This window comes from Pseudorhodoplanes sp. (genome assembly GCA_032027085.1).
Lineage (GTDB): Bacteria > Pseudomonadota > Alphaproteobacteria > Rhizobiales > Xanthobacteraceae > Pseudorhodoplanes.
The window spans coordinates 461374-516536 of sequence record JAVSMS010000001.1; the positions used below are offsets into that span (position 1 = coordinate 461374).

60 protein-coding genes, 1 tRNA gene and 1 pseudogene (2 of these 62 only partly in view) are annotated in these 55163 nt (G+C 63.2%); 24 read left to right on the forward strand and 38 right to left on the reverse strand.

Annotated features, from left to right (window positions below):
* Positions 1-281, forward strand: the end of a protein-coding gene (locus RO009_02240) for a class I SAM-dependent RNA methyltransferase (GenBank protein ID MDT3683847.1). 958 nt of this gene lie to the left of the window's left edge; only the last 281 of its 1239 coding nucleotides appear in the window; the start codon falls outside the window, past its left edge; it ends in the stop codon at positions 279-281.
* A gap of 130 nt (positions 282-411) precedes the next feature.
* On the opposite strand, the gene RO009_02245 is transcribed toward RO009_02240, so the two are convergent.
* The 3 genes from RO009_02245 to aroC form a co-directional block, all read right to left on the reverse strand.
* Complete coding sequence (locus RO009_02245) at positions 412-1161, reverse strand: DUF1194 domain-containing protein (protein ID MDT3683848.1); 750 nt, start codon at positions 1159-1161, stop codon at positions 412-414.
* Between the two features lie 150 nt (positions 1162-1311).
* Positions 1312-2403, reverse strand: coding sequence for a 3,4-dihydroxy-2-butanone-4-phosphate synthase (gene ribB, locus RO009_02250; protein MDT3683849.1), 1092 nt, complete (start codon positions 2401-2403; stop codon positions 1312-1314).
* Between the two features lie 9 nt (positions 2404-2412).
* Complete coding sequence (gene aroC / locus RO009_02255) at positions 2413-3537, reverse strand: chorismate synthase (protein MDT3683850.1); 1125 nt, start codon at positions 3535-3537, stop codon at positions 2413-2415.
* Positions 3538-3916: 379 nt separating this feature from the next.
* On the opposite strand from aroC, the gene RO009_02260 reads away from it, so the two are divergent.
* Positions 3917-4225: a hypothetical protein gene (locus RO009_02260; protein ID MDT3683851.1), complete on the forward strand. Its 309-nt coding sequence runs from the start codon at positions 3917-3919 to the stop codon at positions 4223-4225.
* 88 nt (positions 4226-4313) lie between these two features.
* On the opposite strand, the gene RO009_02265 is transcribed toward RO009_02260, so the two are convergent.
* From RO009_02265 to fabI, 3 genes are all read right to left on the reverse strand, one after another.
* Entirely contained in the window at positions 4314-4529 is a 216-nt protein-coding gene (locus tag RO009_02265) for a hypothetical protein (protein MDT3683852.1), read from the reverse strand.
* Positions 4530-4632: 103 nt separating this feature from the next.
* Positions 4633-4761: a hypothetical protein gene (locus RO009_02270; protein MDT3683853.1), complete on the reverse strand. Its 129-nt coding sequence runs from the start codon at positions 4759-4761 to the stop codon at positions 4633-4635.
* A gap of 65 nt (positions 4762-4826) precedes the next feature.
* On the reverse strand, positions 4827-5639 hold the full coding sequence (gene fabI / locus RO009_02275; protein MDT3683854.1) for an enoyl-ACP reductase FabI: 813 nt from the start codon (positions 5637-5639) through the stop codon (positions 4827-4829).
* A gap of 183 nt (positions 5640-5822) precedes the next feature.
* Between fabI and RO009_02280 the strand changes: the two are divergent.
* Both RO009_02280 and RO009_02285 read left to right on the forward strand, forming a co-directional pair.
* Positions 5823-6302, forward strand: a pseudogene (locus RO009_02280) (sigma-70 family RNA polymerase sigma factor).
* A 46-nt stretch (positions 6303-6348) separates the two neighbouring features.
* On the forward strand, positions 6349-7146 hold the full coding sequence (locus RO009_02285; protein ID MDT3683855.1) for an anti-sigma factor: 798 nt from the start codon (positions 6349-6351) through the stop codon (positions 7144-7146).
* Positions 7147-7329: 183 nt separating this feature from the next.
* Here RO009_02285 and RO009_02290 read toward each other — a convergent pair whose 3' ends face one another.
* Positions 7330-8301 (reverse strand): DnaJ C-terminal domain-containing protein, encoded by a 972-nt coding sequence (locus RO009_02290; protein MDT3683856.1) that lies wholly within the window; start codon positions 8299-8301, stop codon positions 7330-7332.
* A 95-nt stretch (positions 8302-8396) separates the two neighbouring features.
* Positions 8397-8906, reverse strand: coding sequence for an RT0821/Lpp0805 family surface protein (locus RO009_02295; GenBank protein ID MDT3683857.1), 510 nt, complete (start codon positions 8904-8906; stop codon positions 8397-8399).
* A 15-nt stretch (positions 8907-8921) separates the two neighbouring features.
* On the opposite strand from RO009_02295, the gene pdxH reads away from it, so the two are divergent.
* On the forward strand, positions 8922-9563 hold the full coding sequence (pdxH, locus tag RO009_02300) for a pyridoxamine 5'-phosphate oxidase (protein ID MDT3683858.1): 642 nt from the start codon (positions 8922-8924) through the stop codon (positions 9561-9563).
* Between the two features lie 16 nt (positions 9564-9579).
* The gene (locus RO009_02305; GenBank protein MDT3683859.1) at positions 9580-10335 is read left to right on the forward strand and encodes an SDR family oxidoreductase; all 756 of its coding nucleotides are present in this window, start codon (positions 9580-9582) and stop codon (positions 10333-10335) included.
* Positions 10336-10341: 6 nt separating this feature from the next.
* On the opposite strand, the gene RO009_02310 is transcribed toward RO009_02305, so the two are convergent.
* Positions 10342-11319 (reverse strand): magnesium transporter CorA family protein, encoded by a 978-nt coding sequence (locus tag RO009_02310; protein MDT3683860.1) that lies wholly within the window; start codon positions 11317-11319, stop codon positions 10342-10344.
* Positions 11320-11442: 123 nt separating this feature from the next.
* The gene (locus RO009_02315) at positions 11443-11604 is read right to left on the reverse strand and encodes a hypothetical protein (protein MDT3683861.1); all 162 of its coding nucleotides are present in this window, start codon (positions 11602-11604) and stop codon (positions 11443-11445) included.
* A gap of 407 nt (positions 11605-12011) precedes the next feature.
* Between RO009_02315 and RO009_02320 the strand changes: the two genes are divergently transcribed.
* A complete protein-coding gene (locus tag RO009_02320; protein MDT3683862.1) occupies positions 12012-12695 on the forward strand; it encodes a L,D-transpeptidase in 684 nt (227 codons plus the stop codon).
* Between the two features lie 62 nt (positions 12696-12757).
* Here RO009_02320 and RO009_02325 read toward each other — a convergent pair whose 3' ends face one another.
* On the reverse strand, positions 12758-13684 hold the full coding sequence (locus RO009_02325; protein MDT3683863.1) for a metallophosphoesterase: 927 nt from the start codon (positions 13682-13684) through the stop codon (positions 12758-12760).
* Positions 13685-13744: 60 nt separating this feature from the next.
* Positions 13745-14548, reverse strand: a complete 804-nt coding sequence (locus RO009_02330; protein ID MDT3683864.1) for an extensin family protein — start codon at positions 14546-14548, stop codon at positions 13745-13747.
* A 140-nt stretch (positions 14549-14688) separates the two neighbouring features.
* Between RO009_02330 and solA the strand changes: the two genes are divergently transcribed.
* The 5 genes from solA to RO009_02355 all read left to right on the forward strand — a co-directional run bounded on the left by solA (position 14689) and on the right by RO009_02355 (position 20829).
* Positions 14689-15813: an N-methyl-L-tryptophan oxidase gene (gene solA / locus RO009_02335; GenBank protein ID MDT3683865.1), complete on the forward strand. Its 1125-nt coding sequence runs from the start codon at positions 14689-14691 to the stop codon at positions 15811-15813.
* 91 nt (positions 15814-15904) lie between these two features.
* Entirely contained in the window at positions 15905-17542 is a 1638-nt protein-coding gene (locus RO009_02340) for a fatty-acid--CoA ligase (protein ID MDT3683866.1), read from the forward strand.
* 3 nt (positions 17543-17545) lie between these two features.
* Positions 17546-18832 (forward strand): DUF898 family protein, encoded by a 1287-nt coding sequence (locus tag RO009_02345; GenBank protein MDT3683867.1) that lies wholly within the window; start codon positions 17546-17548, stop codon positions 18830-18832.
* Positions 18829-19944: a M48 family metallopeptidase gene (locus RO009_02350; GenBank protein ID MDT3683868.1), complete on the forward strand. Its 1116-nt coding sequence runs from the start codon at positions 18829-18831 to the stop codon at positions 19942-19944. The genes RO009_02345 and RO009_02350 overlap by 4 nt, the downstream gene beginning before the upstream one ends.
* A gap of 3 nt (positions 19945-19947) precedes the next feature.
* Positions 19948-20829, forward strand: coding sequence for a DUF1499 domain-containing protein (locus RO009_02355; GenBank protein MDT3683869.1), 882 nt, complete (start codon positions 19948-19950; stop codon positions 20827-20829).
* Here the strand turns inward: RO009_02355 and RO009_02360 are convergent.
* The 3 genes from RO009_02360 to RO009_02370 are packed head-to-tail and all read right to left on the reverse strand — an operon-like array spanning position 20808 to position 23412.
* Entirely contained in the window at positions 20808-21731 is a 924-nt protein-coding gene (locus RO009_02360; GenBank protein MDT3683870.1) for an MBL fold metallo-hydrolase, read from the reverse strand. The genes RO009_02355 and RO009_02360 overlap by 22 nt on opposite strands.
* Positions 21732-21741: 10 nt before the next feature.
* The gene (locus RO009_02365) at positions 21742-23112 is read right to left on the reverse strand and encodes a PFL family protein (GenBank protein ID MDT3683871.1); all 1371 of its coding nucleotides are present in this window, start codon (positions 23110-23112) and stop codon (positions 21742-21744) included.
* A 3-nt stretch (positions 23113-23115) separates the two neighbouring features.
* Positions 23116-23412: an ACT domain-containing protein gene (locus RO009_02370; GenBank protein ID MDT3683872.1), complete on the reverse strand. Its 297-nt coding sequence runs from the start codon at positions 23410-23412 to the stop codon at positions 23116-23118.
* A gap of 406 nt (positions 23413-23818) precedes the next feature.
* Between RO009_02370 and RO009_02375 the strand changes: the two genes are divergently transcribed.
* Both RO009_02375 and RO009_02380 read left to right on the forward strand, forming a co-directional pair.
* On the forward strand, positions 23819-24928 hold the full coding sequence (locus RO009_02375; protein MDT3683873.1) for a DUF2336 domain-containing protein: 1110 nt from the start codon (positions 23819-23821) through the stop codon (positions 24926-24928).
* A 131-nt stretch (positions 24929-25059) separates the two neighbouring features.
* Positions 25060-26199 (forward strand): DUF2336 domain-containing protein, encoded by a 1140-nt coding sequence (locus RO009_02380; protein MDT3683874.1) that lies wholly within the window; start codon positions 25060-25062, stop codon positions 26197-26199.
* Positions 26200-26265: 66 nt separating this feature from the next.
* Here RO009_02380 and phnE (RO009_02385) read toward each other — a convergent pair whose 3' ends face one another.
* The 10 genes from phnE (RO009_02385) to RO009_02430 form a co-directional block, all read right to left on the reverse strand.
* Complete coding sequence (gene phnE / locus RO009_02385) at positions 26266-27084, reverse strand: phosphonate ABC transporter, permease protein PhnE (protein ID MDT3683875.1); 819 nt, start codon at positions 27082-27084, stop codon at positions 26266-26268.
* Positions 27084-27902, reverse strand: coding sequence for a phosphonate ABC transporter, permease protein PhnE (phnE, locus tag RO009_02390; protein ID MDT3683876.1), 819 nt, complete (start codon positions 27900-27902; stop codon positions 27084-27086). The genes phnE (RO009_02385) and phnE (RO009_02390) overlap by 1 nt, the downstream gene beginning before the upstream one ends.
* A 5-nt stretch (positions 27903-27907) precedes the next feature.
* Positions 27908-28726, reverse strand: coding sequence for a phosphonate ABC transporter ATP-binding protein (gene phnC / locus RO009_02395; protein MDT3683877.1), 819 nt, complete (start codon positions 28724-28726; stop codon positions 27908-27910).
* A 6-nt stretch (positions 28727-28732) separates the two neighbouring features.
* Entirely contained in the window at positions 28733-29704 is a 972-nt protein-coding gene (gene phnD / locus RO009_02400) for a phosphate/phosphite/phosphonate ABC transporter substrate-binding protein (protein ID MDT3683878.1), read from the reverse strand.
* 177 nt (positions 29705-29881) lie between these two features.
* Positions 29882-30136 carry a cell division topological specificity factor MinE gene (minE, locus tag RO009_02405; GenBank protein ID MDT3683879.1) on the reverse strand — a complete coding sequence of 85 codons (255 nt, stop codon included), beginning with the start codon at positions 30134-30136 and terminating at the stop codon, positions 29882-29884.
* Positions 30133-30948: a septum site-determining protein MinD gene (gene minD / locus RO009_02410; protein ID MDT3683880.1), complete on the reverse strand. Its 816-nt coding sequence runs from the start codon at positions 30946-30948 to the stop codon at positions 30133-30135. Before minD ends, minE begins: the two co-directional genes overlap by 4 nt.
* A 39-nt stretch (positions 30949-30987) precedes the next feature.
* Positions 30988-31698, reverse strand: a complete 711-nt coding sequence (gene minC, locus RO009_02415) for a septum site-determining protein MinC (protein MDT3683881.1) — start codon at positions 31696-31698, stop codon at positions 30988-30990.
* A gap of 399 nt (positions 31699-32097) precedes the next feature.
* On the reverse strand, positions 32098-33825 hold the full coding sequence (gene araD, locus RO009_02420; GenBank protein MDT3683882.1) for an L-arabinonate dehydratase: 1728 nt from the start codon (positions 33823-33825) through the stop codon (positions 32098-32100).
* Positions 33826-33852: 27 nt separating this feature from the next.
* The gene (locus RO009_02425) at positions 33853-35742 is read right to left on the reverse strand and encodes a TRAP transporter permease (GenBank protein ID MDT3683883.1); all 1890 of its coding nucleotides are present in this window, start codon (positions 35740-35742) and stop codon (positions 33853-33855) included.
* A 46-nt stretch (positions 35743-35788) separates the two neighbouring features.
* On the reverse strand, positions 35789-36736 hold the full coding sequence (locus RO009_02430; GenBank protein ID MDT3683884.1) for a TAXI family TRAP transporter solute-binding subunit: 948 nt from the start codon (positions 36734-36736) through the stop codon (positions 35789-35791).
* 324 nt (positions 36737-37060) lie between these two features.
* On the opposite strand from RO009_02430, the gene RO009_02435 reads away from it, so the two are divergent.
* Both RO009_02435 and RO009_02440 read left to right on the forward strand, forming a co-directional pair.
* Positions 37061-37663: a response regulator gene (locus RO009_02435; GenBank protein ID MDT3683885.1), complete on the forward strand. Its 603-nt coding sequence runs from the start codon at positions 37061-37063 to the stop codon at positions 37661-37663.
* A 27-nt stretch (positions 37664-37690) separates the two neighbouring features.
* Positions 37691-38203, forward strand: a complete 513-nt coding sequence (locus RO009_02440) for a hypothetical protein (protein MDT3683886.1) — start codon at positions 37691-37693, stop codon at positions 38201-38203.
* A gap of 93 nt (positions 38204-38296) precedes the next feature.
* Here RO009_02440 and RO009_02445 read toward each other — a convergent pair whose 3' ends face one another.
* The 9 genes from RO009_02445 to RO009_02485 form a co-directional block, all read right to left on the reverse strand.
* Positions 38297-38737 carry a hypothetical protein gene (locus tag RO009_02445; GenBank protein MDT3683887.1) on the reverse strand — a complete coding sequence of 147 codons (441 nt, stop codon included), beginning with the start codon at positions 38735-38737 and terminating at the stop codon, positions 38297-38299.
* A complete protein-coding gene (locus tag RO009_02450; protein MDT3683888.1) occupies positions 38734-39123 on the reverse strand; it encodes a response regulator in 390 nt (129 codons plus the stop codon). The genes RO009_02445 and RO009_02450 overlap by 4 nt, the downstream gene beginning before the upstream one ends.
* 67 nt (positions 39124-39190) lie before the next feature.
* On the reverse strand, positions 39191-41359 hold the full coding sequence (locus tag RO009_02455) for a chemotaxis protein CheA (GenBank protein MDT3683889.1): 2169 nt from the start codon (positions 41357-41359) through the stop codon (positions 39191-39193).
* 51 nt (positions 41360-41410) lie between these two features.
* Positions 41411-41776, reverse strand: a complete 366-nt coding sequence (locus RO009_02460) for a response regulator (protein MDT3683890.1) — start codon at positions 41774-41776, stop codon at positions 41411-41413.
* 418 nt (positions 41777-42194) lie between these two features.
* Positions 42195-43292, reverse strand: coding sequence for a chemotaxis response regulator protein-glutamate methylesterase (locus tag RO009_02465; GenBank protein MDT3683891.1), 1098 nt, complete (start codon positions 43290-43292; stop codon positions 42195-42197).
* Positions 43293-43294: 2 nt separating this feature from the next.
* Entirely contained in the window at positions 43295-43942 is a 648-nt protein-coding gene (gene cheD / locus RO009_02470) for a chemoreceptor glutamine deamidase CheD (protein ID MDT3683892.1), read from the reverse strand.
* Complete coding sequence (locus tag RO009_02475) at positions 43942-44829, reverse strand: protein-glutamate O-methyltransferase CheR (protein ID MDT3683893.1); 888 nt, start codon at positions 44827-44829, stop codon at positions 43942-43944. The genes cheD and RO009_02475 overlap by 1 nt, the downstream gene beginning before the upstream one ends.
* Before the next feature lie 192 nt (positions 44830-45021).
* Positions 45022-45519 carry a chemotaxis protein CheW gene (locus RO009_02480; GenBank protein ID MDT3683894.1) on the reverse strand — a complete coding sequence of 166 codons (498 nt, stop codon included), beginning with the start codon at positions 45517-45519 and terminating at the stop codon, positions 45022-45024.
* A gap of 442 nt (positions 45520-45961) precedes the next feature.
* Positions 45962-46038: transfer RNA gene (locus tag RO009_02485), tRNA-Pro, on the reverse strand.
* A gap of 96 nt (positions 46039-46134) precedes the next feature.
* On the opposite strand from RO009_02485, the gene RO009_02490 reads away from it, so the two are divergent.
* Positions 46135-47130, forward strand: a complete 996-nt coding sequence (locus tag RO009_02490) for an L-threonylcarbamoyladenylate synthase (protein MDT3683895.1) — start codon at positions 46135-46137, stop codon at positions 47128-47130.
* 40 nt (positions 47131-47170) lie between these two features.
* Positions 47171-48580, forward strand: a complete 1410-nt coding sequence (locus tag RO009_02495) for an FAD-binding oxidoreductase (GenBank protein ID MDT3683896.1) — start codon at positions 47171-47173, stop codon at positions 48578-48580.
* Between the two features lie 12 nt (positions 48581-48592).
* Here RO009_02495 and RO009_02500 read toward each other — a convergent pair whose 3' ends face one another.
* The 3 genes from RO009_02500 to RO009_02510 all read right to left on the reverse strand — a co-directional run bounded on the left by RO009_02500 (position 48593) and on the right by RO009_02510 (position 50467).
* A complete protein-coding gene (locus RO009_02500; protein MDT3683897.1) occupies positions 48593-49303 on the reverse strand; it encodes a protein-L-isoaspartate(D-aspartate) O-methyltransferase in 711 nt (236 codons plus the stop codon).
* A 165-nt stretch (positions 49304-49468) separates the two neighbouring features.
* Complete coding sequence (locus tag RO009_02505) at positions 49469-50230, reverse strand: SOS response-associated peptidase (GenBank protein MDT3683898.1); 762 nt, start codon at positions 50228-50230, stop codon at positions 49469-49471.
* A gap of 21 nt (positions 50231-50251) precedes the next feature.
* Entirely contained in the window at positions 50252-50467 is a 216-nt protein-coding gene (locus RO009_02510) for a hypothetical protein (GenBank protein ID MDT3683899.1), read from the reverse strand.
* A 196-nt stretch (positions 50468-50663) separates the two neighbouring features.
* Here RO009_02510 and RO009_02515 point away from each other — a divergent pair, with 196 nt between their 5' ends.
* The 3 genes from RO009_02515 to RO009_02525 all read left to right on the forward strand — a co-directional run bounded on the left by RO009_02515 (position 50664) and on the right by RO009_02525 (position 52106).
* A complete protein-coding gene (locus RO009_02515) occupies positions 50664-51176 on the forward strand; it encodes an NUDIX hydrolase (GenBank protein ID MDT3683900.1) in 513 nt (170 codons plus the stop codon).
* A 149-nt stretch (positions 51177-51325) separates the two neighbouring features.
* On the forward strand, positions 51326-51697 hold the full coding sequence (locus RO009_02520) for a TIGR02301 family protein (GenBank protein MDT3683901.1): 372 nt from the start codon (positions 51326-51328) through the stop codon (positions 51695-51697).
* 142 nt (positions 51698-51839) lie between these two features.
* Positions 51840-52106, forward strand: coding sequence for a hypothetical protein (locus tag RO009_02525; GenBank protein ID MDT3683902.1), 267 nt, complete (start codon positions 51840-51842; stop codon positions 52104-52106).
* A gap of 114 nt (positions 52107-52220) precedes the next feature.
* Here RO009_02525 and RO009_02530 read toward each other — a convergent pair whose 3' ends face one another.
* The gene (locus RO009_02530; GenBank protein MDT3683903.1) at positions 52221-52976 is read right to left on the reverse strand and encodes a response regulator; all 756 of its coding nucleotides are present in this window, start codon (positions 52974-52976) and stop codon (positions 52221-52223) included.
* Between the two features lie 215 nt (positions 52977-53191).
* Here RO009_02530 and RO009_02535 point away from each other — a divergent pair, with 215 nt between their 5' ends.
* The 3 genes from RO009_02535 to RO009_02545 all read left to right on the forward strand — a co-directional run.
* A complete protein-coding gene (locus RO009_02535) occupies positions 53192-54079 on the forward strand; it encodes a folate-binding protein (protein MDT3683904.1) in 888 nt (295 codons plus the stop codon).
* A complete protein-coding gene (locus RO009_02540; protein MDT3683905.1) occupies positions 54076-54690 on the forward strand; it encodes a DNA-3-methyladenine glycosylase I in 615 nt (204 codons plus the stop codon). The genes RO009_02535 and RO009_02540 overlap by 4 nt, the downstream gene beginning before the upstream one ends.
* 98 nt (positions 54691-54788) lie before the next feature.
* Positions 54789-55163: the 5' portion of an HD family hydrolase gene (locus RO009_02545; GenBank protein MDT3683906.1), read on the forward strand. Its footprint extends 189 nt past the window's final position; only the first 375 of its 564 coding nucleotides appear in the window; it begins with the start codon at positions 54789-54791; its stop codon lies off the right edge, out of view.

The following is a 55163-nucleotide window of genomic DNA, read 5'->3' on the forward strand; positions in this document are numbered from 1 at the left end:
CTCTGGCGCGCGACCTGTTCCGCCGCCCATTGTCGGCGCCGGAACTCAACAAGTTTGATGCTGTCGTCTTTGATCCACCGCGTCAGGGCGCCGAAGCGCAGGCGCGCGAGATCGCAAAAAGCAAAGTGCCGGTCGTGATCGCGGTGTCCTGCAACGCGGCGACCTGCGCGCGCGATGCGAAAATTCTGGCGGATGGCGGCTATCGTCTGGATCGCGTGACGCCGGTCGACCAGTTCAAATACACTGCGCATGTGGAAATCGTGGCGCGGTTCTCACGGTAGTCGCATCACAAGCCGCAATGAAATGGTCACAACTCTTGTCATCGCCCGCGCCCGATCTCGATTTTACCCGAGATCGGTTCTTAAGTGCACAAGTCGGCTACGGGGTCGCTGGACTTCGCGGCGGAGAGATTTAATTCCCCCACCGCTCCTGCCAGATGCGTTCGCCGATCGTGCAGGACACCCGCGGCGTTTTAGCTGATGCGGGGATGACACGCGCCTCCGGGACGCGGCCGGCGATCTCCAGCACCAGCTTGGTGCGGATCGCCTCGACGAACTTGTTGCGGTCGCGCACCGGCACCATGAAGGCGCCCGGCCCGCCGATCACGCAGTCCTCGTAATACTCGTCGAGGAGTTCGATATCCATGGTGGTGTAGCTCGGACGCTTGAGCAAAATCGGCAGGCCGTTGATGGTGATGCCTTTCGACAGCACCTCGTCGCGCGCTAAGGTGACAAGCTGCCCGTGATTGTTGGCGCCGTCGCCGGAGACGTCGATCACCCGCCGGAGACCGCGAAAGCCGCTCATCTCGAACAGCGTCATCCCGAACAGTAGCGCGCCTGAAATCGAGGTGCGGGCCGCGCGCCGGATCGGCGCCTGCAGAATTTCATTAGCGACCGAGTCCGCGGCTTCCGGTCCGTCGATCAGTCGCCAAGGCACGACGATCTTTTGCTCAGAGGCGCCGGCCCATTCAAAATAAATGACCGCCACCCGTCCGTTGATGCCCTGCCGCAATGCCTGCATGAATTCGCGCGAGGTCAGCGCCTTGGCATACCCATCGCGCTGCAAAGCCAGTTCGTCCGGGTCCATGGAATAGGAAATGTCGACCGCCAGCACGAGCTCGACATCGACCGGCACCGGTCCGGGCTCGGCACCGCGCGGCATGGGCGCCGCAAAACTGCGCCACGCGATCAGCGCGACCGCGCATGCGACCAACGTCACCACGACAGGGGAAGCACGCCGGATCATCGCCGCCTCCGGTGCGGGACTCACTCTACAATGCTGCCACTTTGCCCGCCGGAGCGAAAGCCTCGTTTAGGACTCGACCGCCTCGGTCGCGGTGATCTCGATGCCGAAGCCGCCGAGACCGACATAGGTCATCTTCTTGGAGGTCAGCAGGCGGATGGAAGTGATGCCGAGGTCCTTCAAAATCTGCGCTCCCAGCCCGATTTCGCGCCATTGCCGGATACGGGCGGCTTCCGAGCCGGTATCGCCGCCTTTCGGAATCGCCGTGATCGGCACGCCGGCGGTGCCGTCGCGCAGATAGACGATGACCCCCCGCCCTTCGGACTTGAAACGATCCAGCACGGCATTGACCGTTTTCGCGCCGCCAAAAACATCGCCGATGATGTCGGCGCGATGCAGCCGCACCAACACATCCTTGCCGTCATCGATGCTGCCATAGACGAAGGCAATGTGATGCTGCGGATCGAACGGGGTGAGATAGGCGTAGCCCTTGAGCGGCCCGATCCGCGATGAGACCGGAAATTCGCCGACACGCTCGACCAGCTTGTCGCGCGCCTGCCGATAGGCGATCAGGTCCGCGATCGAGAGCTGTTGCAGTTTATGCTGCTTTGCGAAGGCGGCGACCTGTTCGCCCCGCATGACGCTGCCGTCATCATTTATCAATTCGGCCAGCACTCCGACCGAGGGCAATTCCGCGAGCCGGCACAGATCAACGCAGGCTTCGGTATGGCCGGAGCGCATCAGCACACCGCCCTCTTTCGCAACCAGAGGGAAGACATGTCCGGGGCGCACGAAATCGGAAGCGCCGCTATTGCCGTTCGCCAGTGCGCGCACGGTATTGGTGCGCTCTTCCGCCGAGATGCCGGTGGTCAGGCCGTGGCGGACGTCGACCGAGACGGTGAAGGCCGTGCCGAGCGGCGCATCGTTATGCGGCACCATCGGGTCGAGATGCAATTTCTTTGCGAGGTCCGCGTCCAGCGGCGCGCAGACGATGCCGGAGGTGTGGCGGATGATGAAACCCATCTTCTCCGGCGTGCAGAGCGTGGCGGCGACGAACAGATCACCTTCATTCTCGCGATCGTCGTCGTCAGTCACAACGACAACCTCGCCGCGGGCGAATGCCGCCACGGCGGCCTGAACACGCTGATGGATATTCGTCACTCTCAATGCCTATGTGTTCTGCGGGGGGAAAGGCCATACGGCCCCTTCGCCCGTCTGCGCCCGATGACGCAGATAATGATCGGCGATCACGCATGCCACCATCGCCTCGCCGATCGGAACGGCGCGGATGCCGACGCATGGATCGTGCCGGCCAGTGGTGACGATATCTGTCTCCCGGCCGAACCGGTCAACGGTCTGCCGCGGGTTGAGGATCGAGGAGGTCGGCTTCACCGCAAAACGCGCGACCAAGGGTTGTCCGGTCGAGATGCCACCCAGGATGCCACCCGCGTGATTGGAGAGAAAGCGCGGCTTGCCGTCATTGCCCATCCGCATCTCGTCGGCATTCTCTTCACCGGAAAGAGTCGCGGCCGCAAAGCCGTCGCCGATTTCAACGCCCTTCACGGCATTGATGCTCATCAGCGCCGACGCCAGTTCGGCATCGAGTTTGCCGTAAACCGGCGCGCCAAGACCGGGCGGCACGCCTTCAGCAATGATCTCGATCACTGCGCCGATGGACGATCCCGCCTTGCGGACCCCGTCGAGATAATCGCCAAATCTTTCGGCCGCCTTGGCATCCGGGCAGAAGAAGGGATTGCGGTCGATCTCGTTCCAGTCCCAGTTGTCGCGGTTGATCGTGTGCGGACCGATCTGCACCAGCGCGCCGCGAACTGAAACGCCCGGCACGAGCTTGCGCGCGATGGCGCCGGCAGCGACCCGCGCCGCCGTCTCCCGCGCGGACGAGCGTCCGCCGCCGCGGTAATCGCGCAAGCCATATTTGACGTCATAGGTATAATCGGCGTGACCGGGACGGTACTTGTCCCTGATCTCTGAATAATCCTTCGAGCGCTGGTCGACATTATCGATCAGGAGCGCAATCGGCGTGCCTGTCGTCACGTCGCCGCCGGTCCTCTCGTCGCCGAAGACACCCGACAGGATGCGAACGGTGTCGGGCTCGCGCCGCTGGGTCGTAAAGCGTGACTGGCCGGGCTTGCGGCGATCGAGATGCAGTTGAATGTCGGCGGCCGTCAGCGGAATGCGTGGCGGACAGCCGTCCACCACGCAGCCGAGCGCCGGCCCGTGGCTTTCGCCGAAGGTCGTCACCCGGAACATATGGCCGAAGGTATTGAAGGACATGGCGTTTGATCTGTCGGCGGTGTGGTAGCCCGCGCCTTCTGGCCGGTCAAATGTGAGCCGATTGGGCGCGATTAGATTGCCGGAAACGATCCGGGTGGAAATTGCGGCTGATGCCTCGATGCATCCGCGTCGCGGATTCGCGCCAAAATACTGCGGTGGCGTTCACGCACGATGAATGCGCGGACAGCGATGTGAACGAAAGTTAATGGGAACCTGAACGTCTATTAAGTTACTGAACTTAAACAGCTTTTTTCAAAATATCATTTGCAGCCGCGATCGGATTCTGCGACCAATTGAAGCGGCAAAGGGCGGGGGCAAAGGACGCAAATCTGCGCCGGCGCTTCCGTCCGATATCTGCCGACCCAATGAGGACACACACATGCGCAAATCCATCGCGATCCTGGCCGCTCTCGGCTTCCTGGCAGCGACCAGTCTGCCGGCCCTGTCGGTTCCTGCGGCCACCGGCGTCCTGAAGATCGAGGACATGTCCGCCGCCAAGAAGGCGACGAAGAAGAAGGCGACGAAGAAGAAAAAGGCCGAGCTGACCATCTCCGACATGTCCGCCGCCAAGAAGAAGTCGACCAAGAAGAAGGCGACCAAGAAGAAAAAGGCCGAGCTGACCATCTCCGACATGTCGGCCGCCGCCAAGAAGAAGGCGAAGCCGAAGGGCAAGGCCGAGAAGAAGTAATCTTTTGGCAGGCGAGAACGTCATCCTCTACCGGATCGTTTTCGCTCACATGGAAACGGCCGGACTCAGGGTCCGGCCGTTTTCCTTTTTACCAGGTCAGGGTCCGCGCTTTCTCTGCGAAGATGAAGCCTTGCGTCACGCCGCGCGCACCCATCTGAACGCCGGGAACAACATCGTGGATCTTGAGGCCGAATTCCTTCATGCAAGGTCCGCACATCAGAACGATGCCGCCATCCTTGATAAAATCCGCAATGATGTCGCGCGGAATACGCTGCATCGACGCCTTCTTTTTCAGCTCACCCACTTGCTGGCCAGCTTCACCCCGTCCAGATTGAGAAATACCGTGACAGGATGGCCCATCTTCAGTGTGGCGTGCGCGAAATGCAGACCCATCCAGCCGCCAGGAATCACCCGGGGGTCATGTTGACGAAAAGCGGCGCCTTGCTGGTTGCGCTCTGCGTATAGGCCGGGCCGACCAGTGCAACGCATGCGCCGCCAGCGAGAAACCCCAACAGGAAAATGATTGTTCGTCGCATTGCTATCCTCTTTCGCTCCCGTGCGCGATTTTGCCCGACGGTCGAACTGAGCGAAAGCAAAGCCGCTATTTCACGGACATATCCGGCGCATCGGGATGCTTGATGCCGACGATGTGATAGCCGCAATCGACATGCTGAATCTCGCCGGTGACGCCGCGCGAGAGATCGGACAGGAAATACACCGCCGCATCGCCCACTTCGTCAAGGCCGACGTTGCGGCGCATCGGCGTGTTGTATTCATTCCATTTCAAGATGTAGCGGAAATCGCCAATGCCCGATGCCGCAAGCGTCTTGATCGGCCCGGCGGAGATGGCGTTGACGCGGATATTCTTCACGCCGAGATCGGCGGCGAGATAACGCACGGATGCTTCCAGCGCGGCCTTGGCGACCCCCATGACGTTGTAATGCGGCATCCACTTCTCGGCGCCGTAATAGGTCAGCGTCAGCATCGACCCGCCATTGGTCATCAGCTTCTCGGCGCGCTGAGCGATCGCCGTGAACGAATAGCAGGAAATCTGCATCGTCTTGGTGAAGTTGTCTTCGGTCGTGTCGACGTAACGGCCGTCGAGTTGATCCTTGTCGGAAAAGGCGATGGCGTGAACGACAAAATCAAGCGCCCCCCAGGCCGACTGCACCGCGGCGAAGGCGGCGTCGATGGTGGCCGGTTCTGATACATCGCAATGGCCGACGATGATCCCGTCCACCTCCTCGGCGAGCGGCTCCACCCGCTTCTTGAGCGCGTCGCCCTGGTAGGTGAAAGCGAGATCCGCGCCATGCGCGCGGCAGGCCCGGGCGATGCCCCAGGCGATGGAACGGTTATTGGCGACTCCCATGATCAGGCCGCGCTTTCCGCGCATCAGCTCCGAACCATCCGCCATCGCCGCTCCTTAACAATTGCTCCGGGCGCCCCGCCGGCGCGCCTCTTGTGGCATAGCGTTTTTGGGCCTTCAAGGCCGCTGCGGCAACCGCAAATCCGGCCTAACTCCTTCGATGGAATAGCAAATGCAGCGGCGGTGTTTTAGGTCTAGGGTTGCTTCAGGTGCAGCCAAGGGACCCTGACAATGAGCACGTTTCGGCAAAGCATCGAAGCCTGTATTCCGGCGTTACGCCGCTATGGACGCGCGCTCACGCGAGAGGCGGAAACTGCGGACGATCTCGTCCAGGATACCCTGGTGCGGGCGCTACGGTCGGAGCATCTGTTTCACGGCGGCGACGTGCGCGCCTGGCTGTTTACGATCCTGACCAACCTGAACCGCAACCGGCTGCGGTCGCTGGCGCGCAGGCCCACCACGGCACAGCTTGAGGACGATGACGCAGCGGATTCCTCAGGACCCGAAGCCGGAGGCCGTGACATCGAAAGGGCACTGGCCCTACTGGTCGACGATCAGCGTCAGGCGTTGCTGCTGGTCACGCTGGAAGGCTTGTCCTACCGCGAGGTTGCAGAGGTGCAGGGCGTGCCGATCGGAACCGTGATGTCGCGTCTGGCGCGCGCGCGCGCGCAAGTGAAAGCCTATCTCGACGGTGAGCGCCCGGCGCTGCGCCKSKYKMWWWKAYMSAKSWWGAWRKRTRWMWGASMGCCCTACCCCCGTGACCGAGGACGAGCTGCACGCCTATATCGATGGCGAATTGCCGGCCGACCGTCGCGGCGCTGTTGAGGCGTGGCTGGCCAGTCACCCTGATGACGCCAATCTCGTCGGCGCATGGCGGGCGCAAGCCGAAATGATCCGGGCGCGCTATGGCGCCGCAGCCGACGAGGCGATCCCCGCAAGGCTGAAACTGGACCAGTTGCTGCGCAATGGGCGGCGTTGGCGCGCGGCCGCGGCTGCCGCGACCGTCGCCGCCTTCATCATCGGAGGTGTTGCAGGCTGGATGGCGCGCGGCGCATCTGCCGCGGCGCCCGATGCATTCCAGACCTTTACCAGCGAGGCACTGGCCGCTCATCAACTCTATATCGGCGAAGTGCGTCATCCGATCGAAGTCGGCGCCACCGAAAATCATCTGCTGCCGTGGCTGTCGCGCCGGGTCGGCACGCAATTGCGCGCACCCGATCTGACGGCGTTCGATTTCCGTCTGCTTGGCGGACGGCTGCTGCCGAGCGCCACCGGACCGGCAGCTCTGTTCATGTATGAAAGCGGATCGGGCGAGCGCGTGACGCTCTATTGCGCGCATTTGAAAGAACCGCCGACCGGCTTGCGTTACACCGCTGCCGACAACTTCGCCGCCGTGCACTGGGTGGAAGGCGATTATGGCTGGGTGCTCAGCGGACCGGCAGAGAAGTCGCGGCTCAAGGGCCTCGCAAAATCGGTCTACGAGCAACTGGAAAACCGCGCCCCGCCCAGCAAGCGAACGACGGCGGAGCCGATGATGGTGCGGCGGGGATCGTAAACAGCTATTCCCCGCCGGCAAACCACAGGTTCGTCATGTCTGCGTTCCCCGGTCCGGCCGAAGGCCGGCCGGAGTGTAAACTCCGTCGCGGGCATCCATGTCCTTGCGCGTTTTCGAAACCAGAGACGTGAATGGCCGGGACAAGCCCGGCCATGACAAGTCATTTAAGCCTCACGTTCTTTCTTAACCGAGATCCTTCCTCGGATCATAGGGCTTGCCCTCGCGCCATTTGCGCATCAGATCATCCAGCTCTTCGTCCTTGCCGTCAGGCAGCATGATGCGGATGGCGGCGTAAAGATCGCCCTTGCCGTCTTTGGCCGGCAGCCCCTTTCCTTTCAGGCGGAATACGCGGCCGCTGTTGGTTCCGGCGGGAATCGACAATTCGACCGCGCCGTCGAGCGTCGGCACCCGCACCTTTCCGCCGAGCACCGCCTCATACAAAGTCACCGGCAGATCGAGCCGCAGATCGGCGCCGTCGCGCTCGAAAAACGGATGCTTGGCGACATTGACCGTGATCAGCGCGTCGCCCGCGCCGCCCGGTCCGGTGAATCCCTGACCCTTGAGACGAATCTGCTGGCCGTCGGTCAGCCCGAGCGGAATCTTGATGTCGACTTCTTTTCCGGTCGGCAGGCGCACGCGACGCGAACCGCCATGCGCCAGATCGCTGAGCGCGACCGTGATCGAGACCTGCACGTCATGGCCGGAGGGAGCGGCCTCGAATTCCTCGGGCTCAAAACGCGCGCCGCCGCGGGCTGCGCCGGCGCGGCCACCCATCATGCCCCGAAGAATGTCTTCGAAGCCGCTGAACCCACCAGAACCGGAGCCTCGGCCTGTGCGGTGAAAGCCTTGCGGCCCCCAGGTGAAGCTTTCGAAATGTCCATCCTGACCGAAGCCGGCGCCCGGGTGCACGCCCTCGAAGCCGGCATAGCGCGGCTTGCCTTCGGCATCGATCTCCCCGGCGTCGAAAGCACGGCGCTTCTTGTCGTCGCCAAGGATTTCATAGGCCGAATTCAGCTCGGCGAATCGCGCCGCGGCCTTGGGATCGTCCTTGTTGGCGTCGGGGTGATACTTCTTCGCAAGCTTGCGGAAGGCGGACTTGATGTTGCCCGCACTTGCCCCCTTCGCCACCCCCAGAACCTCGTAGGGGTCGCGCATTCACACACTCCGTTCACGAAAGGGCCGAAACGGCCGGTCTGTTGGCCTAAATGTGGTGACATCGCCCCGGTTCCGCAACGCAGGCCGCGGCAGTGTCAGGAGCGCTTCCAGGGCGCCAGCTTGCGGACTTCCCATTTGCCGGACCGGCCCGCCCGGCAGGCCTCGCCCTGCAGCCACGATTCCGAGCCGCCATGCACGTAGCTGGCGAGGAAATCGCGGCACATGCGGCCGTCCTGGTTATAGGCGCTCGCAATCGGCGTCACCGTCCCGCGCGCCCCGGTCTGCGGGTTTTCCCAGGCCGTACTTGAATCCTTGCCGCCGCGGCCCAGAACTTCGCTGGCGGCGGCCCGCGCGAAGACCAGGTCGGTTTCGGGGGGCATGGCGGTGGCGACGGTGCCCGTGGTGTCGTCGGAGGCGACACTGGCCTGGGCCGTTCTGGCCTTGTCATCGGTCAAGGACCCAAGCTGATAGCTCGTGCTGCATCCCGCAGCCGACAAACCTGCCAGAAACGCCGCAACAGGCAGGCAGTTGCGCCATAGGCGCGCCCTGCCCCATCCACTATAACGGTCAAGCCGGACCAGATATTTTTCGTCAGAGCCGGTCACTCGGTGCCCCGCGGAATGACAGACACAGACTCCATAGAACACCCCACTTGGTTAAAGAGTGGTGATTTCACGGACAGCGAGGAGCCGTTCCGGCTGTTCGCGGCGTGGCTGGAAGAGGCCACCGCATCCGAGCCCAATGATCCGACGGCCATGTCGCTGGCGACCGTGGACGACGATGGACTGCCGAATGTCCGGATGCTGCTGATGAAGGGCTTCGACGCCCGGGGCTTTGTCTTCTACACCAACCTCGACAGCCGCAAGGGTCGCGAGCTGGCGGCACATCCAAAAGCCGCCCTGATGTTTCACTGGAAATCGCTGAGCCGGCAGGTGCGCGTCCGCGGCCCGGTCGAAAGCGTCACGCCGGAAGAAGCCGACGCCTATTTCGCCACCCGGCCGCGCCTCTCGCAGATTGGCGCCTGGGCCAGCAAGCAATCGGCGCCGCTGGAAAGCCGCCTCGCCTTTGAAAAGGCGGTGGCGTCATACACCGCGAAATATCCCGTCGGCGCGATTCCACGTCCGCCCAACTGGTCCGGCTTTCGCATTGTACCTCTGACATTCGAATTCTGGCACGACCGGCCTTTCCGGCTGCACGATCGCATCGAATTCCGGCGTGGGCACGCGGGCGAAGCCTGGACCAAAACACGGCTCTATCCGTGATCTGCTAGAGTGACTCATGCCGCAATCGAACGACAATCATCCCCGCCGCACCCTTCTGCTGACAGGAGCTAGCCGCGGCATCGGCCACGCCACGGTGAAACGCTTTTCCGCCGCCGGCTGGCGCGTCATCACATGCTCGCGCCATGCCTTCCCGGAAAACTGTCCATGGGAAATGGGGCCGGAGGATCACATCCAGGTCGATCTCGCCGATTCCAAGAACACCGAGGAAGCCATTGCCGAGATTAAACGCCGTCTCGCGGATGGTCTGCTTCATGCGCTTGTCAACAATGCCGCGATCTCGCCCAAGGCTGAGGGCGGAACGCGCCTGAGCTCGCTCGATACGACAATCGATGTCTGGCAACACGTGTTCAACGTGAACTTTTTCGCGCCGATCATGCTGGCGCGCGGCCTGCTCAATGAGCTCAAGGCCGCGCATGGATCAGTCGTCAACGTCACATCGATCGCGGGATCGCGCGTGCACCCCTTCGCGGGTGCGGCCTATGCGACATCGAAAGCAGCGCTCGCGTCGCTGACGCGGGAAATGGCCGCGGATTTTGGCGCCGTCGGTGTGCGCGTGAACGCCATCGCACCGGGCGAAATCGACACGTCCATCCTTTCGCCGGGGACCGAAAAAATCGTCGAACAGCAAATCCCGCTGCGGCGGCTCGGCACGCCGGACGAAGTAGCCAAGATCATCTATGTGCTGTGCACCGACACGTCGTCCTACGTGAACGGCGCCGAAATCCACATCAATGGCGGACAGCACGTCTAACGGCGGTCAAAGCCACCTGCGCCATTTGAAATAAAGATACGGCAGCACGGCGGCCATGATCATCACCCCGATCGCGAAGGGATAGCCGAGAACCCATTTGAGTTCCGGCATGACATCAAAATTCATGCCGTAGATCGAGGCGACCAGGGTCGGCGGCATGAAGACCACAGCCGCCACCGAGAAAATCTTGATGATGTTGTTCTGTTCGATCGAGACCACCCCCACCATCGCATCCAGCAGGAAGGTGATATTGTTGGTCAGAAAGGTGGTGTGATCCGACAACGACTGCACGTCGCGCTGCATCGACTTGAGCTGCGCCCGCATTTCCTTCGACCAGCGCACTCCCTCTTCCTCATTGGCGAGGAAAAGAATGAGCCGCATGATCGACACCAGACTTTCGCGAACCTTGGAGGACAAATCGCCCTTGCGGCCAATGGTCTGCAGAATAACGGGATAGCGGCGCGACCGCTCGCTGACCGAGAGCTTGCGGTTGAAAATGTCGAATGAAACGCGATCAACCTCGGTGCCGACCCGCTCCAGAATATCGGCGGCGCGGTCGATCACCGCGTCCAGCAAATCCATGAGCACCACATGCCCGGTAATATGCTGCGGGCAGGACTTGCCGAGTTTGTGACGGATGATGGCGAATGGCCTGGGCTCGTCGTAGCGCACCGTGATCAGGCGCTGGCCGGCCAGGATGAAAGTTACCGGCGTGGTCTTGGGCACCGGCGAATCCGACTGGCACATCAGCGTCGCCGTCATGTATCGGGCGCCATTCTCGAAATAAAGCCGGCTCGACAGCTCGATTTCCTGCATCTCGTCGTGGGTCGGTATCGAGACGCCGACCAGCGATTCAACCAGCTTGTCTTCGTCGTAGGAGGGGTTGACGAGATCGATCCAGATTGCGGCTTCGGGAATTCCTTCCCCCGAGCCCATAACCCGTTGTTCGAGATTGCCGCCTTGCGGAACGTAGATCGACAGCATGGTGCGCCCGCCCGATAGGGTGACCCCGTCGCCACGGCAGGCGCAGCAGCGGGCGGCACAGAATTGAGCCCGCCCGCGCTCCCACGCAAGTGAAATTCTTTGAGTTACAGCGGATTAGCGATCTTAGCGCTGGCTCTCGCTGGGCGCGTAAGCCGGGTTCTTGCTCTCGCCCTTGTAGGTCAGGGCGGCCGCCACCGCTGAAATTCCGATCCGGCCGTAGCGGCGATCCAGATCGCCTGCCTTACGGGTCTCGTCCGAGCCGGTCTCGGCCTTCGGCGAATTCATCACTTCCTCCTGAGTCTTTTCGTCGTCGTCCCAATGCCATGACAGGTAGTCATCGGATCAGGATTCCGTGGGGCGGAAATAAGCGCCGAATGGTAAGACTTTGCGGCATTTCCGCCTCAAACCTTTGTGTTCTTGGCCGGCCGGAACGTTCATCCGAGTCTCTTTTTGTCGTCGGCCTACAGGGTAAACCATCGATTAACGGCTTGATGCCAAGCTTGAATTCCGTTCCGACGGGTCTTTGATGACACAACCGAGATGACGCAGGTGAATGATGCAATCCTGCAACAGTTTCACAAGGACCGCCGGGCGACCGCACGTCTATGCTGGAAAATCAGGGGTTTTCTTGTCTATTGGATGGGGCGGGGACGAGTCTCGCAGCGGACACAGATTGATTGATGGGGAATAGAATGGCGATGCGCGCAGTTGCGCTTCTGCTGATCGGCCTGAGCCTTGGCGGCTGTGTCACGGCATCGAACTCGACGCCGGAGCCCGCCTCCGGCGCCGCCATGACCTCCCGCGACAAGGAGCTTCTCGCCAAGGCGCCCTATGCCAAGGCGACCATCCCCGAGCCTTATCGCCGGCATATCGTTACCTACCACCGCAAGGAAGCGCCTGGCTCCATCGTGGTCGATTCCGACGCGCGCTATCTCTATTACGTGCTGCCGGAAGGCAAGGCGATCCGCTACGGCATTACCGTGGGTGAAGAAGCGCTCGCCTTTTCCGGCATCGCCAAGGTTGGCCGCAAGGCCGAATGGCCGACCTGGGTCCCGACCGCCGCGATCAAGGAGCGGCTCGGCCCAAGCATTCCGAACCAGGTCGGGCCCGGCCCGCATAATCCGCTTGGCGCGCGCGCACTGTATCTGCACCTCGGCAACAAGGACACACTTTACCGCATCCACGGCACCAACCAGCCGGAGCTAATTGGCTCGGCCGTCTCGTCGGGCTGCATCCGCATGACCAACGAAGACGTCATCGATCTCTATGAGCGCGTGAAACTTGGCACCGTCGTTGTCGTGCTGGCGCCGAAACAGGGCGACTCGCCGTTCAATCCGCAAGTCGCGCTGCACAACATGGACCGCTTCAGCTTCTAATTGCCAACCAGGGCAAGACAATAAAAGCGCCGGGCCTCGTCCGGCGCTTTTTGTTTCTGTGTTCAGCCGATCTCGATGCGCAGGATTTCCGGCTGCACGCCGAGCCGGGCTGGAATGCTGCTCGTTCCAAGACCGCCCGAGACAATCAGGTGGCGCCCGTCTTCGATGACGTGGCCATAGGCATAGCGCGCTCCGTAAATCGACGGAACGAAATGCTCCCACAGGAACGGGATGCGGATCTGGCCGCCATGCGTATGACCGCACAGCGTCAGCGCGACGCGGTCCGGCACCTTCGGGAAGACATCCGGCTCATGCGCAAGCAGAATAACCGGATCGTCGGTGGCGACGCGCTTCAGTGTTCCCGGCAGATCATCAACGCCACGAAAGTTATGCGGGCCAATCTTGTGAGCCAGCTGATCGCCCAGGCCCGCCAGCCAGAATTTGGCGCCGGGTTTGCCGAGCAGCAGCGCGTCATTTTCCAGCACGGGAATTTTCACGTCAGCGAAGGCGCGGCGTGTGCCGCCGACATTGTGCCACCAGTCGTGATTGCCGAGGATCGCGTAGACGCCGAGCGGCGCGCGCAACCGCGCCAACTCTCCCGCCCAGGCTTCAGTCGACACAACTTCGGTAATGAAGCGATGCGTGGCAAAATAATCGCCCAACAACACCACGAGGTCCGAGCGCTGCAAATTGGCGACATCAACGATGTTGCGAATGCGCGCCAGTCCCATGTTGGGGCCGCCGGCATGCAGATCGGCAATGACCGTGATGCTCAGCCTGTGGCCGGCGCGCCAGGTTGGCGGCGTGAGGCGATAGCGCCTCACCTGCAGGGCTTGGGCCGCTTCAATGCCCGCATACGCGGCGGTCACCGGACCCACCAGTGTGGTCAGGCTTGCGGCCCCCAGGATCAGCGAGCGGCGGGTCAGGCCGGCATGGCTTCGCGGCCGCGTCGTACCGTCTGCGCCGCTGTGAAAATCAAGAGGTCTCATGCCGGGGTCATATCGCCTTGACGATGAAGGGAGGGTTCACGGGGATTCATAAAGTCAGGGTCATTCATTGCTGGCCGCCTGTGGCGCTTCCGCAGGCCGTGGCCGCGGCAGCGGAATATCAGGCACGGGGTCCAGAACGTTCCACTGGCAGAGCCGATAGCCGCCCCGCCGCTCCGCCAGATCCATATGAATGTGAGTCTCGTGATGTCCGTCGGAGCCCGGCCCCAGAACGGTGGTGAAGCGCGCGCAGACACTCGTCTTCACGGTCTCGCGGAAATCTTTCGACAGGGTGCGGTCGGTCAGTCCAGCGAATTTGCCGTTCGACAATGCGACGCCGCGGATATCGATGGCGTTGGCCATGCCGTGTTCGCTGATCTTCGCGCCGGCAACGCGGTTGCGTCCGCGGCAATCAAATGAGGCGTAATTGTCGAGCGTGCGCACCGCCGCGCCGAGACCGGCGACGGCCGCGGTGACATCATCGCGCACCCAATGGGCGAGCGTCTCGGCCATGCCGCAGCGGAGGATCGCGGGCGGCGTCACCGCCACCTGGCTCCCGTCCTTCAGGATGATTGCTTGGAGCTTCACCACATCGGTTGCCCCGCAATCGCCAGGGCCCATGACAGGCGGCTGGGCTTCGATCACCGCGATCTCTCCCCCGATCTTGAGCTGGCAGACGGAAGCCTGAACAGGTGCCGGCGTCGCGGGCGCCGGTTCCGGATCGGCGGCGAATGCTTCCATCGGCGGCGCCAGGATGACGGCCGGCGCCGTATCCGCGCGCGAAGGGGCGGCCGCGGCATTGCCTCGATCCGGCTTGGCGCGCGGCAACGGGACGTCGCGCGCGGCAGCGCCATCCGCCGCGGCCACGCAAAGCGCCAATAAAATAGGGGAAAAGACAGGCTTCACGGGACCGGTCTCGGCAGAGATTGCGGCAATTCTGGGGGATGCCAGAATAGGCTGGATTCGGCCGCGATTCTGCCGCCTCCGTCTTCGGTGCGTGACGTTTCATGACATTCGACGTGGCCGTGATCGGCCTTGGCGCCATGGGCAGCGCCGCGCTCTATCATCTGGCCCGCCGCAATGTCCGCGCCGTCGGGATCGAGCGCTTCTCGCCCGGTCACGAGCGAGGTTCCTCGCATGGCTCGACCCGCATCATCCGGCTCGGCTATTTCGAACATCCCTCCTATGTGCCGCTGCTGCGGCGGGCCTATGCGCTGTGGCGCGAACTGGAAGCTGCTAGCGGCCGATCGCTGATGACCATCACCGGCATTGCGGAGGTCGGAGCCGAAGACTCCGAACTCGTGCAGGGCACGCTCGCCTCCTCCCGCCTGCACGATCTGCCGCACGAGATCCTCGACGCGACCGCACTGATGCGGCGCTATCCGGCCTTTTGCCTGCCCGCCGATTTCATCGGCGTCGTCCAGCCCGATGGCGGCTATCTGGAAGCGGAAGCCGCCGTTCAGACGCATCTTGATCTTGCCAGCGCTGCCGGCGCGGATATCCGCGACAAGCAGCGTGTGCTGGCCATCGAGCCGCACGCCCGCGGCGTTCGCATCATTCTGGATTCGGCAACCATCGATGCGAATGCGGCAATCGTAACGGCGGGGCCGTGGACGACATCGCTGCTGCCGGACCTGCCGATCGACCTGCAGGTCACGCGTCAGGCCGTGTTGTGGACCGAGCCCGCGGATCGCGCTCTTTTCATGCCGGAACGTTTTCCGGTCTTCATGATCGAGACCGACCGAGGTATTCACTATGGGTTTCCGCTGCATGGCTCCGACGGCGTGAAGATCGCGAAGCATCACCACTCCGACGAGATCGTCGACCCGGAGACCTACGACCGGCAAGTCAGGCCGCAGGATGAGCGGGTCGTGCGCGACGTCATTTCCGAATATCTTCCCGCCGCAAATGGAAAGATATTGAGCGCAAAGACCTGCCTCTACACCATGAGCCCGGACGAGCATTTCATCGTCGATGTCCTGTCCGGCCATCCGCAGATTGTCGTCGCCTCGCCCTGTTCGGGGCACGGCTTCAAGTTTGCACCGGTGATCGGGGAGACATTGGCCGATCTTGCCCTGTCCGGCCAGACCACGAACGACATCAGCCGCTTCCGGTTGGCGCGCTTTTCTTGAGACGTCCGAGCGGCCCTTGCACTGCACCGGCAGCAGGCTAACCTTGCGTTGACTGCCCACAGAAGGCAGCGCGGGAGCGAAAGGAAACGCCATGCTGGGCCTGATGCAGGACTGGCCGCTTTTGTGCCATCGCATCATCGATCATGCCGCCACCTATCACGCCGCGCGTCCGGTCATCTCGCGCTCGGTCGAGGGACCGATCCATGTCACGGACTATGCGACGGTGCGGCGGCGCGCCCTGCAGCTCGCCCAACGGCTCGACCGCGACGGCATCAAACTCGGCGACCGCGTGGCGACGCTGGCCTGGAATACCTGGCGGCATCTGGAAAGCTGGTACGGCATCCTCGGCATCGGTGCAGTCTATCACACCGTCAACCCGCGGCTCTTCCCCGATCAGATTCCCTGGATCATCAATCACGCCGAAGACCGCGTGATGCTGACCGACCTGACATTCGTTCCCCTGCTGGAGAAGCTCGCCCCGCAACTCACGACAATCGAGCGTTACGTCGTGCTGACCGACGCCGCGCATATGCCGGACACGAAGCTGAAAAACGCGGTGCCGTATGAGGAGTGGATCGCAGAAGCCGACGGCGATTTCGCCTGGAAGAGTTTTGACGAAACAACCGCCGCCGGCATGTGCTACACCTCCGGCACCACCGGCAATCCCAAGGGCGTTCTCTACTCGCATCGCTCGAACGTGCTGCATTCGATGATCGCGAGCACGCCGGATGCGATGGGCGTGGGATCGCGCGACGTGGTGATGCCGGTCGTGCCGATGTTCCACGCCAATTGCTGGGGACTGGCGCTGACCACGCCGATGAACGGCGCGGCGATAGTGATGCCTGGCCCGAAAATGGACGGTGCTTCCATTTATGAGTTGCTGGACACCCACAAGGTGACCTTCACCGCAGCGGTGCCGACTGTCTGGCTGATGCTGCTGCAGCATCTGCAAGCGACTGGCGCCAAGCTGCCTTACCTGAAGCGCGTCGTTATCGGCGGCTCTGCCTGCCCGCGCGCCATGGCCAAGACATTCGAGGAGCATTACGGCGTCGAGGTCATTCATGCCTGGGGGATGACCGAAATGTCGCCGCTCGGCTCGCTATGCTCGATCAAGCCGGATTACGCCGGCCTCAGCGGCGATGCGCTGCTCGACATCAAGGAGAAACAGGGACACCCGCCCTTCGGCGTGGAGATGAAGATCACCGACGACAATGGCCGCGAACTGCCCTGGGACGGCAAAACCTTCGGCCGGCTCAAGGTGCGCGGCGCCTCCGTCCTGCGGCGCTACTACAAGGAGGACGCGGACGCGCTCGACGAACAGGGCTTTTTCGATACCGGCGATGTCGCCACCCTCGACCGGCATGGCTACATGCACATCACCGATCGCTCCAAGGACGTGATCAAGTCCGGCGGCGAGTGGATTTCCTCGATCGCCCTGGAAAATCTGGCGGTCGGCCATCCGCAGATCGCGGAAGCCGCGGTGATCGGCGTCAGTCATCCCAAATGGGGCGAGCGTCCGCTCCTGATCGTCGTGCTCAAGCCCGGCGAGAGCATCAGCCGCGAGGAGCTGCTGGCCTATATGCGGGACAAGATCACGGCATGGTGGATTCCCGACGATGTGGTATTCGTCGACCAGATTCCCCATACCGCGACCGGGAAGATCCTGAAAACCGCGTTGCGGGAGGCCTACAAGGATTATGTTTTGCCCAACAGGGTCGCGGCGGAGTAGCGAATGACGTCGTCTGACGCGGGCAGCCTTGCGGCTGCGCCCGGGCCCGTTGACCAGCAAAGGGGCAATGTCCGTTTCCTCGGCCGGGATCGCCCCTATTGGCGCCTTCTGGCGCGCGGCGCCGTGCTTCTCATGCTCACGCTCGGCATCTATCGGTTCTGGCTGATCACCGACACGCGGCGTTTCCTCTGGGCCAATACGGAAATTGACGGCGAGTCCCTCGAATATTCCGGCACCGCGCTGGAAATACTGCTCGGCTTTCTCGTCGCCATCGCCATTCTGGTGCCGCTCTACATTGTTTTCTTTCTCGCTGCGCTGGACGTCGGGACCGCCGGCCTGATGACCATTATTGCGATCGTCGCGCTGGCGCTGATCGGCCAATACGCAATCTGGCGCGCGCGCAGCTATCGCCTGACCCGGACCGTCTTCCGCGGCTTGCGCTTTCGTCAGACCGGTTCCGGCGTTCATTATGCCGTTTGCGTGATCTTCTGGTGGGCGATGATGGCGATCACGCTCGGTCTGGCCTATCCCTTCGCACAGGCGAGTCTCGAACGCTTCAAGCTCGGCCATACGCATTACGGCAATTTGGCCGGGCAATTCGAGGGATCGGGATTCCGGCTGCTGCTGCGCGGCTTGCCGCTCTGGTTCGCAGTGACCGCGCCGACCCTGATCGCCCTGTCGGCCCTGCTGACCGTCGACTGGGCGGGAATTGGCCGCATCATGCAGCGCGGCGGGACAACCGGCGATATCCTTGAACGCATCGCCATACAGGCTCCTGAATTCTACGGCGCGATCGGCCTGTTCGTGGTCGCGATAGGATTTGCGGTGTGCGCGGCGATCATCCTGTTTCCGGCTTTCCAAACCATCGTGATGCGCTGGTGGATCTCCGGAATCCGCTTTCCCGGCATCGATGTGAGCTCGCAGCTGCGCATGTTCGATGTGTACAAGGCCTATCTGCGCTTCATCGGCTATTTGCTCATCTTCGCGCTCGCGATGATCGTCGTGACCTTCGTCACGTTTGCACTGATCGGATCGCTGTTCGGATCGTCCGCAGAATCGAAATTCGCTGAAATGTTCACCATCCTCGCCATGGTCGGCCTCTATGTCGTGTCCGCGCTCGGCCTGTCCACGATCTACCAGGCGACGGCAAAGCTCTCCGTCTGGCGGCTGACGGCGCAATCCAGCGATCTCTCGAATGCATCCATGCTTGACCATGTGACGGCGGCAGGAACGGCCGGATCTCCCTTGGGCGAGGGCCTCGCCGACGCCTTGAATGTCGGTGGCCTATGAGAACCGGCGCCGCCCGCTATTTCGACGGCCGCACCAGCGCGCGCCACGATGTGACACTGGAGCTGGCGCCGCACGCCCTGGTCATTCGCGACGGCGCGGGAGTGATCGTCGATCAATGGGCCTATATTCGTCTCAAGCATCTGTCGGCGCCGGATCACATCTTCCGCATCGGCCTGCGCAAGAATCCGCTGCTGGCACGCCTTGAAATCACCGACATGGAACTCGCGCACGAGATCGATGTGCTGGCACCGGACATCGACCGCACCGGTGCTTCGGCGCGGCGGGACAGCCGCCGTGTCATTGGCTGGGCCTCTTTCGCGGCGGTTACTCTGGTGCTGTCTTCGATCTACGGGGTGCCGCTTCTTGCCGACCGCCTGGCGCCGGTCGTGCCGCGCGGCTTCGAGCAACGCATCGGGGTCGCGACCAATGCGCAGATCCGCGCCATGCTCGACAAGGGACCGGCGGGCCGGCCCTTCACATGCGGCGACGCAGCCATGGAGCAGACCGGAAAAGCCGCTTTCGAAAAACTGGTGCGCCGGCTGGAAACCGCCGCGGACCTGCGCATGCCGCTCACAGTTGCCGTGGTGCGCCGCGCGGAGGCGAACGCCTTCGCGCTGCCGGGCGGATATGTCTATGTGTTTCAGGGCCTGATCGATAAAGCGGAAACTCCCGACGAGCTCGCCGCCGTCATCGCGCATGAACTCGGCCATGTCGCGCATCGCGACGGGATGCGCGCGGTGCTGCAGGGCGCCGGCTTGTCGTTCCTGTTCGGCATGATGCTGGGCGATTTCGTCGGCGGCGGCGCCGTCGTGCTGGCGGCGCGGACGATTCTGGAATCGGCCTATTCGCGCAATGTGGAGAACGCTGCCGACCGCTTCGGGGTGCAGGTGATGCTCGGCCTCGGCGCCGATGCACGGGCGCTGGGCCGCTTCCTGCAGCGCATCGCCGGCGATACACCGGGCGGCTTCAGCATCCTTCTCGATCACCCCACGGCAAAGGAGCGCGCCGCCGCCATCAATGCCATCGCGCCGCCGCAAAGTCGTGGCGTTCCCTTGCTCGATGCCGCCGAATGGGCGGCCCTCAAGCGCATCTGCGCCGGATATCGGATTTGAACCATGGCGCGGCTCCGTTTCGCCGAAGACCCCTATTCCCGTCTCGCCATCTGGGCGCGGCGGCTGGCGCTGTTCTCGCTGGCGGCGGTCCTGCTCTCCGTCATCATCGTCCGCTCGGGCCTGGTCGAGGTTGAGCCGGGGCTCGCCACCTTTGGCGGCGCGCTGGTCTTCGCCGTGCTCGCCATCCTTACCGGGCTCGCCTCCTTTGTCGTGATCTGGCGTGATGGTCTGCGCGGCCTCGGCTTTGCCGTGTCGGGCATCGCGATCGGGATCGTGCTACTGATCTATCCGGCCTATCTGGGCTACAAGACCTACAAACTGCCCGCCATTTCCGACATCACCACCGATGCCATCGACCCGCCGCGCTTTGAGGCCATTGCCCGCCTGCGCAGCCGGTCCGCCAACCCTGTGCAATATGCCGGGCTCTACGCGGCCGAGCAGCAGCAGGTGGCCTATCCCGATATCGAGCCGCTGGAAGTCTCGGTCTCGGCGAAGGTGGCCTATGACACCGCGCTGGCGCTGGTGAACCGCAACCGGTGGCTCGTCATCGACGCGCGCGATCCGCAGGGTGGACGCCGCGACGGTCGCATCGAAGCGGTCGCGCGCACGCCGATCATGGGCTTCCGCGACGACGTGGTGATTCGGGTTCGCGGCACCGGCGAGGAAGCCCGCATCGACATGCGTTCGGCATCCCGCTACGGCCGGCATGACATCGGCACCAATGCGGCGCGCATTACCAGCTTCTTCGAGCAGATCGAAACAGCCATCGATGAGGCGCTCGACCGGCAGGAAAGATTGGAACGCCGCGCATCGCAGCAGAAGAAGCAGACGAAGGGCCAGCCGGCCAAGAAACAACCGGCCGGTCAGCCCGCGGCCAAGCGATAAGTCCCGACAATCGACGGCACGCCCTCGGTCGCGACCACGCCGCGCGCGACCAGATCTTCCATATGCGCCAGCACCGACAGGCCGGCGGCGCCGGTCAATCGCGGATCGATGCCGATATAGATGGCGCGCACCAGCGTCGGGATGTCGGTTGCCCCCTTTGCGAGGCGATGCAGGATCGAGGCCTCCCGCCCCTCGCGGTGACGGATATAGCTCTGAACGAAACGCGGCGCATTGCGGATGGTGGTGCCGTGACCCGGCAGATAAATCTCTTCGCTGCGCTTTGCGAGCTTGTGGAGCGAGGCCATGTAATCGCTCATGGCCCCGTCCGGCGGCGCCACGATCGAGGTCGACCACGACATGACATGATCGCCGGAGAACAGGATGTTCGTTCCCTTGAGCGCATAGGCCATGTGATTGGCAGTGTGGCCCGGCGTTGCGATCGCTTCAATATCGAAACCCCGCCCTGACACCACCTCTCCGTCCCTGATCGCAAATTCCGGCCTAAAATCCGGATCGACGCCGGCATCGAGCGGGTTGGCTTCGCCGATATGCAGAGGCCGCGCGGCGCGGTGCGGCCCCTCGGCATAGACTTTCGCGCCGGTCGCCGCCTTCACCGGCGCAACGCCGGGCGAATGATCGCGATGCGTATGCGTAACAAAAATGTGGGTCACGGTTTCGCCGCGCACCGCATCCAGCAGCGCCTGAATGTGGCGCGGATCGTCGGGGCCCGGATCGATGATCGCCACCTGTCCCTTGCCGACGATATAAGTCACCGTGCCCGTAAAGGTGAATGGCCCGGCATTGCCGGCGCAGATCGCGCGCACGCCGGGCGCGACCTCTTTTGCCTCGCCGGGGACGAGATCGAAGCTCTTGTCGAAAGGAATGTCGTCGGTCATCGACACGATGAGAACCTTAGTTGTTCAGCGCCTGTAGCGGCGCGGGAATGCGGCCGCCACGGTTGACGAAGCGTGCGCTGGATCGCTTGTTCACCGGAATGATGCGCGCGTGCCCGAGCAGGCCGCCGAATTCGACGAGATCGCCGGCCTTCCCGCCGGCCACCGGAATGACGCGGACAGCGGTGGTCTTCTTGTTGACCATGCCGATGGCGGCCTCGTCGGCGATGATTGCCGAAAGCGTCTCCGCTGGCGTGTCGCCAGGCAGCGCGATCATATCGAGACCGACCGAGCACACGGCGGTCATCGCTTCCAGCTTGTCGAGCGAGATGTCGCCCTGTTCGGCGGCTTCGATCATGCCTTCGTCTTCTGACACCGGAATGAAGGCGCCGGACAGTCCGCCGACAAAGCTCGAGGCCATCGCCCCGCCCTTCTTAACCGCATCATTCAGCAAAGCCAGCGCCGCGGTCGAGCCGTGCGTGCCGACTCGCTCAAGCCCCATGGCCTCGAGAATGCGCGCCACGCTGTCGCCCTTGGCCGGCGTCGGCGCCAGCGACAGATCAACGATGCCGAAGGGAATGCCGAGCCGTTCCGACGCGGTGCGGCCGACGAGTTCTCCGGCGCGCGTGATTTTGAACGCCATGCGCTTGATCAGGGAGGCAAGCGCGCCGAAATCCTGATCCGGTGTCTGCTCCAGCGCGCGCAAGACCACACCGGGTCCGCTGACGCCGACATTGACCACGGCATCCGGCTCGCCGGTGCCGTGAAAGGCGCCGGCCATGAAAGGATTGTCCTGTACGGCGTTACAGAAGACGACGAGCTTGGCGCAGCCGATCGATCCGCGGTCGGCGGTCAGCGCAGCCGTCTCTTTTATGGTGCGGCCCATCAGAGCCACCGCATCCATGTTCAGCCCCGCCTTTGTCGAGCCGATGTTGACCGACGAGCAAACGCGCTTCGTTTCCGCCAGTGCGCGCGGAATGGCGGCGATCAGATTGCGGTCGGCGCCCGTCATGCCCTTCTCGACATGCGCGGAGAAGCCGCCGATGAAATCAATGCCAAGCGTGTCGGCCGCGCGATCGAGCGCCTGCGCGATCCGTACAAAGCCGTCGGCATCCGCCTGCCCGGCCACCAGCGAGATCGGCGTTACCGACACGCGGTTGTTGATGATGGGAATGCCGAATTCCTGACCGATGTCGCGCGTGGTGCGGGTGAGTTCGGCGGCAACGGTCGTCACCTTGTTGTAGATTCGCTCGCAGAGCGTCGCGGTGTCGCCGCTGACGCAGTCGAACAGGCTGATGCCGATGGTGACGGTGCGGATATCGAGCCGCTCGACCCGCACCATGTCGATGGTCTCGACGATCTCCTCGGCGGAGTAATTCAGCGTGCGCATGATTCAGACCCGGTGCATCGCCTTGAAGATGTCCTCGCGCTGGATCTCGACCTGCACCGCGAGCGCCTCGCCTTTCTTCTTCAGCCGTTCCGATATCTCCTCGAAAGGCAACGTCGAGGTGTTGAGGTCCACCATCATGATCATGGTGAAGAACTCATCGCGCATGACCGACTGGCTGATGTCCAGGATGTTTACATTGGCGTCCGCCAGCGCATTGGCGATGCCGGCGATGATGCCTACCCGGTCGAGCCCGACAATGGTGACGATCGCCCGTCCGGCGGTCGGTTTCGAGGGGGTCATGTGGGAAGTCTCCAGGGCACGTGAGTCTGGCCGCCTTATAGGAAGCCATGTTGCGCTGCGCAAATAACTATCGCCGTCATCCTGAGACGGCCAAGCGAAGCGAGCCCTCAAGGATGATGGGCCACCGGGCCGTCGCCTCTGGTGGGCCGGGTCACCCGCAGCTTGGGGCCGCCGGGTCTCGGGGTACCCCACACCGGCCACCGCACCCGGCCCCCGCGTCATGTCACGTGGCGGACGCCGCAGGGTAAAATAGGGATATTATCCGTTCGGATTCGCTTCATTAAAATTTGAATCAGACCTGCCGCACCCCACGGCAAGAATGATTCATGCCTGTCCCTTATAAGAAGACTCATCGCGTGCCGGATTTGCGGAGGCGAGGTTTTGTTTTGGAATGCGTGGGTTGCTCATGTCCGATTTTTCGTCCCTGATTCAAGAGCTTGACGACGCAATCGCGTCCGGGGCGCCGAGGAAGAAGCTCAAGCTGCTCACCCTGATCACCGACCTGTTCGTCGCCGGCTCCAGCCGCTATTCCACAGAGCAGGTGTCGTTATTTGACGAGGTGCTGCTGCCGCTTTCGAGCGCGATCGAGGAAAAGGCGCGCGCCAAGCTGTCGCGGCGCCTGGCCGGGATCGACAACGCGCCGGCGCGCGTGGTGCGCTCGCTGGCGTTCGACGATTCCATCGACGTCGCGGGTCCGGTGCTGACCTCATCCAACCAGCTCAACGACTCCGACCTTGTCGCCAATGCCCGCACCAAAAGCCAGGATCATCTGCACGCGATCAGCCAGCGCCGCAGCTTGAGCGAAGCGGTGACCGACGTCCTGGTCGAGCGCGGCGACGCGCGCGTCGTGCACTCGGTGACCCGCAACAGCGGCGCCCGTTTCTCCAGCATCGCCTTCACCAAGCTGGTGGCGCAGGCGGGTCACGACGAGACGCTGGCCGGGCTTGTCGGCGCGCGCCACGACCTTCCCCGTCACCACTTTCTCAAGCTGCTGGAAACCGCGTCCGCTTCCGTGCGCGCCAAGCTGGAAGCCGCCAACCCGCATGCCGCCGAGGCAGTGCGCGACGTGGTGGCGGAAATCGCCGAAAAGATCAGCGGCGAGGTGCGCAACGCCTCGCAGGAACATGCCAGCGCCAAGGCCCAGCTCGGGCGGCTGCGCATCAACCGCAAGATCACCGAATCCGACGTGCACGCCTTTGCCCGGCTGCACAACTTCGAGCGCACTGCGGTCGCTTTCGCGGCGCTCGGCAAATTCCCGATCGAGCTGGTGGAACGCGCCCTGCTCGACGAGCGGCCCGACCTTGCACTGGTGCTGGCGCGCGCCGCCGAATGCTGCTGGTCCACCACCAAGGCGATCCTGCTGATGTCGGCCTCCAACCGCGCGCTGTCGCCGCTCGATCTCGACAAGGCCATGGGCGACTTCGACAAGCTGAAGATCGAGACTGCAAAACAGGCGGTGGACTTCTATCGCTCGCGGCGCGAGCTGCCGGCCGCTGCGGCGTCGACCGCCGCCTGACAAATCCTTCAAATTTTAACGAGGGTTAGGCAAAGACTTTTCACGTCTGCGCTGTATCAAATAACGCATCAGGGCGCGTTATGCGCCGTGCGGGTTGAAACCAAGCATTACGTTTAGACGGGGCTGTCGTCATGTCCGATCATTCGTCGCTGATCCAGGAGCTCGAACACGCCATTTCCTCCGGAACGGCGAAGAAGCGGCAGAAGGCGCTGACGCTGGTCACTGATCTCTTCATGGCCGGCTCCGGCCGCTATACCGACCAACAGCTCGCTCTGTTCGACGATGTTCTGGTCACCCTCGCCTCGTCGATCGAGACCAAGGCGCGTGTGAAACTGTCGAAGCGGCTGGCCAGCGTTTCAGACGCGCCGGTTAGACTCGTCCGTTCGCTCGCTTTCGATGACGTGATCGAAGTGGCGGCGCCGGTGCTGAAATCCTCGCCGCGACTGAGCGACGAAGATCTGGTCGAGACCGCCAAGACCAAAAGCCAGGGCCACCTGCACGCGATCACGCAGCGCGCGCAACTGAGCGAAGCCGTCACCGACGTTCTTGTCGAGCGCGGCGACCGCGAGGTCGTGCATTCGGTGGCGAAAAATTCCGGTGCCCGCTTCTCCGATCAGGGCTTCGGCAAGCTGGTGGCGCGGGCGCGCGGCGATGACACGCTGGCGCGCTATGTCGGCGCCCGCCGCGACATTCCGCGGCACCATTTCCTGAAGCTCCTGGAATCCGCCTCCGCCTCCGTGCGGGCCAAGCTGGAAGCCGCGCATCCGGACGTCGCCGAGGCGATCCGCGAGGTGGTGTCGGAGATTTCCAGCACGATCAGCCGGGAGGTGCGCGCCTCCTCGCGCGAGCATGCCAAGGCCAAGCAGCGCGTGAAGCGGCTGTGCAAGACCAGCCAGTTCGGCGAATCCGACGTGCATGCCTTCGCGCGCGCCAACAATTTTGAGCAGACGGTGGTGGCGCTGTCGATGCTCGGGCCGTTCCCGATCGACCTCGTGGAGCGGGCGCTGCTCGACGAAAGCCCGGACATGGTGCTGATCCTCGCCAAGGCCGCGCGCTGCTACTGGTCGACGACCAAGGCGCTTCTGCAATTGCCGGCGGCCAATCGCGGCATGTCGGCGATGGATCTCGACCATGCGCAGGCGAATTACGAGAAGCTGCAGGTCAACACCGCCAAGCAGGCGCTGGAGTTTTACAGCCTGCGCAGCAAAATGATGGCGGAAAGGGCGCCGTCACTCGCGCCGTCGCTCGTGCAATACGCGGATGCGGGGTGAGCAGAGCGAAATTCTTAGAGCTTCATTTGAAACGTCGTTGCCGGGCTTGTCCCGGCCAAGACGTTCTCAGATGATTGCGTGGCGCACCTTCGCCGACACCCATTCGCTCACCAGCACCGTCGCCAAGATCACAAGCAGGATCAGGCTAACCTGTGACCAGGCGAGCGTGTTGAGCGAGGCTTCCAGATTGAGGCCGATTCCGCCGGCACCGACAAGCCCGACCACGGCGGATTCGCGGATGTTGATGTCCCAGCGGAACACACTGATGCCGGCAAAGGCCGGCAGGATCTGCGGCACGATGCCGTAATTCATCACCTGCGCCGGCGAGGCGCCGGTCGCCTGAATCGCCTCGACCTGACTGTGGTCAATCTCCTCGATCGCCTCATAGACCAGCTTGCCGACAAAGCCGATCGAGCGAAGCGCGATGGCGATGATGCCGGCGAATACGCCCGGGCCAAGGATGGTCACGAGCAGCAGCGCCCAGATCAGCGCGTTGATCGAGCGCGACGACACGATGATCAGGAGGGCAACAGGCCGGATCAGCGTCACGCTCGGTGTTGTGTTGCGGGCGGCGAGAAAGGCGATCGGCACGGCGATGATGATGGCGAGCAGCGTGCCGAGCGTCGCGATCGCGAGCGTATCCCAGAGCGACCGCCACATCTCGCTCATATAGGACCAGCGCGGCGGCACCATGCGGCTGCCGATATCGGCGGCCTGATTTGGCGCATCCCAGACAAAAGCCCAGATCGTGTCCTTGGTCATCACGTTCCAGCAGAACACGAACAGCGCGACCAAGAGCAACCAGCCGAACCAGCGCACGAGGTCCTGCCGCGGCGTGGTGCGGCGCCATTCCGGCTGGCCTTCGGCGGTACGGCTGACCGGCATCACTGGATCCTCTGCCGGATCAGGCTCGAACCGTATTCGCAGAGCATGACGATGACGATGATCAGGATCAGGATGGCGGCGGCGCTGTCGTATTCGTAGCGGTCGAGCGCGGTGTTGAGAGTGGCGCCGATGCCGCCGGCACCGACGATGCCGACCACCGCCGATTCGCGGAAATTGATGTCGAGGCGATAGAGGCTGAGGCCGATCAGGCGCGGCATGACCTGCGGCTGCACGCCGTAATTGATGAGCTGCAGCCAGGAGGCGCCGGCCGCTCGCACCGCTTCCGCCTGCGCGGGGTCGATATCCTCGACGTCTTCGGCCAGGAGCTTCGCCAGAAAGCCTATTGTTGCGAAGGACAAAGTGAGAAAACCGGCCAGCGGCCCGAAGCCGACCATGGCCACGAACAGGATGGCGACGATCACCTCGTGCAGCGCGCGCGAGATCGCGATGATGCCGCGGCAGACCAGGTAGACAGGCGTCGGCGCCAGATTGCGCGCCGCGCCAATCCCGATCGGCACCGAAATCAGGATGCCGACCACGGTCGCAGCGACGGTCATGGTCAGGCTTTCCTGCATGCCGAGCGCAATGTCGCTCCAGCGGTTCACGAAATCCGGCTTGAGAAAGCCAGACAGGAGGCGCCCTGCCCGTGCCATGCCCTCGGCGACGCGCGACCAATTCACCTCGACCGAATTTACAGCCAGCACGAGATAGAGAATGGCGCCGCCATAGATGGCCCAGCGCCATGCGGGATTGGCGATGAACGGCGGCCGGCGCCACGTACTTGGATAAACCCTGCCGGACATCACCGCGTCGGTCATCGCGTCTAGCCCACGGCCGCCAGCGGCGTGCGCGTTCCCACGTCGTGGGAGTCATCGCCGTCCTCGCGCTTGATCGCGCGTGTCCAGTCCTCCTCGCCATAGATGCGGGTGAGCACCTCCGGTGTCAGCCCGTCCGCGGGACCGTCATAGACGATGACGCCGGCGCGCAGGCCGACGATGCGCTTCAAGAACATCTGCGCCAAAGACACGTCGTGGATGTTGACCACGGCCGCGAGTCTGCGCTCGGCGCAGATTTCGCAGATCAGCCGCATGATCTGACGCGACGTCTTTGGATCGAGGCTCGCGGTCGGCTCGTCCACCAGCAGCAGATCCGGATTCTGCTGCAGGGCGCGGGCGATGCCGACGCGCTGGCGCTGGCCGCCGGAGAGCGCGTCGGCGCGTTTGTCGACATGATCCAGGAGGCCGACGCGATCGAGCGTCGCAAAGGCGTTGCGCACATCCTCAGGTGGGAAGCGGCGGAAGAAGCTGCGCCAGAACGGCACATAGCCCAGCCGCCCGGACAGGACATTCTCCATGACCGTCAGCCGCTCGACCAAGGCGTATTCCTGGAAGATCATGCCCATGCGGCGGCGCATGCGCCGCAGATCGTGGCGACCGAGATGGGACACTTCCTCGTCGTTGAGAAGGATCCGGCCCGCGCTCGGCTCCACCAGGCGGTTGATGCAGCGGATCAGGGTGGATTTGCCGGCGCCGGACGGTCCGATCAAGCCGATGATCTCGCCGGAGAGAACATCAAGATCGACACCGCTCAGCGCAACGTCGCCGGTGCGATAACGCTTGCTCAACCCCCTGATCTGCAGCATCGGGCTTCAGCCCTTGCAGTCGTATTTGACACCCATCGCCTTGTCGACCTCGCGCACCGCCTCCCAGTGCTGCTTGTAGGTGATCGGCATGAACTGCTGCATCGGCGGGGTCGTCTTGCCGAATTCCTTCTGCAATTCCGATCCGTCCCACGGGAAGGTGAAGAAGGCTTCCTTCACTTTCGCCGCCAGCTCCGGCTTCAGATTGTAGACATAGCCATAGCCGGTCGTGGGGAAGGTCTTGGACTTGTAGATGGTGACGATCTGCTCCTTCTTCACCACGCCCCGCTCGATGATGCGGTGCATGACCTCGTTGGCGATGGCGGCCGCCGGATAATCCTTGTTGGCGACGCCGATCACAGAATTGTCGTGCTTGCCGGAAAAGACCGGCTCGTAATCCTTGCCTGCCTCGAGCTTGAAATTCTCTCGCAGCAGCGCCGACGGGGCGCGGTAGCCGGAATTCGAGGTCTGCGTCGTGAAGGCCATCTTCTTGCCCTTGATGTCCTCGATCTTCTGCACGCCGCTGCCGGGATAGGTGATGATCTCCATTTCGTAGCCGAAGGCATTGTTCTTCGAGGCCATCAGCGCGATCGGCACGAAGCCGGCGCAGTTCACCGCCAGCGGATTGGAGCCGGTATTGAAACCCGCGACATGCAGGCGGCCGGCGCGCATCGCCTCAAGCTGCGCCGAATTCGACTGCACTGGGAAGAACTGCACCTTCTTGCCGGTCACCTTTTCCATGTGCCGGAGAAAGCCCTCCCAGACCTTGGCGTAGACAGCAGGGTCCTCGACCGGCGTATAGGCGAAGATCAGCGTCGAGGGATCGACCCATTGCTTGGGATCCTTGGGCGCATCAGCGACAAGGTCGCCGTCGGCATCGCTATAGCGGGCATCCAGCGCCGATGCGGGCCGCGGCGCAAGCGCCAGCAGGAGCACCGCGAAAAGGCCGATCAAGCAGTCAAAACGCAGCCGGCGAAGCATTTTCGATCTCCCCATAATCGTTTGTTTGGCGGCATGCCAAAGCATGCGGCCGACGGAAAGCGAGTTCCATCACCACGAATGATAACAGGTTTATGACGGGCGGACAGAGGGCGAAAAAGAGCGAAAAAGCCGCTACGACTTTGCTCGCAGGAAAAAATCCCGCCTGAAAAAGTGAGGCTATGCTGCAGGCGCGTTGTGAACGCGGATACCGACGGCCAGTGTCGAAACCGTATTGCCGCGATTGATCTTGACCTGCACGGTATCAGGGTCGATCACGACATAACGGGCGACAATCCGCAAGATTTCCTCGCGCAGCACCGCAATCAGGTCGCTCTGATGGACCAGGCTGCGCTCGTATTGCAGCAAAATTTGCAGCCGCTCCCGCGCCACCGGCGCCGAGCGGCGGCGCCTGAAGAAGTCTAAAAGCTTCATGCAGCTCTCCGTCCGAAAAGCCGGTCGAGGAATCCCTTTTTCCCGGTGGGCACGATCATCTCGACATTCTCGCCATTGAGGCGCTGCGCCGCATTCCAGTAAGCGCGGCCGGGATCGCTGCTCGGCGCGCTCAGCGTGACCGGCGTGCCGAGATTGGACGCGCGCAGCACCTGCTCGCTTTCCGGAATGATGCCGAGCAGCGGGATCGACAGGATTTCGACGACATCCTCGACACTGAGCATGTCGCCGCGGGCGGCGCGGGCCGGGTCATAGCGGGTGATCAGGAGTTCCTTCTCCACGCGTTCGCCTCGTTCCGCTCTCAGCGTCTTGGAATCCAGCATGCCGATGATGCGATCCGAATCACGCACCGACGATACCTCAGGATTGGTGACGATAATCGCGGCATCTGCGTGGCGCATCGCGAGAATTGCGCCGCGCTCGATGCCGGCCGGGCTGTCGCAGATGACCCAGTCATAGCTCTGGCGCAATTGCTCGATCACGCGGGCGACGCCCTCCTCGGTCAGCGCATCCTTGTCGCGGGTTTGCGAGGCCGGCAGGAGCCACAGGGTTTCGAGACGCTTGTCGCGGATCAGGGCCTGCGGCAGCTTGGCGACGCCCTGGATGACGCTGATCAGGTCATAGACCACGCGCCGCTCCGCCCCCATCACCAGATCGAGGTTGCGCAGGCCGACATCGAAATCGACCACCACGACATTCTGGCCGCCCTGCGCCAGCGCGGCGCCCAGAGCCGCGGTCGTCGTCGTCTTGCCAACGCCGCCCTTGCCGGAGGTCACCACCACGACTTTACCCATGCCACCACCCTCCACGTCTCGCATCTCCCGGGTCTGTTCCTAAGTCCGCGCCGCGATCCTGATCGCCGTTCCCTCCAGCCACACCTGGATCGGCCCGCCATAAAGCGACGCATCGATCTGCTCGGCGGTCAGGAAGTAGCCGTCGATCGCCAGCAATTCCGGTTCCGCCTTGCTGCAAAAGATTCGCGCGCGCGGATTGCCGTTCGCGCCCGCCATCGCCCGACCGCGGATGGCGCCGTAGACATGGATCGACCCACCGGCGACAACCTCGGCGCCGGAGGCGATGGATCCGATGATGGTCACATCGCCATTCGGAAAATCCACCGACTGGCCCGACCGCACCGGCTCATTAAGCAAGAGCGCCGTCGGCGCCGGGTCCGGCAGCGGCACAAAGGGCAACTTGCGCGGCGGCGGCGTGTCGAGTACGTCGTCACTGGCCGGACGGCCACCCTTCAGGAGCGGAGGCAGATCGGGCCCGAGCAGCGCGGCGTCAGCGCCTTCCAGGCCCATGATGCGGATATCCCGCCGCTCCAGCTCCGCCACCAATTTCGCGATGGCTTCGTGTTCGAGCTCGACCGAACCGAGGTCGAGCACCACCGGCCGGCCGACAAAGAAACCCGCCGAATTGCGGATCCAGTTATCGAGCTCCAGCAGCCAGTCGGCGATGTCGCCTTCAGGCGCGAGCGCGAAGGCCATGAAGGAGCGGGCCCTGAACCGCATCGCTCTGCGGGGTCGGACGGCGCTGGACATCGCGGCCATGTCTCCTGTCTCCCTGCGCCCTCGCTTTCGGCAAACGCGCGCACATGCGGCGGCAAGTGATTCGCGCTCCGCATCCACGGGAGTCTAAGCCGACGTAGGCGGATTTTGGGCAGGACGAAGGCGATTATCCCCCGCGAAGGGCGGACGCGCGAACGATTCCATGAATGATGTGTCGCATCTGCGCCAGCTCACACATGGGATGAGCGCGCTTGCATGAGTGTTTACCGCGCGTGAACGCCTGCGATGTTAAGGTGGGTGTTGAAGCCGCGGTGATCCTTTGCACGAAGTTTTTCATTCAGGAGATTCAATCATTGAATCTCCCTGCCAACAACGCGGTGCAAATTCCTTATATCATTCAGCTTTTGATTGCCGCCGAAGGATACGCGCGCCTCAATGAATCTCCGGCTCGGGAATTGCGGCGCCCGCCTGCAGGAAATCAAAATCGCAGCCCTCGTCGGCCTGCCCGATATGCTGCGAGGACATCGCGCCATAGCCGCGCTCGTAACGCGGCGGCGGCGGCGTCCAGACAGCGCGGCGGCGCGCCATCTCCTCTTCGCTGACATGCAGATGGATTGAGCGGGCGGCGACATCGACCTCGATCTCGTCGCCGGTCTGCACAAACGCCAACGGCCCGCCGACATAGCTCTCGGGCGCGACGTGCAGGATGCAGGCGCCGTAGCTCGTTCCGCTCATGCGCGAGTCGGACATCCGCAGCATGTCGCGCACGCCGGCCTTCACCAGCTTCCTCGGGATCGGCAGCATCCCCCATTCCGGCATGCCGGGGCCGCCTTTGGGGCCTGAATTCTTCAGCACCAGCACATGGTCGGGCGTGACGTCGAGATCGTCGCGCTCGACCTCGCGCGCCATGTGGTTGTAATCCTCGAAGGCCAGCACCTTGCCGCGATGCTTGTGGAAGCGCTTCTCGGCGGCCGCCGGCTTCATCACGCAGCCGCGCGGCGCGACATTGCCGGTCAGCACGGCCGTCGCCCCTTCCGCATAGAGCGGATCGGACAGCGGGTGGATCACCTCGGGCAGCCAGGTTCTTGCGCCGGCGATGTTCTCGCCAATGGTCTTGCCGTTGACGGTGAGGCAATCGAGGTCGAGCAGATCACGCATCTCCGCCATGAGCGCGCGCAAGCCGCCGGCGTAATAGAAATCCTCCATCAGGTATTTGCCCGACGGGGTGATATTGGCGATCACCGGCACCTGGCGGGAAATCTCGTCGAAACGCTGCATGCCAAGCGCGATGCCGGCGCGCCGCGCCATCGCCACCACATGGATGATGGCGTTGGTGGAGCCGCCGAGCGCCATGTGCACGCGGATGGCGTTGTCAAAAGCGGCGGGCGTCAGGATTCGCGCCGGCGTCAGGTCTTCCCATACCATTTCAACGATGCGGCGGCCGGCGGCGGCGTTCATGCGGGGGTGACTGGAATCGGCGGCGGGAATGGACGAGGAACCCGGAAGCGCAAGGCCCATCGCCTCCGCAATCGACATCATGGTCGCTGCGGTGCCCATCACCATGCAGGTGCCGAAGGAGCGCGCGATGCCGCCTTCGATCTCGTCCCAGTCGGCCTCGGTAATGTTGCCGGCGCGCTTCTCGTCCCAGTATTTCCAGGCGTCGGAGCCCGACCCGAGCGTCAGCCCGCGCCAATTGCCGCGCAGGGCCGGGCCGGCCGGCACATAGATCGACGGAATCCCCATGCTGACCGCGCCCATGATCAGGGCCGGCGTGGTCTTGTCGCAGCCGCCCATGAGCACGGCGCCGTCGATCGGATAGCTGCGCAGCACCTCCTCGGTCTCCATCGCAAGGAAATTGCGATAGAGCATGGTCGAGGGCTTCACGAACGGCTCGGCGAGCGACATCGCCGGCATCTCGACGGGGAAGCCGCCCGCCTGCAGCACGCCGCGCTTCACGTCCTCCGCCCGCGCGCGCAGATGCGCGTGGCAGGCGTTCATGTCGCTCCAGGTGTTGACGATGGCGATGACCGGCTTGCCCTCCCAGTCGGCCTTGTCGAAGCCGAACTGGCGCAGGCGCGCGCGATGGCCGAAGGAACGCAGGTCGCTGACGCCGAGCCAGCGATGGCTGCGCAGGTCTTGCGGAGACTTGCGTGGGGTCATTTTCAGGAATTCACGTTGTCGGGATGGTCACTTCGCGGTCTGGCGTTTGGCCGGGACGGATGCGCGCGAATGCCGGGTCAGATACTGGCTTCCTGCCGCCACGCCCGCGATCACGACGCCCAGGATATCGCTCATGAAGTCCGGCTTGACCAGAAGCAGCCCCCCGACCACCAGCAGCGCCCGCTCCCACGTCACTGCACGCGCCAGGAAATAGCCGTGCAGTCCGGCGGCGAAGAGCAGGATGCCGAAACTGGCGGCAATGAAACGCCAGATGATCCAGGACCAGTCGCCGATCATCAGCAAGGCCGGCTCATAGACGAACATGAAGGGCACGATGAAGCCGGCGGCGCCGATCTTCACCGCCGCCCAGCCGCTTTTCCAGAGATCGGCCTTGGCAATGCCGGCCGCCGCAAATACCGCGAGCGCCACCGGCGGGGTGATCGCCGACAGCACCGCAAAATAGAAGGCGAACATGTGTGCGGCGGGCTCGACCACGCCGAGCTTGATGATCGCGGGCACCAGCAGGGCCGTCATGATGATGTAGGCGGGCGTCGTCGGCATGCCCATGCCGAGCACGATGCCGGCCATCATGGTGAGCAGGAGCGCCATCAGCAGCGTATCCTTCGACAGGCCTACGACGAATTGCGTGAACACGATGCCGAGGCCGGACAGCGTGACGACGCCGATCACGATGCCGGCACAGGCGCAGGCCAGCGCCACCGGCAGCGCGTTGCGCGCGCCGTCGACGAAGGCCTCGATGATATTCGGCAGGTTGACGTAGTCGCGCGTCGATTTGCGCATGAATGCGACCGGAAAACAGGCCAGCGTTCCGGCGAGCGCCGCCAGCGGCGCGCTGAAGCCGGAATACATCACCGCAAGGATGATCAAGACGGGAATAAAGAGATGACCGCGCACGCGCAGCACCTCGGAGAGGATCGGAAGCTCCGCGCGCGGCAGGCCGATCAGGCCGTGACGCTTGGCCTCGAAATGCACGGCGGCGAAACAGGCGACATAATAGAGAACGGCCGGAATGATCGCCCAGATCACGACCTGGCCATAACCGACGCCGAGAAACTCCGCCATTACGAAGGCGGCGGCGCCCATGATCGGCGGCATGATCTGCCCGCCGGTGGAGGCGGTCGCTTCCACGCCGGCGGCAAAATGCGGCGGGAAGCCGGTGCGCTTCATCAGCGGAATCGAGATCGGCCCGTCCACCATCACGTTGGCGACGGCGCTGCCGGAAATCGTGCCGAACAGACTGGAACTGACCACCGATACCTTGCCGGGCCCTCCGGCGGTGTGACCGGTCAGGCTCATGGCGAAATCCATGAAGAGCTGGCCGGTGCCGGTGCGCTCCATGAAGCTGCCGAACAGTACGAAGATGAGGACGTAGGTCGCCGAGACTGACAGCGGGATGCCGAAGATGCCCTCCGTCGTCATGTAAAGCTGATCCAGCATCTGCATCGGATCGAGGCGCGCGATGAAGAGCCCATAGGCAAGAAACACGATCGCCGTCAGCGGCAATGCCCAGCCGATCACCCGGCGCGTGCCCTCCAGCACGATCAACGTCATGATCGTGCCCATGACCATGTCGGTCGGCGTCAGATCGTCGATATAGAAAATGCGGGTGATGATGTAGTCGTAATTGAAGAACAGATACAGGATCGGCGCGGCGCCGAGCACCAGCAGTGCATAGTCAACGACCGTCGGCGTGCCCGTCGCCTCTCCGGAGCGGCGGTAGATGAGAAAGAGCAGCACCAGCGCGAACAGCAGATGCATTCCGCGAAAGATGATCGCTTCCGGCGCGCCGAAGGCAATCATCCACATGTGATACAGCCCCATCGCGATGGCGATGAGGGTGATCGCCCAGCGCAGGAGAATGCCGTAGCCGAGGTCGATTTTGCGGAGCGCCGACATGTGCATGCAGCACCGGCGCGGAGATCATCCGCGCCGGTCGCCTCCCCTATTTGCTGGAGACCGTAATTCCCGCTTCCTTGTAGTATTTCGCCGCGCCCGGATGGAACGGAACGCCGATGTCCTCAGCCATCTTCTTGGCGTCGAGGCCGGAGATCACCTTCACGATCGACTGCAACTGGCCGACATTCTGCGCGATGACCTTGGTCATCGTGTAAGCGGTCTCGGCCGGAATCTTGCACGACGCCACGATGTGGGTGGCGTAGCCAATGACCTTGATGTCCTTGTCCTGCTTCGGATAGGTGCCTTTCGGCACATTCACCAGCGTGTAGCCGGGGTTGATCTTGCGCATCGCGTCGAGGTTGCCCGACAGATCGAGCAGCTTGATGTCGCGGCCCGCCGCCACGTCCATCACCGCGCCGGCCGGGATCGTCGTGCCAAGTCCGAAAGCCGTCGCGTGGCCGTCCTTCATCTGGTTGACGGAGTCAGTGTACGACACAAAGCTCATCTTCACATCGTTGTAGGTCAATCCGTTCACCTGCAGGATCTGCTGGGTGATCAGTTCGCCGGTATTGCCGCGCTGCTGGGTGGTCACACCCTTGCCCTTGAGGTCCTTGACCGAATTGACACCGGAATCCGCAGGCACGACGAGCTGGTAATATTGCGGATAGAGCGTCGCGATGTTGCAGACATTGTTATGCGGCTTGGTGAAGGGCTTGTTGCCCTTGATGGCGTCGACCGTGGAGATCGAATTGCCGAAACCGATATCGGCCTTGCCCTCCTCCACGCCACGCACATTCGCCATGCCGGCGCCGGGCGTCGCCTGCACGGTCAGTCCTGGAATTGCCTTTTCCCACAGATCCTTGAGTTGCCCGCCGAGCGGAATCCACGACCCGCCCTGCGGACCGGTCATGAATTTCAGTTCTGCAGCGGGGGCCGCCGTGACTGCCAGGGCCAAGGTCACGCCGAGGCCAAACGCTTTCACTTGCATTTTCATGAGCTTCTCTCCCTATGCCCCGGATTCCCGAAAGGCGCTTTTTTTGTCTTAACCGCAACGTTACGGGCGAGGCATCCCGCGCACAAGCATCTCTTTTGTCTTGGTAGCCGCACCCGGGGGCAGGTCCCGTCGTGTTGCGAATCAGAGCAGCGGTACCGTAAAAATGGAGAAATCTTGGCTTCTTGCCGGGTCTTCTTTGGATTCGGCAGGCAGCCGTCCAGTCTTGGACAGAGGCTCTTGAGGCGGACTTGGCGAGGCGGGCCTGGCCTTGCCGGTTCCGCCTTACAAAAAAGGCGCGGCGCCGATGCTGATGCATGCTGGGGAATGCCGCGCCGCGAGGACGGCCCGGTGAAGGATTCCAACCTCAACCTGAACGGGTTGACGTTTCTTGTCGCCGATCCCAGCGCCTATTTCTGCACGGTCATTCACGGCATCCTGCGCAGCTTCGGCGCCAGCAAGGTCTTGGAAACCCGCGACGCGCGCGGCGTGGTGCAAAATCTGACCGAGCATCGCATCGACATCCTGCTGCTTGACGCCAACGTGCCGCCGATGGGCGGGTTGAAGCTGACCAAGACCATCCGCCGCAATGAGGCGAGCGAATACCGCACCGTTCCGATCATGATCCTGACCAGCGACACCCGCGCGACCACGGTGAAAAACGCGCGAGACTCTGGCGCCAACATGGTGGTCGCCAAGCCGCTGTCGCCGTCCAGCCTGTATGATCGCTTGGCGTGGATCGCATTCAATCCGCGCAACTTCATCGACTGCGAGACATATTACGGGCCGGACCGCCGCTTCAAGATCGAGGGCTATCCCGGCGGCGTCGGCCGCCGCAAGGGCGATCTGCCGGTGGAGATCAGCGAGGATACCGGCCCGGCTCTGTCGCAGGACGAGATCGACAACCTGCTGAAATTCACACGCGGATAACAAGAAACTGAAGACATAGATCGACCCATGTCCGAAAAAGAATTCGACGCAAAAGTGTTCCCGGTGGATTCCCGTTTCCAGCAACTGGCGCGGCGGCCGGGCGGAATTCCGCGCGCCCAGGCGATCGAACGCGCGCAGGCGGGCGTCGATGAGATCAAGGCGACGTTCGGCGATTGGTTCGACAAGGAACTGGACGGGATCGTTGTCGCGCTGCCGCACAATGACGCGGGCTACGCGAATCCGGGCGTCTGGCTGGATGTCGTGCTCATGCATTGCCGGCAGTTGCGCGATGTCGGCACGACAATGGGTTACGAGCTCGTCACCTTCATCGCCGGCAATTTCTGCGAAGTGCTGGAGGCGATTAAGGCTGGCGCGGAGCCGAGCCAGGAACTGATCCAGTTGCACGTCGAGGCGCTGCGCATGTCGAAGCAGGCCCGCTACAAAAGCACGACGCCGGCGGATTTCCCGGAATTGAGTTCGGGCCTGCACAAGCTGTTGTCGCTGACCAAGGCCGCGACGGACCCGCAGGGCGAGAGTTAGCGATTTGGTCATTGCGAACGCGGCAATAGCGGCGACCCGCAACCCGCACGAATGCTGCGCGCTTGCCGCTATATTCCGGGATGGCGAATTCGCTTAAAATTCCTGTTCGTCCACGAGTTCGACCGCTGCCGGCTTGCTCTGCAGGCGGCGCAGCAGCCGCTGCCTCATATCCTCGAGCAGAATGCCGCCGATCACATCCTGATCGGTCACGCCGTCCTGCGCGGGCACCGTGCTCGGATCGGTGGCCGCGATATAGCGCATCAGCGCATCGCCGAGCGCGGAGAATTCCTGCTGCAGACGGTCGAAATCCTGCAGCGCCACGATGAGATCAAGGCTCGCCTGTTCGCGTTGCTGAATGACAAGGTCGCTGACACGATTGGCGGTGTCTTCGAAACGCGACACGGTTTCGCGCAGCATGCCCGCCAGCGCCGGCAGAAACGCATTCAGATCGACCGCTGAGGGGTCAGCGCCACTTTGCGTCTTCTCGCCACCCTCATAGAGCGGATCGAGAGGATGCGCGCGAAAACTCGTCACGACAGCTTTCCGATGACCTGTTCGATCTTCTCACGCAGGATGGACGCATTGAACGGCTTGATCAGGTAATTGTTCACGCCGGCCTGCGCCGCCTTGACCACCAGTTCCTTGTCGCCGCGCCCGGTAAGAAGGATGAACGGCAGCTTGCGCACCGCCTGATGCCCGCGCACCGCGCGCAGGAATTCGAGGCCATCCATTTCCGGCATGTTGTAGTCGGAGATGATCAGATCGAGCGGCTGCACCGTCGCCTTCTGAAATCCCTCCTTGCCGTTTTCCGATTCATGAATATGGCGAATGCCGAGTTCCTGCAGCGTCAGGCGCGTCATCTGCCGCACGCTGAACTGATCGTCCACGACAAGTACTTTGAGAGCTGCTGCCAGCGGCATTCTTATCACTCCTGATAGCGTCGGCGCAGAGTGCGCAGCGTTCGTTTCTGGATTGGCGACATGACCATCATGCCGCGGTTTTCTGCGTAAGACGCGAACCGGCGGCGCCGGCCAGCGTGTTGTTCATGGTCTCGCACGCAAGATCATAAATCTTCTCGGAATCGAGGATGAACGCGACCCGTCCATTGCCGAGAATGGTGGCGGCGGCGATGCCGGGCACCGTGCCATAATTTTCCTCGATGCTCTTGATTACGACCTGCTGGTGACCGAGCAGATCGTCGACCGCAAGCCCGAGCTTGATGCCCTCGCCGGCCTCGATGATGATGACCACGCCTTCGCCCGAATTCAGCGTCGAGGGCACGCCGAGCGCGTCGCCGAGATGCACCATCGGCACGATCTCGCCGCGCAGATGCAGGGTGCCGTGGGTGCCCAGCAGATTGTGCACCTCCGACTGGCCGGGGCGCAGGCATTCCACGATCGCCGCCATCGGCAGCACGTAGGTTTCGGCGCCGACACGCACAACCATGCCGTCCATGACCGCCAGCGTCAGCGGCAGTGTGAGCTGGATGGTCATGCCCTTGCCGCGCTCGGATTTCAGATTGATGCGGCCACCGAGATCCTGGATGTTCCGCCGCACCACATCCATGCCGACGCCGCGGCCGGAAATGTCGGAGACCGTCTCGGCTGTTGAAAAGCCGGGCATGAAGATCAGGTTGTTGATTTCATCTTCGGTCAGCGCCGCGTCCGCTGACACCAGGCCGCGTTCGCGCGCTTTCTTCAACACCCGCTCGGAATTGATGCCGGCGCCGTCATCCTTGATCTCGATCACGATGCGACCGCCGCGATGTTCGGCGCTGAGAATGATGGTGCCTTCCTCCGGCTTGCCCGCGGCGGCGCGCACGTCCGGCGTCTCGATGCCGTGATCGCAGGAATTGCGGATGATGTGGGTGAGCGGATCGCTCAGCCGCTCGATGATCGTCTTGTCCACCTCGGTGGTCTCGCCGTACATCTCAAGCGCTATCTTCTTGCCCGTCTTGGCCGACAATTCGCGCACCAGACGCGGCATGCGCTGGAACACCGACTTCACCGGCTGCGCGCGCATGGACATCACGCTGTCCTTGAGTTCGCGGGTATGGTGGGTCACCTCTTCCAGAATCTGCATCATCCGCGCCGACATGGCTTCCGGCAGGTCCTGCACCACCTGCCCGAGCATCGCCTGCGCGATCACAAGTTCGCCGACCATGTTGACGACGCGGTCGACCTTGTCGAGATCGACACGGATGGTGGTGGCCGCCGCTTGGGCGACCGGCGCCTTCGCGCCGCCCTCGCTCTTCTCGGCCGCAGGCGCGGGAGGCGGAGGAGGAGTCATTACGGTTTCGGACGCTAAGGTTGGCATGGATGCGGCCGGCGCGGGCATGTCGGCGACCGGCTCCGGAACGAGTTGCGGCGCCGGCTCATCGAAGACCGGCAAGGCATCCGCCGGAGGCGTCTGATCGACGATCTCGAGTTCGCAATCGCCGGCCACGAATTCGAAGATTTCCTCGATTTCGGCACGGCTCGCCTGCGTGCGCAGCGTGCCGGTCCAGCCGATATAGGGGAAATCCGGCTCCAACTCGGTCAATGGCGGCAGGTTGCCGATCTCGGCGACGAGATCGAGTTCGCCGCGCGAGCGCAATTCGCGCAGGATGAAGAGAGGCTCGTTCGCCTTCTTGAGCAAGTCCTGCTTGGGCCGAAAGGTGATGGCAAAGGTGTTTCCCGCGGGCGTGTCATCCTCGGCATCGAAACGCACCGGTACGAAATCGATGCCCTCGAAATCAGCCATCTCGCCGCTGGCATCGCCTTCGGAGCCGTCCTTGCCGATCAGCTTTTCCAGCGCGAGCCTGCAATCGTCGCCGAAGCCCGCTTCAGGCGTTTGGCCGGAACGCGCCATGGTCACAAGATCGGACAGAATATCGTTGGCGTTGAAAAGGACATCGACGACGTCCGCACCGGCGTCAAGATCGCCGCGCCGCACCGCGTCCAGCACGGTCTCCAGAACGTGAGCAAAGCCGATCAAATTGTCGAAGCCGAAAACCCCCGCCCCGCCCTTGATCGAATGCACCGCGCGAAACAGCGCGTGAACCGTGTCTTCCGTTCCGCGCTCCTCGCGCATGTCGGTGAGGCCCAATTCCAGCTCCTGCAGCAACTCGCTGCATTCCTCAAAGAAGGTGTTCTTCAATTCTGTCAGGCTGGACATTGGTTATTTCCTATCGGCGCAGTATGCGTATCGCTATCCATATCGCGTTAATCAGGGAGACACCTTGCGGATGGTCTGCACCAGGCGGTCGGGATCGAACGGCTTGACCATCCAGCCGGTCGCGCCCGCCTCGCGCGCAATGCTGCGCTTGTCGGTGTCGCTTTCGGTGGTGAGAACAAGGATCGGCAGCGTCTTGTGCGCCGGATTTTTTCGCAACTGGCGAATGACCTCGTAGCCGTCCATCTTCGGCATGTTGATGTCGGTGATGACGACGTCGACGGTCTGATCCTTCAGCACGTTGACTCCGTCCTCGCCGTCAACCGCCTGGATGACGTCATAGCCGGCATCGCTGAGCGTCAGCATCAGCATGTCGCGCATGGTCTTGGAGTCGTCGATGGTCAGGATTCGCTTGGCCATGGCAGATCCATTGGGTTGTTCGCTGTCTGCGATATCGGGGGTCTCGCTTGCTGTGGCTTCAATCAGCGCAGTTTCGACGGCCTGCATGACTTCGGCGATCTGCGCCGCGCTTTGCGCGACGGCGCTGTCGCCCGAGGCTTCCGCATAGTCTTCCCAGTTCAGTCCCAGATCGGTAAAGGCGCTGTTGAAGGCGACCGATGGATTGGCGATCGTGAGATGGTGCGACTTGGCAGCTGCCAGGATGAGCTGGACGCAGGGCGTAGTCAGCGTCTCGACCGCCGAGGCATCGAGATGCAGCGTTGGCGCCGCTTGCAGTTTCTCGATCAGGCTGGCCTGAAATCCCTCCGCTGCCGCGAAATCGAGCACCGGCGGCAGCGTGTAGGAGGACGTGGTCTGGGCTTGCATCGACATTGTCATGTCACCTGTGGTGAGCGGCCAGAGCCGGTCTGGCCGAAGCCTGGCCGGGTTTGTCCCGGCAGGCGTCTAGAATTGCGTCGGCAATGTCGTGCAGCGGATATTGCCGCTGCACCGCGCCGCGCTCGAAGGCGACCCGCGGCATGCCGTAGATCAGCGATGTCGCCTCGTCCTGGCCGATCGTGATGGCGCCGGCCTGGCGTAGCTGCAGCATGCCTTCGGAGCCATCCTTGCCCATGCCGGTGAGGATCACCCCGACAATGTCGGGGCCGGCGGTCTTGGCGGCCGAGCGGAACAGCACGTCCACCGACGGGCGGTGCCCCGAGACCGGCGGGTCGTCGGTCAGACGACAGACAAATCTGCTGGCGTTCCTGGAGAGTTCCAGATGCCGCGCGCCAGGCGCGATATAGACATGGCCCTGTTCGATCACGTCGCCGTTGCAGGCCTCGCTCACCGTCATCGCGCATTCGCTGTTCAGACGCTTGGCGAAGGAGGCGGTGAAACGCTCCGGCATGTGCTGGGTGATCAGGATGGGCGGACAGTTCGCCGGCAGATGGATCAGCACGGCCTTGAGCGCCTCGACACCGCCGGTCGATGCGCCGATGGTCACGATCTTGTTTGACGACAGGTCGCCGACGACGGGTTTCGGTTTGGGCGGGGGTTTCTGCTCGACATGCCGCGCGCGGACGCGAACGCGGGCGGCGGTCTTGACCTTGGCCTGCAGCTCACTGGCCAGTTCGGTCATCACCGTACCGATGTCCTTGGTCGGCTTGGCGATGAAATCGACAGCACCGATTTCGAGCGCCTCCAGCGTGACCTCGGCGCCGGCTTGGGTGAGCGTTGAGATCATCACCACCGGCATCGGCCGCAGCGACATGATCTTGCGCAAGAAGGTAACGCCGTCCATGCGCGGCATCTCGACGTCAAGTGTAATGACGTCGGGGTTGAGCGCCTTGATCATGTCGCGGGCTTCGATCGGATCGGCGGCGGTGCCGACGACTTCGATCTCCGGGTCGGCGGAGAGGCATGACGACAACAACTGACGCATCAGCGCGGAGTCGTCGACGATCAAGGCTCGAACCTTTGGATGGCTTGCCGTCATATTCAGTCCCCGAACAATTCGATGTCACCGGCTGTCGGCTTCGACAACAGACGGCTGGCATAGTTCTTCTCTTCACGCGCGATCAGAACGGATTCGTTCACCTGCAGCAGCCGGCGGACCACGCGTCCCGTGGACGGGTAGTATTGGATGCGGCGCGGATGCAGGCCGCCCAGATCCTGGGCGGCGCAGGTGATCCCTTCGCTCTGCAGGAACCGCAGCACGAACTCTGCATTCTTGGTACCGATCTGGGTGGATGAGTCGATGACGTTGCCGCCGCCGAAGACCTTTACTTCCATCCGTTCGCGCGGGCAGCCCAGCTTGATCAATTCGTTGATCAGCTTCTCCATCGCGAAATTGCCGTAGCGCGTGGATTCTCCGTCCCAGCTCCCGCCGTCGCCCTGCGGCAGCATGAAATGGTTCATGCCGCCGATGCCGGTGCGCGGATCGCGAATGCAGGCCGACACGCAGGAGCCGAGCACGGTGACGAGAACCTCATCGCTTTTCGACGTGACGTAGAATTCGCCCGGGAAAACCTTCACCAGCCAGGAGGAATTGACAGTGTCGTAGAAGCGGTGCCGCGAGGTGGCGATGTTGTCCGATGACGGCACCAACGGGTCGGATTGAGTTTGCGCGCGGGTGAGGATGCCCATCAAACTCTCCGGTAGACCGTGCGGCCGATCAGTTCGAGCCCGGGATGGGCGCCGAGCAGGGACTCGGAATGGCCGATATAGAGCCAACCGCCCGGCCTGAGCATCTGCGTGTAGCGTTCGATCAGCTTCGCCTTGGTCTGCACGTCGAAATAGATCATGACGTTGCGGCAGAAGATGGCGTCGAACGGACCCTTGAAGGGCCAGGGATGATCCATGAGGTTGAGCCGGCGGAATGTTATGATCGTCCGCAGGTCTTCATGCATCACCATGAATTCGGCTGTCTTGTCCTTGTACTGGACGAGCTTGCGGTAGGCCTCGGGAATCTCTTCCAGCATCCGCACGGGATATTCGCCGCGTGCGCCCTTCGCGATCACGTCGGTGTCGATATCGGTCGCCAGAATGCGGATGTCGCGCCTGGCGCAATCCGGAATCTCGCGCTTGAGCACCATCGCAATCGTGTAGGGCTCCTCGCCGCTCGAACAGCCCGCCGACCAGATGCGCAGCCGGCCCGCCTTGTTAGCCTTGATCGCCTGCGCGTAAGGCAGCGCTATATGGGCACGCAAGTGGTCAAAGTGATGCGGCTCGCGGAACAGCTTGGTGTGGTTCGTCGAAATGCTGTTGATGAAACGTTCGAGTTCAACTTCCCCGTTCGGGCCGTCGAGATACTCACGATATTCGCTGAAGGCTGACATCTTGAGCGCGCGCAGCCGGCGCGACAATCGTCCGTACAGGAGATTGCGCTTGGAATCGGCGAGCGTGATGCCGGTCCGCTCCTTGGCGATGCGCGCCAAGACGCGGAAATCGGCGTCCGAGAAATGGTATTCGCGGCGCGGCTCTTCGATAAGAAGACCGAGATCCTGTTTTGCTGCGGCCGAGGATTTCTGCATGGTCAGAACGTCTCCCCATTGCGCGCAGCGTCTGATACGCCGGAAGCGGCGAGGCATTCGACCGAAACCATCATCACACCCGAAAACATGCAGGATTCCTGATCGCCCCGAACCAAAACACGCACGACACCCTCAACAACGCGGGTCACTCACGCAGCCACCGACACTCAAGTACGCAACACACGCTCCGCATCAATGCGATACGGATTTCTCTTCGGAGCCGGAGAGCGACAAAAGATGAGGCAGGTCGATCAGCGCGATCATGGAATTGTCCATGGTGACCAGACCCGAAAGGAAGTCGATACGTGACGCTTGGGCGATCCGGGGAACCGGCTGGATCTTGGCGGCGTCGCAGGAGATGATGTCGAGCACGCGGTCGGCCAGCAGGCCGACAAGGCGAGACGCGACCTGCACGATGATGACGATATGCATGGGCGTCGCCTCGGTCAGTCCTTGGCCGAAGCGGCAGCGCAGGTCGATGATCGGAACCATCACCCCGCGCAGATTGAGCACTCCCCGCACATATTCCGGCTGTTTTGGAAGATGCGTGATCTCCGACCAGCCTTTGATTTCACGGACCGACATGATGTCGACGCCGTATTGATCGGCGCCGATCGCAAAGCTGATGAATTGCGTAAGCCCGCTGGTGCCGGCGGCTCCCTCCGCCGAAGCCCAGTCCATGGGATTCATTCCACCGTTTCCGGTGGCCGCCTGAGCGGCCTGAGCAGTCATTTCCCCGTCACCCCTTGGCCGCACAGACCAGTCGCCGCGCCGTGCTCACCTGCGGTGATGCCCGGGCTTGCCAATGCTGGACCGTGCGGAATTCCCCGACTCGGATCCGTAAAATTCGCGACTATTTTTCGAGAAAATGGTTAGGGAATGGTTGCAAGCTGCAGAATCCGGCTGAAAACACAGCCGTTTTTCGGAATGATGGCTCTGCCCAAGGGGTATCGAAGCGGACCGTCGGACAATACGCGCAGCTCTTGGGTCTTCGCTCCGATGCGCTCAGCTATCGCGCCTATTCCCAAGTGGGGCCTTCCCAAAATGGGTATGGTCACGCGAGGCTTGCCTGGAACAACTGAAGACCCGCTCGCGGGGCGTTAAGAAAAGCTATTAGCATCAGCGGGATAAATGGTCGGAGTGGCAGGATTTGAACCTGCGACCCCCTCGTCCCGAACGAGGTGCGCTACCAGGCTGCGCTACACTCCGATATGAAGAGGCCGTCTTATAGCTATGGCCCCCACGGGCTGCAAGGTTCGGGGCCGCAAATTGAGCCGTCACGTGGCGGCAGCAGAATCAGAAAAAATGACAGTCATGACCAAGACCCGCGTGCTCGCGGCGGGACCTGCAGCCATCGAGGCCGCCGCCGGCTTGCTCCGGAAGGGCGGGCTCGTCGCCTTCCCGACTGAGACGGTTTACGGGCTGGGGGCCGATGCCGCCAATGGTGACGCTGTGGCGCGTCTTTATGCGGCCAAGGGCCGCCCCTCCTTCAATCCGCTGATCGCGCATGTGGCCGGTCTGCCCGCGGCCCGGTCGCTGGCCGTGTTCAACGCGCAGGCCGAGGCCCTGGCCCGGGCTTTCTGGCCCGGCCCCCTCACTCTGGTCCTGCCCAAACGCGGTGACTGTCCGGTCTCGGACCTCGCAACCGCGGGCCTCGATTCCATCGCTTTGCGGGTGCCCAATCATCCGGTGGCGCGCGACCTCATCGCCGCATTCGGCGGCGCAGTGGTGGCGCCATCGGCCAACCAGTCCGGCCATGTGTCGCCGACCACGGCGGCGCATGTGCAGGCTGACCTTGCCGGCCGCATCGATCTGATCGTGGATGGCGGCCCGACCCAGGTCGGTGTCGAATCCACCATCGTCGCCTGTCTCGATGAACCGACACTGTTGCGGCCAGGCGGGGTGCCGCGCGCCGCAATCGAGAAGGTTCTGGGGCAGCCGCTGGTCGCGGCTGCGGATTTTGCTCGTGCCGGCGATGAAGATGATGTGCCCCTGGCGCCCGGAATGCTGGCATCACATTACGCACCTAAGGCGACAATTCGGCTCGATGCGTCGGAAATCCGCGACGGCGAGGCCTTGCTCGCGTTCGGTCCGCAGCTTCCCGCCCGCGCCGACAGGGCACGCAAGATTCTCAACCTGTCTACACGCGGCGATCTTGTGGAAGCAGCCGCCCACCTGTTCTCGCATCTGCGCGCGCTCGACGCGTCCGGCGCCGCAGCGATTGCGGTCATGCCGGTACCGCATGAAGGGCTGGGCGAGGCCATCAATGACCGGCTACTCCGCGCCGCCGCGCCGCGCTAAAGGTTGCGCCTCGAGGTAACTCATCGCTTTGGACTCATTGATGACTGTTCTCGCCGCAGATCTGCTCGATCACTTCAAGAACATTGTCGGCGAACGCTATGCCATCACCGACCCCGATGCGCAGACGCCCTATCTCGTCGAGATGCGCGACCGCTGGGTCGGCAAGACGCCGCTGGTGCTGCGGCCGGGCTCGGTCGGCGAAGTCTCAGAGATTTTGACGCTCGCCAACGCGAACCGCGTCGCCATCGTGCCGCAGGGCGGCAATACCGGACTGGTCGGCGGGCAGATTCCGTTCAACGGCGAGATTGTGCTGTCACTAAACCGGCTCGACAAGATCCGCGAGGTCGATCCGGTCTCGAGCACGATTACGGTCGAAGCCGGCGTCACCTTGCAGCGAACGCGCGAAGCGGCCGCGAAAGTGGATCGCCTCTATCCGCAACTTCTTCCCTCGGAAGGCACCTGCACCATCGGCGGCAATCTCTCCACCAATGCCGGCGGCACGACCGCGCTCGCGCACGGCATCGCGCGCTCGCATGTGCTGGGACTTGAGGTGGTGCTGGCCGATGGCCGGTTGCTGAACAATCTCAACAAGCTGAAGAAGGACAATACCGGCTACGACCTGAAAAACCTGTTTATCGGCGCGGAGGGGACGCTCGGCATCATCACCGCGGCGGTGCTGCGCCTTGTGCCGCGCCCGCGCTCGGTGGAGGTCGCCTATCTCGCGGTGCCCTCGCCCGAGGCCGCCGTGCAGCTGCTGAATGTCGCAAGCGGCCGCGCGGCCGGCGACGTGACCAGCTTCGAATTGATGAGCCGCGACGGCATCGAGATGGTGCTGAAACATGCGTCGGGGACGCGAGACCCGCTCGACACACCGCATCCCTGGTATGTGCTGCTGGAAATCTCATCGCAGCTCGAGACCGGGCTGCGCGACATGCTCGAAGACCTTCTGGAATACGGACTGGAACAGGGCCTGGTCCTTGACGGCACGGTGGCGGAGACACTGGAGCAGGCGAAATCTTTCTGGCGCATCCGCGAGCTGATCGGCGAGGTGCAGCGTCTGGAAGGCGGCTCGATCAAGCACGACATTTCGGTGCCGGTCGCCGCGATCCCGGCCTTCATTGCAGAAGCGAACGCGGCAGTGGTGGCACTGGTGCCGGGAGCGCGCCCGCTGCCCTTCGGCCATGTCGGCGACGGCAACATCCATTACAACATCACCCAGCCCGTAGGCGCCGACAAGACGGCGTTCATGGCGCGCGAGGACGAGGTGCAGGACCTCGTGTTCGGCATCGTGCTGAAATATGGCGGCTCGATCTCGGCCGAGCACGGCATCGGCGTCGCCAAGCGCGACCGGTTGCCGGGCGTGAAGGACAAGACCGCGATCGAATTGATGCGCACGATCAAGCAGACACTCGATCCGAACGGCATCCTCAATCCGGGGAAGGTTTTGTGAGCGGACGCGCCGTCACCGCTGCGGCCCGGTAAAAGGCACAAAGCGCACCACCGCAACGGAGCGCGTCGTCGTCTCGCCCGGTGCGATCTTCTCGACCACGACAAGCTGCTGTGCGGCTGAAGCAGGACCGACCGGCATGACCAGTCGACCGCCCACTTTAAGCTGTTCGACGAGCGGCGGCGGAACCTGCGACGCTGCGGCGGTCACGACAATTGCGTCGAACGGTGCGCATTCCGGCCAGCCGCGATAGCCGTCGCCAATCTTCACGCTCACATTGTCATGGCCAAGTTCTTTCAGCGCCTTCGCGGCGGCCTCCCCCAGCGAAGCGATGATCTCGATGGTGCAGACCTTGCGTGCGAGCCGCGACAGGATCGCCGCCTGATAGCCTGAGCCGGTGCCGACCTCGAGCACCGTATCATCGGGGCCAACCGTTGCCAGATCCGTCATCAAGGCGACGATGAACGGCTGCGACATGGTTTGACCGGCGCCAATGGACACGGGCCTGTCTGCATAGGACACCCGGCAGGAAAGCCCCGGAGCAAAACGATGGCGCTCCGTTTGCTCCATCGCTCGCAGGACGCGCTCCGAGATGCTGTGCCTCGGTTCCGCATGCGCGCGGATGATCTCAACCATGGCGGCCCGTTCCCGGGCGCATTGTGCATCGGCCAATGCCGCTTCAGACACAATCAATGTCAGAACGAATGCGAGCCATATGCTGGGCATTGTTTCGCCCATTCGTCTTGGCGACCTTGCCAGAATGTATCAACTTGCCGCCTCCGCGGAAAGGCAAACAGGAGTGAGTGCAAGAATCCAGACCGGCACCTGGCTCGTCACTGTCAGGGCGGTGCGGCCTTCGCCCGGCCATGACGGATATTTGCTTTTCGGAGATCAAAACAACAATCCCTGCCGGTCATCCGCCTTGCGCTCTTTCTTCAAGCGCGGCTTCGGCACGTCAGCAACAGTCTCTTCAACAGGCGCCACGTATGGCGCGATCACAGCCGGGCTGTCATTCGCCACGCGGTTGGCGGCCGGCGACACCGGATAGGTCTCAAGCTCGTCGTCCGGCAGCACGCTGATTGCGGACAAAGCCCCGTCCGCCCGCACGTTGTCGCAGTCGAGCCAGACGTCATATGCGTCCGGCGTCAGCATCACCGGCATGCGGTGATGCACCTGTCGCAAGAGCGGACTCGCTTCCACGGTGACGATGGCACAGCTTTCCATCTCCTCGCCGTTCGGCCCGATCCACGTCTCCCACACGCCGGCAAAAGCAAGCGGCCCGCCGTCCCTGCGCCGTACGACATGGGGACGCTTGGCCGCGCCTTCTCCCTTCCACTCGTAGAAACCGTCGGCGGGGATGAGACAACGCCGCCGCTTCATCGCGTTCTTGAAGGACGGCTTCTCATGCGCGGATTCCCCGCGCGCATTGATCAGGAGCGTGAAATTCTTCGGGTCCTTCACCCAGGGCGGCATCAGTCCCCAGCGCACCAGAGCAAAGCGACGCTGTCCCTCCTGCATCCGCACGATCGGCACCGGCTGCGTCGGCGCCACGTTGTAGCGCGGCGGAAAATTCGGCTGGTCGGAATAGCCAAACAGCCGGCGCAACGTGTCCGGATCGGAGATGATGAGATAGCGGCCGCACATGCGCGGCATTATGTCCGATTCGTCCAGCCTTCATGCGCCATGACGCCAGACAGCGCCGGCCGGGAACGCTTTCGCATGCTGCTCGCGCCACTTTGGACCCGGTCCGCGCATATAGTGGCGTTCAGGCCGGTAATGATCGAACAGGCTTCGCTTCAGTTCCCAGACGAATTGGCCCAGCACCTCACCGAAACCCTTCGCCGGCTGAGATCGCTGGTGAGCGGAAATGTGAACTTGTGCTGTGGTCATGTTGCGGCTCCTGCACGCAGCTACGGGGCAGCCTTCAATGGGTTGCAGGAGCGGATGGCGAGGTTCACGGATTTTGCGAAAATGCGCGCAGTTCCTCGCGGCCGATATACTGGAACCGCAAGTGACAGGGCCGCCGCATCTGCGCTAGGCCGGATCATGCAACGCGGCCTTGACCGCGCCATCTGGATTGAAACTTGTGACCGACACCCGCACCTATCCCGACCGCCCCTTCCTCGCCGCCAGTGCCGCCATCATCCGCGACGGCCGGGTGCTGATCGTGCGCCGCGCGCGCATGCCGGCAAACGGCGTCTACACCCTGCCCGGCGGCGTGGTCGAAGCGGGCGAAACTTTGGTCGAGGCGGTGACGCGCGAGGTGCGCGAGGAGACGGGACTTGAAATCCAGCCGATCGCACTCGCCGGCTTTCACGAAGTGATCCTGCGCGACGGCGACAACCAGGTGTCGCGGCATTTCGTGATCCTGCCCTTCGCCGCGCGCTGGCTGTCGGGCGAGGTGCAATTGAACGACGAACTCGACGACGCGCGCTGGCTGCGGCCCGCCGAGATCGAGGGGCTGAAGACCACCGAGGGGCTTTCCGAGATTGTGGCGACCGCGTTCGAGCGGCTGGGTGTCTCCCCTCCCCCCGCGAGCGAAGCGAGTGGTGGGGAGGGGCCGGGAGCGGGGCAAGGAACACAGCGCAACTGCGAGTGAGCCCGCTGCACTTATGCCGAACGAGCCTCACCCCTAAGCCCTGCCATTCGCCGCGCGAGTGAGGGAGGGGAACAGGCAGGCCGCGCTGGACAGTCCACAATCCAACCCAAGCTTGCGGCAGGCCTCTCGCGGGCGCATATGTCCGCCACATGATCCGCCGCCTAGCCCTCATTCTGTGCCTGCTGATTGCCGCCGCGCCGGCGCGGGCGGCCGACAGCGGCGACGCCTTCGAGGCCGATCTGCAGCGCCTTTCGGAGATCCTCGGCGCGCTGCATTATCTGCGCGGCGTGTGCGGCGCGAATGAAGGGGCGAAATGGCGCAACGAGATGCAGGCGCTGATGGATGCAGAGGCGCAGGCGCCGGAACGGCGCGCCAAGATGGTGGCGAGCTTCAATCGCGGTTATAGCGGCTTCCAGCAGACCTACCGCACCTGCACACCCGCCGCCGATGTTGCGATCCGGCGCTATCTCGACGAGGGCGCCAAGATCGCCCGCGAAATCACTGCCCGATACACCAACTGACGCGTCCCCAAGCCGTTAACCGTTCTTAAAGGTGCCCCGCCCGCGCTGGAATCCCCGTGCTAAGCACGCGGATCGACGGCCGGCCGCCGATCTCGTGTTGACCCCGGGACCGGATTTTGGCTGCGCAAGTCAACAGGGTGACATGAGCAATCTGACGCGCGCATTTCCGGCCGACGAGCCGATCCCGGACCAGGAACAGAAGAAAGCCGCTCTCGGCTATGTGCACGAGGCCTGGGCGGAAGCCCGTCTCGACGGCATCGAGGACGATTGCATGGCGCAGGCCTGCCTGTTCGCGGCCCTGATCGAGTTCGTGTCCACCTATGGCGAGGACGCCGCCGCCAAATTCGCGGAAGGGCTCCCCGCCCGCATCCGCAATGGCGAGTTTTCCGCGGAACTGCTGAGGCAGTAAACTCTGTCTCCGTCCCCCGACGGTTGCGAAGCGCAAGCCGTCGCAACTCGGCTCGGCCGGATCGCGCACCATCCGATTTGATCTCGCGTTATCCGAGAATCGGTCGACGACCTCTCAACCCCGCTTCGCACAGGGCATCAATCCGTAACGCGCATAGAGCACGGCATCGATATCGGCCGGGTAGAACGGCTTCTGCAGGAACGCGCTGGCGCCCGCACGCAAGGCGCGATCGGCGATCGCCATGTCCTGCGCCGAGGTCATGATGACGACATCGACATCGGGCTTGGCGCGCTTGAGTTCGGCGAGCGTGGCAAGACCGTTCAGCCCCGGCATGTTGTAGTCGAGGAACACCACGTCGATGCCGCCGGCGCGCACCTGGTCGAGCCCCTTGGCGCCGTCGTCGGCTTCCGCGATATCCAGATTGAAACGGCTCGCCGCAAGGATCTTTTTGACAATGCTGCGCATGGTCGAGGAATCGTCGACCACCAGCGCTCGGCAGGGAATGCGGGCGTGCGAGACGCGATTGAGCAAAATCCCGGCCTCGGTCGCATGCCGCGGCTTGGGTGCGGTCGCATCCGCCGCGGATGGAATGCCGCCGGCGCCGGTCACCAGCAGAATGACCAAGGGATCGTTGCCGGCCGCGCGCGCCGCCTTGATCAGCCCCGTCTGGTCGGCCGGCGGCAGCGCCGCGTCGATAAAGACGATGTCGATGTCACCCGCATCCAGAAGGCCGCCGGCCTTGCCGGGCGATTGCGCTTCGCAGATCTCCAACGGCAAGGAGACTCGCGTCGCGCCCTGCCGCATCACCTCGCGATCGTCGTCAGATCCGCATGCCAGAAGAATGCGAACCGACAGGATATCCCCGCTCATACCCCCGGCCCTCCCTGCCTGCTTCATAACCGAGGCGGCGGCGGTTTCCAATTGTGAGGTATTCATGCACCGACTGGGGCCCACGCGATCAATGCGTGGGCTGCATCGCCTCGTGGAGTTTCGCGACCTCGCGCCGGCCGGGGCCAAGACTTGAGCCGCCGCCGCCAGCGCCTTACGTTTCGGCGCCAGTCTGGCAACAGAATGAAGGACTTCCAATGAAAGCGGCGCTTCTCCCCGATCGCGGCGTGGTCAAGGTGGCCGGCGGGCCCGCGCGCGGCTTTCTCAACGGGCTTCTGACGACTGATATTGAGGCCATGACCCCGGACATACCGCGCTATGCCGCGCTGCTCACCCCCCAGGGCAAGATCGTCGCAGACTTCACCGTTGCGCAGGCGCCCGTCGAAGACGGCGGCGATTTCTTCCTGGATTGTCCGCGGGCGCTGGCGGGCACGCTGGTGGACAAGCTCAATTTCTACAAGCTGCGCGCCAAGGTGATTGTGGAGGACCTGTCGGAGACCCTGGGCGTCATGGCGGTCTGGGACGGTACGGGCGACAGCGAATATGGCCTCGTCTATCCCGATCCGCGCCTGCCGGCCTTGGGGCTGCGCCTCATGCTGCCGCCACATCTGGCGGACAAGGCCGCTGCCGATCTTGGCGCCACGCTCGTCGACGCCCAGGAATATGAGAGCCGCCGCATCGCGCTCGGGGTGCCGCGCGGCGGGCTCGATTTCGTCTACGGCGAGGCCTTCCCGCACGACGCCGATCTCGATCAGCTCAACGGCGTGGATTTCAAGAAGGGCTGTTTCGTCGGACAGGAAGTGGTGTCGCGGGTGGAGCATCGCGGCACCGCGCGCAGCCGCATCGTGCCGATCGTCTTCGAGGAATTCGCCGCGGAAGCGGGCTCGCCCGTGCTGGCCGGTGACAAATCCATCGGCACGATGGGATCTTCGAGCGGACGGAACGGCCTCGCCATGCTGCGGCTCGACCGCGTGGAGGACGCGCTCGCTGCGGGCGTCACGCTGACGGCGGGCGGCATTCCATTTCGGCTGCGCGAATCCTCATTCGCGCGTTTCAAGCTGCCGGGCGTGGCAAAGGCGTCATGACCGCCCTCCTCCACCCCGACGGCAAGAAGCGCTGCGCCTGGCCCAAGGACGATCCGCTTTATGTCGCCTACCACGACACCGAATGGGGCGTGCCGGAATACGATGACCGCGCGCTGTTCGAGAAGCTGATCCTCGACGGATTCCAGGCCGGGCTGTCGTGGATCACGATTTTGCGCAAGCGCGAGAATTTCCGCAGAGCCTTCGACGGGTTCGAGCCGGAGAAGATGGCGCGCTACAGCCCGCGCAAGGTCGAGAAGCTGATGCAGGACGCAGGCATTGTGCGCAATCGCGCCAAGATCGAAGGCGCGATCCTTTCCGCCCGCGCCTATCTCGACATCATGGAGAAAGAAGACGGTTTCTCGAACCTGCTGTGGGGCTTCCTCGACGGCAAGCCGAAGATCAACGCATTCAAGACGATCAAGAGCGTGCCGGCGGAAACGCCGATCTCGAAGGCGATGTCGAAGGAGCTGGCCAGCCGCGGCTTCAAATTCTGCGGGCCGACGATCGTCTATGCCTTCATGCAGGCGACCGGCATGGTCAACGACCATCTGGTGACCTGTCACCGGCACGAGGCCTGCCGCAAGCCTACCAAATCCAAAAATCGGCCGTAGCCGCAAAAGTCGTTGAACCGATGCCCAAGAAATCTACGGCAAAAGCCGCGCGCTCGGCACCCAAGAACGACCAAGGAAAGCCCCGCGCCTGGCAGCGCATGCTGTCGGGCCGCCGGCTCGACCTGCTCGATCCCTCGCCGCTCGACATCGAGATCGAGGACATCGCGCATGGCCTCGCCCGCGTCGCGCGCTGGAACGGGCAGACCAAGGGCGCGCACATCTTCTCCGTCGCCCAGCACATCCTCCTGGTCGATGTGATGGCGCGCACCCGCACGCCACGGCTGGACAACAGGATCCGGCTCGCCATCTTCCTGCACGACGCCGCTGAATATGTGATCGGCGACATGATTTCCCCGTTCAAGGCGGTGATCGGGGATTCCTACAAAGCGACCGAAAGCCGCCTTTTGTCCGCCATCCATCTGCGCTTTGGTCTGCCGCCAAAACTGCCGGCCGAGACGGAGCGCCTCATCAAG

Bases quoted from the DNA above. Each gene is read 5' to 3' on its own strand.
- RO009_02245 (MDT3683848.1), bottom strand. From the start codon at position 1,161: ATGCCGCGCGGTGCCGAGCCCGGACCGGTGCCGGTCGATGTCGAGCTC.
- aroC (MDT3683850.1), bottom strand. From the start codon at position 3,537: ATGTCCTTCAATACCTTCGGCCATATGTTCCGGGTGACGACCTTCGGC.
- RO009_02260 (MDT3683851.1), top strand. From the start codon at position 3,917: ATGCGCAAATCCATCGCGATCCTGGCCGCTCTCGGCTTCCTGGCAGCG.
- RO009_02270 (MDT3683853.1), bottom strand. From the start codon at position 4,761: ATGCGACGAACAATCATTTTCCTGTTGGGGTTTCTCGCTGGCGGCGCA.
- fabI (MDT3683854.1), bottom strand. From the start codon at position 5,639: ATGGCGGATGGTTCGGAGCTGATGCGCGGAAAGCGCGGCCTGATCATG.
- RO009_02290 (MDT3683856.1), bottom strand. From the start codon at position 8,301: ATGCGCGACCCCTACGAGGTTCTGGGGGTGGCGAAGGGGGCAAGTGCG.
- pdxH (MDT3683858.1), top strand. From the start codon at position 8,922: ATGACAGACACAGACTCCATAGAACACCCCACTTGGTTAAAGAGTGGT.
- RO009_02305 (MDT3683859.1), top strand. From the start codon at position 9,580: ATGCCGCAATCGAACGACAATCATCCCCGCCGCACCCTTCTGCTGACA.
- RO009_02310 (MDT3683860.1), bottom strand. From the start codon at position 11,319: ATGCTGTCGATCTACGTTCCGCAAGGCGGCAATCTCGAACAACGGGTT.
- RO009_02315 (MDT3683861.1), bottom strand. From the start codon at position 11,604: ATGAATTCGCCGAAGGCCGAGACCGGCTCGGACGAGACCCGTAAGGCA.
- RO009_02320 (MDT3683862.1), top strand. From the start codon at position 12,012: ATGGCGATGCGCGCAGTTGCGCTTCTGCTGATCGGCCTGAGCCTTGGC.
- RO009_02325 (MDT3683863.1), bottom strand. From the start codon at position 13,684: ATGAGACCTCTTGATTTTCACAGCGGCGCAGACGGTACGACGCGGCCG.
- solA (MDT3683865.1), top strand. From the start codon at position 14,689: ATGACATTCGACGTGGCCGTGATCGGCCTTGGCGCCATGGGCAGCGCC.
- RO009_02340 (MDT3683866.1), top strand. From the start codon at position 15,905: ATGCTGGGCCTGATGCAGGACTGGCCGCTTTTGTGCCATCGCATCATC.
- RO009_02345 (MDT3683867.1), top strand. From the start codon at position 17,546: ATGACGTCGTCTGACGCGGGCAGCCTTGCGGCTGCGCCCGGGCCCGTT.
- RO009_02350 (MDT3683868.1), top strand. From the start codon at position 18,829: ATGAGAACCGGCGCCGCCCGCTATTTCGACGGCCGCACCAGCGCGCGC.
- RO009_02355 (MDT3683869.1), top strand. From the start codon at position 19,948: ATGGCGCGGCTCCGTTTCGCCGAAGACCCCTATTCCCGTCTCGCCATC.
- RO009_02365 (MDT3683871.1), bottom strand. From the start codon at position 23,112: ATGCGCACGCTGAATTACTCCGCCGAGGAGATCGTCGAGACCATCGAC.
- RO009_02370 (MDT3683872.1), bottom strand. From the start codon at position 23,412: ATGACCCCCTCGAAACCGACCGCCGGACGGGCGATCGTCACCATTGTC.
- RO009_02375 (MDT3683873.1), top strand. From the start codon at position 23,819: ATGTCCGATTTTTCGTCCCTGATTCAAGAGCTTGACGACGCAATCGCG.
- RO009_02380 (MDT3683874.1), top strand. From the start codon at position 25,060: ATGTCCGATCATTCGTCGCTGATCCAGGAGCTCGAACACGCCATTTCC.
- phnE (MDT3683875.1), bottom strand. From the start codon at position 27,084: ATGCCGGTCAGCCGTACCGCCGAAGGCCAGCCGGAATGGCGCCGCACC.
- phnE (MDT3683876.1), bottom strand. From the start codon at position 27,902: ATGACCGACGCGGTGATGTCCGGCAGGGTTTATCCAAGTACGTGGCGC.
- phnC (MDT3683877.1), bottom strand. From the start codon at position 28,726: ATGCTGCAGATCAGGGGGTTGAGCAAGCGTTATCGCACCGGCGACGTT.
- phnD (MDT3683878.1), bottom strand. From the start codon at position 29,704: ATGCTTCGCCGGCTGCGTTTTGACTGCTTGATCGGCCTTTTCGCGGTG.
- minE (MDT3683879.1), bottom strand. From the start codon at position 30,136: ATGAAGCTTTTAGACTTCTTCAGGCGCCGCCGCTCGGCGCCGGTGGCG.
- minD (MDT3683880.1), bottom strand. From the start codon at position 30,948: ATGGGTAAAGTCGTGGTGGTGACCTCCGGCAAGGGCGGCGTTGGCAAG.
- minC (MDT3683881.1), bottom strand. From the start codon at position 31,698: ATGTCCAGCGCCGTCCGACCCCGCAGAGCGATGCGGTTCAGGGCCCGC.
- araD (MDT3683882.1), bottom strand. From the start codon at position 33,825: ATGACCCCACGCAAGTCTCCGCAAGACCTGCGCAGCCATCGCTGGCTC.
- RO009_02425 (MDT3683883.1), bottom strand. From the start codon at position 35,742: ATGTCGGCGCTCCGCAAAATCGACCTCGGCTACGGCATTCTCCTGCGC.
- RO009_02430 (MDT3683884.1), bottom strand. From the start codon at position 36,736: ATGAAAATGCAAGTGAAAGCGTTTGGCCTCGGCGTGACCTTGGCCCTG.
- RO009_02435 (MDT3683885.1), top strand. From the start codon at position 37,061: ATGCCGCGCCGCGAGGACGGCCCGGTGAAGGATTCCAACCTCAACCTG.
- RO009_02440 (MDT3683886.1), top strand. From the start codon at position 37,691: ATGTCCGAAAAAGAATTCGACGCAAAAGTGTTCCCGGTGGATTCCCGT.
- RO009_02450 (MDT3683888.1), bottom strand. From the start codon at position 39,123: ATGCCGCTGGCAGCAGCTCTCAAAGTACTTGTCGTGGACGATCAGTTC.
- RO009_02455 (MDT3683889.1), bottom strand. From the start codon at position 41,359: ATGTCCAGCCTGACAGAATTGAAGAACACCTTCTTTGAGGAATGCAGC.
- RO009_02460 (MDT3683890.1), bottom strand. From the start codon at position 41,776: ATGGCCAAGCGAATCCTGACCATCGACGACTCCAAGACCATGCGCGAC.
- RO009_02465 (MDT3683891.1), bottom strand. From the start codon at position 43,292: ATGACGGCAAGCCATCCAAAGGTTCGAGCCTTGATCGTCGACGACTCC.
- cheD (MDT3683892.1), bottom strand. From the start codon at position 43,942: ATGGGCATCCTCACCCGCGCGCAAACTCAATCCGACCCGTTGGTGCCG.
- RO009_02475 (MDT3683893.1), bottom strand. From the start codon at position 44,829: ATGCAGAAATCCTCGGCCGCAGCAAAACAGGATCTCGGTCTTCTTATC.
- RO009_02480 (MDT3683894.1), bottom strand. From the start codon at position 45,519: ATGAATCCCATGGACTGGGCTTCGGCGGAGGGAGCCGCCGGCACCAGC.
- RO009_02490 (MDT3683895.1), top strand. From the start codon at position 46,135: ATGACAGTCATGACCAAGACCCGCGTGCTCGCGGCGGGACCTGCAGCC.
- RO009_02495 (MDT3683896.1), top strand. From the start codon at position 47,171: ATGACTGTTCTCGCCGCAGATCTGCTCGATCACTTCAAGAACATTGTC.
- RO009_02500 (MDT3683897.1), bottom strand. From the start codon at position 49,303: ATGCCCAGCATATGGCTCGCATTCGTTCTGACATTGATTGTGTCTGAA.
- RO009_02505 (MDT3683898.1), bottom strand. From the start codon at position 50,230: ATGCCGCGCATGTGCGGCCGCTATCTCATCATCTCCGATCCGGACACG.
- RO009_02510 (MDT3683899.1), bottom strand. From the start codon at position 50,467: ATGACCACAGCACAAGTTCACATTTCCGCTCACCAGCGATCTCAGCCG.
- RO009_02520 (MDT3683901.1), top strand. From the start codon at position 51,326: ATGATCCGCCGCCTAGCCCTCATTCTGTGCCTGCTGATTGCCGCCGCG.
- RO009_02525 (MDT3683902.1), top strand. From the start codon at position 51,840: ATGAGCAATCTGACGCGCGCATTTCCGGCCGACGAGCCGATCCCGGAC.
- RO009_02530 (MDT3683903.1), bottom strand. From the start codon at position 52,976: ATGAGCGGGGATATCCTGTCGGTTCGCATTCTTCTGGCATGCGGATCT.
- RO009_02535 (MDT3683904.1), top strand. From the start codon at position 53,192: ATGAAAGCGGCGCTTCTCCCCGATCGCGGCGTGGTCAAGGTGGCCGGC.
- RO009_02540 (MDT3683905.1), top strand. From the start codon at position 54,076: ATGACCGCCCTCCTCCACCCCGACGGCAAGAAGCGCTGCGCCTGGCCC.